Below are 57671 nucleotides of genomic sequence, written 5' to 3'. Positions count from 1 at the left end.
AGCTACGAGAGCAAGGTCGCCTCCGGCGGGAAGCCCGGCGCGTTCGCCGCCTCCGTCATGGAGCGCCTGCCCTCGGCCTCGTCGCTGGACAAGTTCGCGTACCGGGTCAACGCGGCCGTCTTCCCGCTGTGGACGTTCACGATCATCGCGGGCGCGATCTGGGCGGGCGACGCCTGGGGCCGGTACTGGGGCTGGGACCCCAAGGAGGTCTGGTCCTTCATCACCTGGGTCGCCTACGCCGCCTACCTGCACGCCCGCGCCACCGCCGGATGGAAGGGCCGCAAGGCCGCCTACCTGGCGCTGCTGGCCTTCGGCTGCTGGCTGTTCAACTACTACGGCGTGAACATCTTCGTCAACGGCAAGCACTCGTACGCCGGCGTCTGATCCCGCGACCGAGACCGAGACCGAGACCGACACGCGACCGCGTACCGGTCCCGCGACGCGATCGAGACCGGTACGCGAACGGCGGCCGTCCCCCGTGCAGTCGGGGGACGGCCGCCGTCGTCGTACGCGGGCCGGGCAGGGTCGGCCGGGCCGGTCAGGAGGGGGCGGGCGGCTGCGTCTCGTCGGGGCCGACCGTGCCGTCGCGGTGCTTCGGCTCGTCCTCGCCGCGGGCCGGGTCCGCCTCTGCGGGCTTCCGCGCCGTCTTCCCGCCGGCGCTCCCGTCCCGGCTCTCGTCGCGCAGCGACTTCAGGAAGTCGGGGTTGTCGTCCGGCGCCACCCACTGCGTACGCCGGCCCCGGGCCCGCTCCGAGAGCGTCGCACCGCCGCGCCGCAGCTTCCCCGCGACCAGCCACACGACGGGACCGACGACCCAGAACAGCAGGATGATGATCACCCAGGCCGTCTTCGGCAGGTGCTTGGCCTCCTTCTCCGGCGTGTTGAGGCAGTCGATGAACGCGTAGATCGTCAGAGCCAGCGGTACGAGGTAGAGCAGGGCTCTCATGGAACGTCCCCCAGGAAGCGGGCGGCGGGGCACGCGGTGGTCCCCGGTGTCGCGGCCAGGGTACCGGCTCGTCCGGGACGCTTTCGGGGCACCGCGTCGGGGGAGCCCCGCAGGGGCGGCGGGGAGGGGGATGACAAACTGGAGCGCATGGCTTACGACGATCTTCGCTCCCTGCTCCGGGCCCTTGAGCGCGATGGTGATCTCAAGCGCGTCAAGGCCGAGGTCGATCCCCACCTGGAGGTCGGCGAGATCGTCGACCGGGTGAACAAGGCGGGCGGGCCGGCCCTGCTCTTCGAGAACGTCAAGGGGTCCTCGATGCCCCTGGCCATGAACGTCTTCGGCACCGACCGGCGGCTGCTGAAGGCGCTCGGCCTGAAGTCCTACGCGGACATCAGCGACAAGATCGGCGGACTGCTCAAGCCGGAGCTGCCTCAGGGCTTCGTCGGGGTCCGGGAGGCGTTCGGCAAGCTGGGCTCGATGGTCCACGTGCCGCCGAAGAAGGTGAAGTCCGCCGACGCGCCCGTCCAGGAGGTGGTGCTCACCGGCGACGACGTCGACCTGGAGAAGCTGCCCGCGCTGTTCACCTGGCCCGAGGACGGCGGATCGTTCTTCAACCTGGGCCTCACCCACACCAAGCACCCCGAGAACGGCGTCCGGAACCTGGGCCTGTACCGGCTCCAGCGCCACGACAAGCGCACCATCGGGATGCACTGGCAGATCCACAAGGACAGCGCCAACCACTATCAGGTTGCCGCCCGGCGCGGCGAGCGGCTGCCCGTCGCCATCGCCTTCGGCGCGCCGCCCGCCGTGACGTACGCCTCCACCGCGCCGCTGCCCGGGGACATCGACGAGTACCTCTTCGCCGGGTTCATCCAGGGCAAGCGGATCGAGATGGTCGACTGCAAGACCGTGCCGCTCCAGGTGCCCGCGCAGGCGGAGGTCGTCATCGAGGGCTGGCTGGAGCCGGGCGAGATGCTCCCCGAGGGCCCGTTCGGCGACCACACCGGCTTCTACACGCCGCAGGAACCGTTCCCCGCACTGACCATCGACTGCGTCACCATGCGCAAGCGCCCGCTGCTCCAGTCGATCGTGGTGGGCCGGCCGCCGACCGAGGACGGGCCGCTGGGCCGGGCCACGGAGCGGTTCTTCCTGCCGCTGCTGAAGATCATCGTGCCGGACATCGTGGACTACCACCTGCCGGAGTCGGGCGGCTTCCACAACTGCGCGATCGTCTCGATCGACAAGAAGTACCCGAAGCACGCGCAGAAGGTCATGAGCGCGGTCTGGGGCGCGCACATGATGTCGCTGACCAAGCTGATCGTCGTGGTGGACGCCGACTGCGACGTCCACGACCTGCACGAGGTGGCCTGGCGGGCGCTCGGCAACACCGACTACTCCCGCGACCTCACCGTCGTCGAGGGCCCCGTCGACCACCTCGACCACGCCTCGTACCAGCAGTTCTGGGGCGGCAAGGCGGGCATCGACGCCACCAGGAAGCTGCCCGAGGAGGGCTACACCCGGGACGGCGGCTGGCCGGAGATGGTCGAATCCGACCCGGAGACGGCGGCGAAGGTCGACCGCCGCTGGAAGGAATACGGACTGTGAGCAGTGCGGCAGAAGCGGCGTCCGTCCACGGTCCCGCGCCCTCGGACAGCAAGGTCCGGGCCTTCCTGCGGCTCGTGATGATCGAGCACTCGGTCTTCGCGCTGCCCTTCGCCTACATCGCCGCGCTGACCGCGATGTTCCAGCTGGACGGCACGATCCACTGGGGCACGCTGCTGCTCGTCACGCTGGCGATGGTCGGCCTGCGGACCTTCGCGATGGCGGCGAACCGGATCATCGACCGGGAGATCGACGCCCGCAACCCGCGCACGGCGGGCCGCGAGCTGGTGACCGGCGCGGTGTCGGTGAGGTCGGCGTGGACCGGGGCGCTCGTCGCGCTCGTCGTCTTCCTCGGCGCGGCGGCCCTGCTCAACCCGCTGTGCCTGGCGCTCGCGCCGCTGGCCGTGGTGCCGATGGTCGTCTACCCGTACGGCAAGCGGTTCACGAACTTCCCGCACGCCATCCTCGGGCTCGCGCAGGCCATCGGGCCGATCGGCGCGTGGCTCGCGGTGACCGGCGGCTGGTCGTGGGACGCGGTGATCCTCGGGCTCGCCGTCGGGATCTGGATCGGCGGCTTCGACCTGATCTTCGCCTGCCAGGACGTGCGGGCGGACCGGGCGCACGGGGTGCTGTCCTTCCCGGCGCGCTTCGGGATTCCGGCCGCGCTGTGGGGCGCGCGGGTCTGCCACGCGATCACGACCGGGCTGCTGGTGTGGTTCGGCCTGGCCACGGGCGCCGAGGTCTTCTACTGGATCGGTATGACGGTCGTCGCGGCGGCGTTCGTCTACGAGCACCGGGTGGTGCGTCCGCACGACCTGTCCCGGCTGAACCGGGCCTTCTTCTCCGTCAACGGCTTCATCGGCGTCGCGCTGTTCGCGTGCGCGCTGCTGGACCTGCTGGTGCGCGGCCTCACCCCCTGAGGCCGGGCCCGACGGGCGACCGGGGGACCGGGCGACGGGCGGCCTCAGCGCGTCGGACGGCGGCCGGGCGGCCCTCGGCGCCTCAGGCGGTGACCATGGCGTCCGGTGCGCGGCGCGGGCGGCGGAAGGCGAAGGCCGCGGCCACCCCGCCGATCAGGCCGAAGAGGTGCCCCTGCCAGCTGACCCCCGCCTCGGTGGGCAGGACGCCCCACAGCAGGGAGCCGTAGACCGCGGCGACGCCGACGCCTATCAGCACGTCCCAGGGGCGGCGGTCCACGAAGCCGCGGACCAGCAGATAGCCGAGCAGCCCGAAGACCACGCCCGACGCGCCGAGCGTCACCGTGCCCGCCGGGGCGGTGAGCCAGACGCCGAGGCCGCTGACCACGATGATCGTCAGGACGACGGCGGCGAACCGGCGCAGCCCCGCCAGGGCCGCGATGAAGCCGAGGACGAGCAGCGGGACGCTGTTGGAGGCGACGTGCTCCCAGCCGCTGTGCAGGAACGCGGCGGGCACGACGTCGCCCAGCTCCGCCGGATCGCGCGGGCTGATGCCGTACGCGTCCAGGGCGTTCCCGGTCGCCGTGTCGACCCCTTCGAGGATCCACAGCAGGGCGACCCAGCCGGCCATCAGCAGCCCGGCGGTCAGGGCGCGGGCGCCGCCCGCGGCGGTCTTCGTCCGTCTGTCGTGGTGGGTGGTCCGGAAGTCGTCCATGCTCTCCCCTGCCCCCGGCGTGCGGTCACCGGTTCAACGTGTGCGGGCCCCGCCCGGTTCCGCGTGCGGGGCGCGGGGCCGTGCCGGATAGGCTCGCGGGTGTGGAATCCGGGACTTCAGTGACTCATCGGCAGCGACGGCCTTGGATTGTCGGGGTGTCGGGCGCTTCGGGTACCCCGTTCGCCGCCGCCGTCCTGCGCGGACTGCTGGCCGGCGGCGAGAGCGTGGACCTGGTGGTGAGCCGCGCCTCGCGCCTGACGCTGCTGGACGAGACCGGCATCGCCTTCCGCGACGGGCACTGGCGCGAGGATCTGCGCGGGTGGCTGGCGCGGGGCGCGGACGGGAAGCCGGACGCCTTCGCGGTGGACGACGCCGAGCTGGACCGGGTGCGCCACTGGCCGGCCGGTGACCTGGCGGCCGGGCCGTCGTCCGGTTCGTACCCGGCGCGCGGGATGCTCATCGTGCCGGCCTCGACGGCCTGTGTGGCCGGAGTGGCGCTCGGTCTGTCGAAGGACCTGCTCCAGCGGGCCGCGAGCGTGACGCTCAAGGAGCGCCGCCCGCTCGTCGTCGCGGTGCGCGAGACGCCGCTGAGCGGCCAGACGCTGAAGCAGATGGTGGCCCTGGACGAGGCGGGCGCGGTGGTGCTGCCCGCCTCTCCGGCGTTCTACGCGGGCGCCACGCACATCCAGGACCTGGTGGACTTCGTCGCGGGGCGGGTGCTGGACGCGGCGGGCGTGCCGCACCGGCTGTACCGCCGTTGGGAGGGAGAGCTGGGTGGCGGCTCCCGCCGTACGGCCGACTGATCCGGCCGGAGCGCCGTCCGGCCGCCCGGGTCAGCGCCTCTCCGGTCAGCGTTTCTTCGATCGGCGCTGCCCGGGTCAGCGCTTCTTCGGTCAGCGCTTCTCGGGCGCGCGCGGGGTGCGGGTGCGCTCGGCGCGGCGCGCGGTGGCGGTCCGGTGGGCACGCGAGCGGTTGGCCTGGTCCTGCAGCTCGCGCATCCGGGCGTAGGCCATCTCGATCGTGTACACGGTGAAGATCACTCCTGAAGATTCGAAAGCTTTTCTTGGATGTTTGGGAAGATTTACAGGGTGTGAGCCCTGTATGCCTTAGATTCTATACGTAAACTCGCGGTACTGCTGAACAATGGAAGGTTTCAGTCATATGGACGCGGTGGACAGGCAGCTCATCCAGGCCCTCAGGGAGAACGGCAGGGCCTCGTACGCCGAGCTGGGACGGCTGGTGGGGCTCTCCGGGCCCAGCGTCACCGACCGCATCAACCGGCTGGAAACCGCCGGTGTCATCACCGGCTACCGCGCCACGGTCGACTCCGCCTCGCTCGGGCTCGGCGTCACCGCGCTGATCGGGATCTCGCTCTCCGACGCGGCCGACCACGAGGACGTCGCGCACCGGCTGAAGGACCTCGCGGAGATCGAGGACTGCTGGTTCATCGCGGGCGACGACTCGTACATGCTCAAGGTCCGCGTCGGCGACGTCGACGGGCTGGAGAAGACGATCCGGCGTCTCAGCGGCACCAAGGGCGTCTCGCGCACCCGTACCACGATCGTCCTCTCCACCAAGTGGGAGAACCGGGTCGGAGAACTCCCGGAGGAGTCGTAGGCGTACCGTGGTCGCAGTCGGTTACGCACAGGAATGGGAGGCGCCCTAGTGGACGCGGGACTCAAGCGCGAGCTGGAGGAGAAGGTCCGGGCCGGCGAGCGGCTGACCCGCGAGGACGGGATCGCCCTCTACGCGTCCGACGACCTGGCGTGGCTCGGCGGGCTGGCGCACGAGGTGCGCACGCGCAAGAACGGTGACGTGGTCCACTTCAACGTCAACCGGCACCTCAACATGACCAACGTGTGCACGGCCTCGTGCGCGTACTGCTCGTTCCAGCGCAAGCCGGGCGAGAAGGACGCGTACACGATGCGCATCGAGGAGGCCGTCCGCCTCGCCAAGGCGATGGAGGGCGAGAACCTCACCGAGCTGCACATCGTCAACGGCCTCCACCCCACGCTGCCCTGGCGCTACTACCCGCGCTCCCTCAGCGCGCTGAAGGAAGCCCTGCCGAACGTGGCGCTGAAGGCGTTCACGGCGACGGAGATCCACCACTTCGAGACGATCTCCGGCCTCTCGGCCTCCGAGATCCTCGACGAGCTGATCGAGGCCGGTCTCGAATCGCTGACCGGCGGCGGCGCGGAGATCTTCGACTGGGAGGTCCGCCAGCACATCGTCGACCACCGCACCCACTGGGAGGACTGGTCGCGCATCCACCGCCTCGCGCACGAGAAGGGGCTCAAGACCCCGGCGACGATGCTGTACGGGCACATCGAGGAGCCCCGGCACCGCGTCGACCACGTGCTGCGGCTGCGGGAGATGCAGGACGAGACCGGCGGCTTCCAGGTCTTCATCCCGCTGCGCTACCAGCACGACTTCGTGGACATGAAGGACGGCAAGGTCCGCAACAAGCTCCAGGCCCGCACCACGATGGCGACCGGCGCGGAGGCGCTGAAGACCTTCGCGGTCTCCCGGCTGCTCTTCGACAACGTGCCGCACGTCAAGGTGTTCTGGGTGATGCACGGCGTGCAGACCGCCCAGCTCGCCCTCCAGCACGGCGCGGACGACATGGACGGCTCGGTCGTCGAGTACAAGATCACGCATGACGCCGACAACTACGGCACCCCGAACAAGCTCGGCCGCGACGACCTGCTGGACCTGATCCGCGACGCGGGCTTCCGGCCGGTCGAGCGGAACACCCGGTACGAGATCCTGCGCGAGTACCCAGGTCCGGAGGAAGGTCGGCGCGAGTCGCCGCAGCCGATGCGCGTCTGAGGCCGTACGCGCCGCCGGCCGTCCTCTGTGCGGCCGGCGGCCTTCCGGCGGACCCGGCAACCCCGTGAACCGAGCGAATTCGGGTCATGCTTCACTGGACGGGCAGGTTGACGTCGAGAGTCCATGGGAAGAGAGGCCGGCCGTGTCCGCTGCCAAGCCGAGCGCAACGATCCGGTACACGACGTTGCGCCTGTTGATCTTCATCGGCTGCTTCTTCGTGTCCGCCGTCGCCGTGCACTTCGGGCTGATCCCGTCCGGCCTCGCGGGCGCCAACTTCGTCTGGGTGATCCTGCTCGGCCTCGTCCTCTCCGCCCCGCTCAGCTATGTGCTGTTGCGCAAGCAGCGCGACGAGATGTCCGCCCAGATCATCTCCTCGGTCGACCGGACCAAGGCCCGGCTCGACGCCAACCGCACCCGCGAGGACGCGGTCCAGTAGCCGTAGGGGCCGCGTAAGCTTCCTCACACCGCGCACCTCGCGCACACCGAATCTCCATAGACCCCCGTACCGGAGCAGGCCGCTCCCGTACGGGGGTCTTCGGCGTTTCCGGGGTGATCCGGAGTGGTCGGGGGTGATCGCCAGGGCTTCTCGGGCGGTTCCCCTGCCAAAGAAAGGCTTTGAGGTTCTCAAAGTTCAAGTGTTAACGTGTTCGCCATGAAGACAGCGGTGCGCCCCGACCATGCCGCGAGCATCCCGCTCGTGGCGCGCCTGCACGTCGATCTCTGCCGCTGTATGTCCGCGGTCTGTCGCCGCAACGTCTGATCCGGCAATCATGCAGCGGCGCCGCCCCCCGGCGCGGACGCCGCGACCCCGTCCCGTTCCACCGCACGTCCGTACGGCTGCCCCCGTACGTCCCGATGCGCCCTCACTGGAGTGTGTCCGTGTCCGCGAACTCCGCGTCCGCCGCCCCCGAGGCCGAGCAGCCCAACGGCTCCGGCTCCGGCTTCCGTATCCCCAAGGTCCCGTTCTGGGCCCAGATCGTCGCCGGTCTCGTCCTCGGCGTGCTGCTCGGCTGGCTCGCCCGCAGCCAGGACGTCAGCTGGCTCGTCACCACGCTGGACAAGGTCGGCTCGCTCTTCGTCCAGCTCCTCAAGCTGGCCGTCGCACCGCTGGTCTTCTTCGCGATCCTGGTGTCCATCACCAACCTGCGCAAGGTCAACAACGCCGCCCGGCTGGCCACCCGCACACTGCTCTGGTTCATGATCACCTCGCTGATCGCGGTCGCCATCGGCCTCGCGATCGGCCTGATCACCAACCCGGGCGCGGGCACCGGCCTCACGCCCAAGGACGGCGCGCTCTCCGAGACCAAGGGCAGCTGGATCGACTTCCTGACCGGCATCGTCCCGGACAACGTCATCACGCCCTTCACCGAGCTGAACGTCCTGCAGATCGTCTTCATGGCCGCCGTCGCCGGTATCGCCGCGCTCCAGCTCGGTGAGAAGGCCAAGCCGATCCTCACGCTCAGCGAAGCGGTCCTGGAACTGCTCCAGAAGGCCCTGTGGTGGGTCATCCGCCTCGCCCCGATCGGTACCGTCGGCCTCATCGGCTACGCCATCGCCGACTACGGCTGGGACCTGATCGGCAAGTACGCGACCTTCACCGCCGACGTCTACATCGGCTGCGCCCTGGTGATGTTCGGCGTCTACCCGCTGCTCCTGGCCACGGTCGCCAAGGTCAGCCCGCTCCAGTTCTTCCGCGGCGCCTGGCCCGCGATCCAGCTGGCCTTCGTCTCCCGCTCCTCGGTCGGCACCATGCCCGTCACCCAGCGGGTCACCGAGCGCCTCGGCGTTCCGAAGGAGTACGCCTCCTTCGCCGTGCCCTTCGGCGCGACCACGAAGATGGACGGCTGCGCCGCGATCTACCCGGCGCTGGCGGCGATCTTCATCGCGCAGATCTTCGACGTGCAGCTCGGCATCGGCGACTACCTGCTCATCGCCTTCGTCTCGGTGATCGGCTCGGCGGCCACCGCCGGTCTCACCGGCGCGACGGTCATGCTGACGCTCACCCTGTCCACGCTGGGCCTGCCGCTGGAGGGCGTCGGCCTGCTGATGGCCATCGACCCGATCCTGGACATGATGCGCACCGCCACGAACGTGGCCGGCCAGGCGCTGGTCCCGGTCATCGTCGCGGCCCGGGAGAAGATCCTGGACCACGACAAGTACAACTCGGCCTCCTCCTCCCCGATCGACTCCTTCGGCTCCTCCGAGGCCGCCGACGTTGACGGTGACAGTGACGGCGACGGGATCCGGGGCGCGGAGCCGAAGGGTGCGGTTCCGGCCATCGTCTGACCGCGCGGCCCGCGGCCGACGCCGAGCGCCCCCGTTCCGCCCGCCGAGGGCAGCCGGGGGCGCTCGGCGTTTTCGGCCCCGTCCGCACCCTGTTCCGTACCGCTTCGCCCTGCCCGGTCCGGCCGATTCGAGCCAGTCCTGCCTGGTCCAGACCATTGACTCGGCCTGCCTCCTGCTCCTACCGTGGCCGTTGCCCGAGAGTCGGGGCCGCGGGGATGCCGGAACGCTCCTGCCCTTTCCCCGCCGATGCTTCTGACGCCCTGTCGGCGACCGTGCCCGGCGCCGTGACGCCGTTCCCGACGGCACCGCGGCCGAACCCGGCCCGATCGCTGTACCGCATCCGTTCCGTCCCGTCCGTTCCGCCCCTCCCGCCCCGCACGAGGATCATTTCGATTTCAACGGGCACTCCTTGACGGTCACCGCCGTCGCCGCCCCCGGTGAGCGAACGACAGCAGCGCGCAGGAGCAGGAGCGCAGGAACAGGAGCAGGAGGAGAGCGATGAGCGACGACGCGACGGCCTATCAGGTGGTCGTCAACGACGAGGAGCAGCACGCGCTCTGGCCGGTCGGCAGCTACCCGCCGGCCGGCTGGCGGGTGGAGGGGTTCGCCGGGTCGCAGGAGGAGTGCGTGGCGCACGTCGACACCGTACGGCGGGGCGTCCGGCCGCTGGGCCCCCGCCGCCGCGCGGAGCCGGCCGCTCCGGGCGGGGTCGACGGTCCGGGCGGGACGGACGGTTCGGGCGGGGCGGACGGTTCGGGCGGGACGGACGGTTCGGGCGGGGCCGACAGTTCGGCGGGAGCCGACGATCCCGCCCGAGCGGACGATCCGGCCGGAGCCGGCCGCTGACCCCTGCCCGGTCCTGTCCGGATCGGTCGACCCCGCCCGGCACCGCTCGGTACGACGGGGAGCGGGCCAGCGCCGTACCCTGGCCGGGGAGCAGGGCGGCGGGGGCGGGGAGGAATGCGACGTGGGTGCTGTGAAGAACAAGCGGATGCCACGCGCCGTGCGGGAGCGGCAGATGATGGACGCCGCGGTGCGGACCTTCGGGCAGCGCGGCTACCGGGCTGCCTCCATGGACGAGATCGCCGAGCTGGCCGGCGTCTCGAAGCCCCTGGTCTACCTGTACCTGAACTCCAAGGAAGAGCTGTTCACCGCCTGTATCCGGCGCGAGGCGCAGGCCCTGGTGGCGGCGGTGCGCGCCGGGGTGGAACCGGATCTGTCCGCCGACGGCCAACTCTGGTCGGGGCTGCGGGCCTTCTTCACTCACACCGCCGAGAACCCCGACGGCTGGGCCGTGCTGCACCGGCAGGCGCGGACGCACGGCGAGCCGTTCGCCTCCGAGGTCGTCGTGATGCGGGACGAGATCGTCGCCTTCGTGACCGGGCTGATCGGGGCCGCGGCCCGCGACGCGCACCGCGATCCGGCGCTGGCGGACCGCGACGTGGCCGGCCTCGCGCAGGCGCTGGTCGGCGCGGCGGAGGCGCTGGCGGGCTGGGCCAACGACACGCCGGGCGTCTCGGCCAAGGAGGCGGCGGCGACGCTGATGAACTTCGCCTGGGCGGGCCTGGAGAACCTGATGCACGCCCGGCCCTGGCAGCCCCCGGCGTAAGGGCCGTACCGCCGCCGCTCCTGTCACCGCCGCGCCCGTCGCCCCTGCCCCCGTGGCCTCCGCGCCCTGCACCGCCGCACCGCCGCTGTCCCGCGTTCTGCCGGGCGTCGGCCACGGCCGCCCACCTCCTGGTCAGCCGGTGCATGGTCGTCGGCGACAACCGCTCGTTCATCGCCGCCCTGAGCCGGACCTGATCCACGACGATGAGCTGCGCGCGGACGAGGCGAACGGACTGGTCTCGCGGGCGGAGTCGATCCGTACGTTCACGGTCCTTCCGGTGGACTTCGTGGCGGAGGTCGAGGCGCTGTACGGGAAGTGAGTCGGGGGCGAGGCGGGGCCCGGCCGGTCGCCGTACGGAGCACGGGGAGCAGTCGGCGAACAGCCGCCGGGGCCGGTGGCGTGGCCGGCCCCGGCGCACGGACGCGGCGCATGGCGTCCAGCGAAGGCATGAGCCGAGTGGCGCCGTGACGGTTCCGCTGTCCGGAGAGGCAGCGGGTTCGGTGCCGGTCGACGATCAGGGACGTATGGCACCGGTGATCGCCACGGTGTTACCGGCGTGCTCGGGCCGGCCGCAGATCTCCTCCAGGGCCAGCCCGAGGGCGAGCAGTGCGCGGTCGGCACCGACAGGGGCGTCGATCTCAAGGCCCGTCGGCAGTCCGTTCGACGCCAGGCCCATCGGGATGCTCAGGCCGGGAGCGCCGATGACGCTTGCGGGGCCGGTGTTGCGGATGAAGGTGGCGAAGGTGTCGACGGGTTCTCCGCACAGGACCATGCCCTGGTCGCAGGTGGCCAGGTCCAGCGCGGTGGCCGGGACGGTCGGGAAGGCCAGGCCGTCCAGGCCGTGTGCGGCGAAGGTCCGCCCGTATGCCGCGCGCAGCCGCTCCCGGTGGGCCAGGCACTCGCGGTAGACGTCCTCGGAGACCAGACCGGGGGCTCCGTCGAGGACGCAGTTCTCGAAGACGTCCCGCACGTCGGGGCTGGCGATGAGGGCCGCGAGAGAGGCGAGATCCATCTCGGGCCGGTGCTTCGTCAGGTAGGAGGACAACTCCACCCGGGTCTCGTACAGCACGATGGCCATACCGATCTCGAACTCGCGTTCGACGAACGAGGTGACATCGACCGGGACCAGTTCCACCCCGGCCGCCGCGATGCTGCCCAGAGTCGCCTCCCACCGGGCGGCGACCTCGTCCTGAAGCCGCTCGGTGAAGTGACCGGTCGGCACACCCAGCCTGATCGAGTTCGGTGGAGGGGCGGTCACCGGGGCGTCGTCACCGCTGAGGACCCCGTCGAGCAGGGCCAGGTGCGCGACCCGGCGTGCCATGGGGCCGATGGTGTCCCGGGTGCCGGACAGGGGCGTCACCCCTTCTCCGGGATAGCGGCCGACGGTGGGCCGGAATCCACAGGTGCCCGTGACGGCGGCGGGAACGCGGACCGAGCCGCCCGTGTCGGTGCCGAGTCCGGCCTGCACCACGTCGGCCGCGATCAGCGACGCGACTCCTCCGCTGCTGCCACCGGCGAAACGCTCGGTGTCGTACGGGTTGCGGACCGGGCCGAAGGCTCGGTTGTTGCTGGTGACGCCGAGCGCCAGCTCGTGCATGTTGGCCTTGCCCAGGATGACGGCGCCGGCGTCACGCAGCCGACGCACCGCCGGCGCGTCGGTGGCGGGCACGAAGTCCCGCAGGGCGGGAGTGCCGGCCGTGTTGGGCAGCCCTGCGACGTGGATGTTGTCCTTGACCGCTATGGTCATGCCGGACAGGGGGCCCGGTCCGCCCGGGGCCTTGGCGGCGGCTTCGCCGACAAGGGTGATGAAGCCGCCCAGGTGTCCCACCTCTTCGGCTCGCGCCAGAGATCTCTGCACGGCCTCGGATCGCCTCAGGGCGTCCGGTTCCTCGGTGGAGCGTTCACTCATCGATCTGACCTGCTCTTTCGTGCGGATCCGCTGGGGCGGCCCAGGGGCGATCAGTGCAACACGTCCCAGAGGTTCATGTCATTGTTCGTTCGCGTGATGACATGGTGAACGCAAGAGGGGCTTGCATCAAGGGTCCTCGCGGACCACGCGCCGCTCCGGCCGACGGCTCTGTCGATCGCCCCGTTCTTGACCGAGGGGTTCGGATGCGACGCGCAGCCGCTGTCGCCACTCGGTGCTCCCGCTCGTCCGCCTGACCCGACAAACTCGCCGTCGCCTGCGGGTGCCGTACGGACGAGGGCGAGTGATTCAGGGGCTCCCGGCCCCTGGGGGCCTGGACGTAGCTGCCCAGTGGGTGCCCAGTGGGTCCGCGGTGGTCCGGTCACCTCAGGTTCAGAATCCTGGTGGGCTGTCCGGTGGCGCGGGCGATGGTCTCGAAGTCGCGGTCATGGTGGAGCAGAGTCAGGCCCGACATCTCCGCGACCGCGGCCAGCAACAGGTCCACAGGGCCGGCGCAGCGATGCTCCCCCTTGGTGGTGAGCAGTTCCTGCACGGTGCGGGCGCGCCGGAATACGCCGTCCGGCATCGGACACCAGGCGAACATGGCCAAACGCGCCCGGACGTTTTCGCGATCCTTGGTGGAGCGGGCGGAATAGAGCACCTCCAGCTCGGTCAGGTCGCACAAAGCAACGAGGCCCGCTCCGATACGGCGGTCCCACTCCTCGGTGCTCTGGCGCAGGAGGATGCGGGCGAGTGCCGACGTATCGATGAGGTAGTCGGCGACACTCACTTCGCGGAGCCTCCTCGGTAGCGGCGCTTGTCGAGGAGAAGGTCTGTGTCCAGGCCCCCCTCCTGGACAATCTCCTGCAACTCGTGCAGGGCACGCAAACGTCGATTGCGTTCGACGATTTCGCGCAGCGCCGTGTTGATCGTGTCGCGTTTTGTCGTGGTGCCCAGTTCTCTCGCGGCGGCTTCCAGCGCCTCGTCGTCGAGGTCGATGACCGTACGGCTCATACTCCACCCTCCTGTATGCACACTCGGATGTATCAATGTACATGATCGAATGTATCAATGGAGGGGTGCGGGCTGCGGGAGGGTGCGTTCGCGGAGGAAATGACGAGGGATTCAGGGCGCCCCCGGCCCCTGGAGGATCTGGACGTAGTTGCCCACCGGGTCCACGACCGTGGAGAAGAGCCAGCCGCCCCCGGTGTCCTCGACCCGCCGGACCCAGGTCACCCCGAGGGAGTCGAGGTGCTTCTCGGCGGTGCGGATGTCCTGGACGGTGATGTTGATCAGCTGCCGGCCCGGTTCGGCGGCGCGGTCCGCTACGTCGTCGCGCCGGTCGAAGCCGATGATCGCCCCGGGGCCGACGAGCAGCATGTGCCCTACCCAGCGGGCCCCCAGCGGCTCCAGCGCGGCGCGGTACCAGGTGATCAGGGCGTCCGGGTCGGTGCTGCCGAGGATGACGCCGAGGCCGGTGATGGTGTCGGCGTGGTCGCCGGCGGAGTCTGTCATGAGGCTGCCCTTCTCGTTGCCGCTCGCCTGTCCTCTGGATCGAGCTGCGGAACACTGTGTGCCGATGAGCTCCGCAGCTTCTCAGACATCGCGGGGCTGGGCCCTTCGACATGTCGCGGAACCGGCGTCGGGCCCTCCGATGGACCCGGTGCCACGGACGACTCTCAGCCGAGCGAGGGGCCGGGGAAGGGCCTCCGCCCTCGGCGGCCCGAGCGCCTTGACGTCGAACCGGAGGAAACCGTACGTCGGCAGCCCGAGCCCTCTTCTCCGCCCCGACCCCCTTGTCTGATGACCCGTCAGGTATGACGATGACGGCCGTCACCCCGGGCGGGGCCCGCCCGCGGGTTCGAAGGGAAGGAGGCCGCCGTGCCGGTTCTGCCCAGCGGGGCGCTGTCGTACGGGATGCAGCTCCCGGTCCAGTCGCAGAGCGCGATCTACGCCGAGCCCTGGGAGGCCGCGGCGACCCCCGCCGACCTCGTCCGGGTCGCCCGCGCCGCCGAGCTCGGCGGCTTCGCCTACCTCGCGAGCTGCGACCATGTGGCCATTCCGCGGCGGCTCGCCGAAGGGATGAGCACCGTCTGGTACGACCCCGTCGCCACGCTCTCCTTCCTCGCCGGCGTCACCGAGCGCGTCCTGCTGATGAGTCACGTCGCCGTCGTCGGGCTGCGCCACCCGCTGCTCACCGCCAAGCAGTACGCGACCCTCGACCACCTCAGCGGCGGGCGGCTGGTCCTCGGGGTCGGGGCCGGGCACGTGCGGGAGGAGTTCGAGGCCGTCGGGGCGGACTTCGACGGGCGCGGCGGTGTGCTGGACGAGACCATCGACGCCCTGCGGGCCGCGCTGGGGCCGGAGGAGTACCCGGAGTTCGCGGGCGAGCGGTTCGCGTTCAGCGGGCTCGGGCAGTTGCCGCGCCCCGTACAGGAGCGGGTACCGATCTGGGTGGGCGGCTCCTCGCCCGCCGCCGTCCGCCGGGCCGCCGTACGCGGCGACGGCTGGCTGCCGCAGGGCGATCCGTTCGAACGGCTGCCCGCGCTGATCGCCCGGCTGCGGGCCCTGCGGGAGGAGGCAGGCGTCGAAGCGCCGATCGTCGTCGGCGCGATCACCGAGCCGCTGTACGTGGGCGAGCCCGGGTGGCCGGTCGGGCGGCGGACCCTCGCCGGGAAGCCCGAGACGCTGGCGGAGTCGCTGCGCCGGTACGCGGCGATCGGCGTGGACCAGGTCCAGGTGCGCTTCCGGAGCCGGAGTGTCAGCGAGCTGACCGATCAGATGGCGGCGTTCGGTGCGGACGTCGCTCCTCATCTCGACACGTAGGGGAGGCGGGCATGGGCAAGTCATCTCGGCGCGCGGGGGAGACGGGCATGGGCAAGCTGGACGGGCGCGTCGTGCTGGTCACCGGGGCGGCGCGCGGTCAGGGCGAGCAGGAGGCGCGCCTCTTCGCGGAGGAGGGCGCGCGGGTCGTCGTCGCGGACGTGCTCACCGAACGGGGCCGGGCGCTGGCCGAGGAGCTGGGCGGGGACTCCGCGCGGTTCGTCCGGCTGGACGTGGGGTGCGAGGAGGACTGGGCCGACGCCGTCGCCGTGGCCAAGGACGCCTTCGGCAGGATCGACGGGCTCGTCAACAACGCGGGCATCCTCCGCTTCAACGCGCTGCTCGACACGCCGCCGGCGGAGTTCCAGGAGGTCGTGCGGGTCAACCTGACGGGTACGTTCCTCGGCATCCGGGCGGTGGCCCCGGAGATCGCGGCGGCGGGCGGCGGGACCATCGTCAACACGTCCTCGTTCACCGGGCTGACCGGGATGGCGCTCGTCGGAGCGTACGCCGCGACGAAGCACGCCGTCCTCGGCCTGACCAAGGTCGCCGCGCTGGAGCTCGCGGGCCGGGGCATCCGGGTCAACGCGATCTGCCCGGGGGCGGTGGACACCGCGATGAGCAACCCCGCGCTGCTGGACCCCGGCGCCGACCCGGCCGCGTCGTCCGCGGGCCTGGACGCCTACTACCGCGAGCTCGTGCCGATGGGCCGGATCGGCCGGCCGGAGGAGGTCGCCGCGCTGGCCCTCTTCCTGACCTCGCGGGACTCCTCCTACATCACGGGCCAGCCCTTCGTCATCGACGGCGGGTGGCTGGCCGGAGTCAGTCTCCACTGACACCGTTCCTGACGAAGCGTCAGGTATTGACGGGCCGGACCGGCGGTGGAACAGTCGGTCGCATCACAATCTGACGATACGTCAGAAAAACTTGAGGACGGTGAACCTCCGTGGAATTCGGGCTCTTTGTGCAGGGGTACGTGCCCGCCGCGCGTGCCGAGGCGGACCCCGAGGCAGAGCACAAGGCACTGATCGAGGAGACCGAGTACGTCATCCAGGCGGACAAGTCCGGCTTCAAGTACGCCTGGGCCTCCGAGCACCACTTCCTGGAGGAGTACTCGCACCTCTCCGCCAACGACGTGTACCTCGGCTATCTCGCGCACGCCACCGAGCGCATCCACCTCGGTTCCGGCATCTTCAACCCGCTGGCTCCCGTCAACCACCCGGTCAAGGTCGCCGAGAAGGTGGCCATGCTCGACCACCTCTCCGGCGGACGCTTCGAGTTCGGCACCGGGCGCGGGGCGGGCAGCCACGAGATCCTGGGGTTCATGCCGGGCATCACCGACATGAACCACACCAAGGAGCTGTGGGAGGAGACGATCGCCGAGTTCCCCAAGATGTGGCTCCAGGACGAGTACGTCGGCTTCCAGGGCAAGCACTGGTCCCTCCCGCCGCGCAAGATCCTCCCCAAGCCGTACGGAGCCTCGCACCCGGCCATGTGGTACGCGGCCGGGTCGCCGTCCTCGTACGCGATGGCCGGGAAGAAGGGGCTCGGCGTGCTGGGCTTCAGCGTGCAGAAGGTCTCCGACATGGAATGGGTCGTCGAGTCCTACAAGAACGCGGTCAAGGAGGCCGAACCGGTCGGCGCGTTCGTCAACGACAACGTGATGGTCACCTCCACCGCCATCTGCGCCGAGACGCACGCCGAGGCGGTCGAGATCGCGGTCGGCGGCGGGCTGAACCACCTCCAGTCGCTGCTGTTCCGCTACCACGACACCTTTCCCCGCCCGGAGGGGATTCCGGAGTGGCCGCAGCTGCTTCCGGAGTACACCGAGGAGATCATCGAGCTGCTCATCGCGGAGGAGCTGATGATCTGCGGCGACCCGGACGAGGTGCTGAAGCAGTGCCGGCGGTGGGACCAGGCCGGGGCCGACCAGCTGAGCTTCGGGATGCCGATCGGGGTGAGCCCCGAGGACACGATGAACTCGATCCGGCTCATCGGCGAGCACGTGATCCCGAAGATCGACACCGACCCGGTGCACCGGACCTCGCGGTTCCGCGCGGCGGGCTGATCCGGGCCGTTCCGGGGGCCGTTTCCGTGCCGCGCCGTGTCGTGACGTGCCGAACCCGCCCCCGGGGCCCGGCCAGGAGCCGGGCGGCGTCTTCCCGGACCGTCGCCCTGTGAGCCGGGGTACGTACCGCGGCCGAAGCGTGCGTACCCCGGCAGTCACCCCGGCCCAGGCTCCTCGGCCCAAGGCTCCTCGGCCCAAGGCCCCAAGGCCCCAAGGCCCCAAGGCCCCAAGGCCCCAAGGCCCCAAGGCCCCAAGGCCCCAAGGTTCCTCGGCCCCAAGGCTCCTCGGCCCAAGGCTCCTCGGCCCCGGCCGCCCCGTCCGTCCGCCTCCCAGGGCGACCCACGAGAAGGGAACCGTCATGCTCGACCACCTCATCCGCCGCGCCACCGTCGTGGACGGCGGCGGCGGGCCCGCCTACGTCGCCGACGTCGGCCTCCGCGGCGGCCGGATCGCCGTCATCGCCGAGCCCGGGACCGTCTCCGAGGAGGCCGTCACCGACGAGGACGCCGACGGCCTGGTCCTCGCCCCCGGGTTCGTCGATCCGCACACCCACTACGACGCCCAGCTCTTCTGGGACCCGTACGCCACCCCGTCCATGAACCACGGCGTCACCACCGTCGCCGGCGGCAACTGCGGTTTCACCCTCGCGCCGCTGCACCCCGACCGGCCCGAGGACGCCGACTACACGCGGCGGATGATGGCGCGCGTCGAGGGCATGGCGCTCACGGCCCTGGAGGAGGGCGTCGACTGGACCTGGTCGACGTTCCGCGAATACCTCGACGCACTGGAGGGGCGTATCGCCGTCAACGCCGGATTCATGGTCGGGCACTGCGCGCTGCGCCGGTACGTGATGGGCCCCGACGCGGTCGGCGGGCAGCCCACGGCCGAGCAGATGGACGCCATGCTGGCGCTGTTCCACGACGCCATGGACGCCGGGGCCTGGGGGTTGTCCACCACGCAGTCCTCGACCCACTCCGACGGCGACGGCGAACCCGTCGCCTCCCGGCACGCCCGGCCCGAGGAACTGCTCGCCCTGTCCCGAGCCGTCGGGGAGCACGAGGGGACCCAGCTCGAAGCGATCGTCGCCGGGTGCCTGGACCAGTTCTCCGACGAGGAGATCGACCTCTTCGTCGACATGAGCGCCGCCGCCGGGCGCCCGCTCAACTGGAACGTGCTCACCATCGACGCCGCCGTCCCCGAACGCGTACCGCGCCAGCTCGTGCCCAGTGAGCGCGCCCGCCGGGCCGGTGGCCGCATCGTCGCGCTGACCATGCCGATCCTCACGCCGATGAACATGTCGCTCGGCACCTTCTGTGCCCTCAACCTCATCCCCGGCTGGGGCGAGATCCTGGCCCTGCCCGTCCCCGAGCGCGTCGAACGGCTCCGCGACGCGGACACCCGCGCCGAGATGCTGCGCCGCGCCGACAGCAAGGAGGCCGGGGTCTTCCGGCGGCTCGCGAACTTCGGCCGGTACGTCATCGGCGACACCTACAGCGCCGCCAACGAGGGGCTGAGCGGGCGCGTCGTGAACGACATCGCGGCCGAGCGCGGCCAGGACGCGTTCCACTGCCTGGTCGAGATCTGCGCCGAGGACGACCTGCGCACGGTGCTGTGGCCGATGCCCACCGACAACGACCCCGACTCCTGGGCGCTGCGGCAGCGCACCTGGGAGCACGAGGACGTGCTCCTCGGCGGCTCCGACGCGGGCGCGCACCTGGACCGCATGTGCGGGGCCCCGTACACCACCCGCTTCCTCGGCGACTGCCTGCGCGGCCGGAAGCTCGTGTCGCTGCCCGCCGCCGTCAAGATGCTCACCGACGACCCGGCCCGCCTCTTCGGGCTGCGCGACCGGGGCCGGATCGAGGAGGGCTTCCACGCCGACCTGGTGCTCTTCGACCCGGAGCGGATCGACGCCGGGCCCGCCACCCTCGTCCACGACCTGCCCGGCGACAGCCCGCGCCTGGACTCCAAGGCCCTCGGGATCGTCTCCGTACGGGTCAACGGCGTCGAGACGCTGCGGGACGACAAGGTGACGGGGGCGGTGCCGGGCACGGTGCTGCGCTCCGGCCGCGACACCCGGACGGTGGGTACGGCGTGAACGGGGAAGCGGGGCGGCTCTTCATCGGCGGGGAGTGGACCGAGCCGGCCGACGGGCACTACGAGGTGATCAATCCCGCCACCGAGGAGGTCGTCGGCCTCGCCCCCGAGGCGAGCCGGGCGCAGGTGTACGAGGCGGCGGCGGCGGCCCGCGAGGCGTTCCCCGCCTGGTCGCGGACCAAGCCCGAGGAGCGCGCCGCGATCCTGGACCGGGCGGCGGACCTGATCCTGCGGGACCTCGCGTCCCACGCCGGGTTGGCCCGTGCCGAGAGCGGGGCGACGACCGCCACCGCCCGGGGGATGCAGGTCGCGGTCGCCGCGGCCCGGTTCCGGCGGTACGCGAAGGGGGCCGTGGAGCCGGTCGAGGAGCCGATCGCGCCGCAGATCAACGAGGCCGGGCCGATGGGGCGGGCCGGGATCTTCGGGGCGCTCGCCGTCCGCCGGCCGGTCGGCGTGGTGACCTGTGTGACCTCGTACAACAATCCGTGGGCCAATCCGGCGGGCAAGGTCGCCCCGGCGCTGGCGATGGGCAACACCGTCGTGGTGAAGCCCGCCCCGCAGGACCCGCTCTCCGTCTACCGGATGGCCGGGGCCCTGGCGGAGGCTGGTGTTCCGGCGGGCGTCGTGAACGTCGTGACCGGTTCGGGGGCGGGCGTCGGTGAGGCGGCCGTGGACGCGCCGGACGTCGACATGGTCAGTTTCACCGGCTCGACCGCCGTCGGGCAGCGCATCGCCGAGGTGTGCGGTCACGGGATGAAGCGGCAGCTGATGGAGCTGGGCGGCAAGGGCGCGGCGCTGGTGCTGGAGGACGCGGACCTCGACGCGGCGGTGGCGGGCATCGGCACGACGTTCTCCTTCTACAGCGGCCAGATCTGCACGGCTCCCACCCGTGTCCTGGTCCACCGTTCCGTCCAGGACGAACTGATCGCGAAGCTGGCCGCGTACGCGCACCGGCTGCCGGTCGGCGACCCGGCGGACCGGGCGACCGTGGTCGGCCCGGTCATCTCCGCCGCCCACCGCGACCGCGTCGAGGCGTACGTGGAGCTGGGCCGGAAGGAGGGGGCGCGGGTCGTCACGGGCGGCGCGCGGCCGGCCGGGCTCGACCGGGGCTTCTACGTCGCGCCGACGCTCCTGGCCGGCTGCACCCACGACATGCGGGTGGTCCGCGAGGAGATCTTCGGACCGGTGGTGGTGGTCGTCCCGTTCGACGACGAGGAGGAGGGCGTCGCGCTGGCCGACGACAGCGAGTACGGGCTCATCGACTACGTCTGGTCCGGTGACGTGGCCCGCGCCTTCCGGATCGCCCGGCGGCTGCGCGCGGGCGGGGTCGGCGTCAACACCGTGGGGCGGAACATGGAGGCGCCGTTCGGCGGCTTCCGCAAGAGCGGCGTGGGCCGGGACGTCGGCTCGTACGCGCTGCGCGCCTACAGCGAGACGCAGGCGATCGTCTGGCCCGGCTGAGCCGCCCGCCGAAGGGCGCGGGAAAATTTTGAATCACCACAAAACGGACAGTGCTGCGATTACCGTACGTTGCCGCGCTCGGTCGGCCATCGTTTATCGGAAGGTTGTGTGCGGAGATGACCTTGCATTAACGAGGCATTTCGCGGAGATTAACCGCCAAGCGAAGGGTGAGACATTGAAGTCTCACACTCAGGATGTGGATATCGCAGCGCATACCGTCCTTCTCATGACTCAGCTGGACGCGCGGCCACAGGCCGGAGACACGGTACGGGGAAGCGCCCCGGCCGACGGCGGTGTACGCGGCAAGGGCCTCGGCGGGAACTCCGTCGGCCTGATGGGCAGCGCCGTCATCGGCATCTCCACCGTCGCCCCCGTGTACTGCCTGACCTCGACCCTCGGCTCCACGGCCGGTGAGGTCGGCGTCCAGATGCCCGCCGTCTTCCTGGCCGGGTTCCTGCCGATGCTCCTGGTCGCGTTCGCCTACCGCGAGCTGAACCGGGCGATGCCGGACTGCGGCACCTCCTTCACCTGGACGGTGAAGGCGTTCGGCCCGCGCCTGGGCTGGATGTGCGGCTGGGGCCTGGTGATCGCCACGATCATCGTCCTGTCCAATCTGGCCGGCGTCGCCACCTCGTACTTCTGGCTGCTGGCCGGAGAGATCACGGGCAACGCGTCGGTCGCGGCCCTGGACGACAACAAGTTCGTCCACATCTCCACCTGCCTCGTCCTCATCGCCATCGCCACCGCCATCAGCTACCGGGGGATGACCGCGACCAAGGGCGTCCAGTACGCGCTGGTCGGGCTCCAGCTCGTGGTGCTCGCGGTGTTCGTGGCGATGGCGCTCCAGAAGGCGGGCGGCGGCGGCGCGGACTTCGCCACCTCCATCGACTTCTCCTGGTCCTGGCTGAACCCGTTCGCCGTCCAGTCCTTCGCGGCCTTCACCGCCGGGCTCTCGCTCTCCATCTTCATGTTCTGGGGCTGGGACGCCTGCCTGACCGCCAACGAGGAGACCACCGGCAGCGAGAAGACGCCGGGCCGCGCCGCGCTCATCGCGATGGTCGTCCTGGTCGGCTCCTACCTGGCGACCGGCATCGCCGCCCAGATGGCCGTCGGCTCCGGCGAATCCGGCCTCGGCCTCGCCAACCCGGAGACCTCCGACAACGTCTTCGCCGCCCTCGCCGGACCGGTGATGGGCCCCGGCCTCGGCATCCTGCTCTTCCTCGCGGTGCTCGCCTCGGCCGCCGCGAGCCTCCAGACCACGTTCATCCCGGTCGCCCGCACGGTCCTGGCCATGTCCGCCTACGAGGCGATGCCCGCCTCCTACGCCAAGGTCCACCCCCGCTTCAAGACGCCCGGCCGCGCGACGATCACCGCGGGCATCGGCACCGGCGTCTTCTACACGGTGATGACCCTGGTCAGCGAGCACGTCCTGGTCGACACGATCTACGCGCTCGGCCTCATGATCTGCTTCTACTACGCGCTGACGGCCTTCGCCTGCGCCTGGTACTTCCGCGCCGAACTCACCCGCTCCGGACGGGACCTGGTCTTCAAGGGGATCTTCCCGGTGGTCGGCGGCCTGCTGCTCGCCGCCGTGTTCGTCAAGACCCTCTACGACATGTGGGACCCGGCGTACGGCTCGGGATCCTCGGTCTTCGGCGTCGGTTCGGTCTTCGTCATCGGCGTCGGGCTGCTGCTCCTCGGCGTGGTGCTGATGCTCGCGATGCAGCGGCGCAGCCCGGCCTTCTTCCGGGGCGAGGTGCTGACGAAGGAGACCCCGGCCCTCGTGATCGAGGACTGAGGTCTCCGGCGGTCTCCGGCGGTTTCCGGCGGGCTGGGCCGCGCGGCGCGAGGGTCCGAGGCGGGCGGGCGAGGGGCCGCGGCCCGCGTGCCGGCCTACGGACGCCAGTAACCCAGCGCGCTCACCCGGTCCTTGGGCAGGCCCAGCTCCTTGCGGACGTAGGCCGCCAGGGTCCGGGTGGTCGACGTGTCGCAGGCGATCCAGACGTACGCGTCCCAGGGGTCCTCGCCCAGTAGCCCCGGCAGCGCCGCCTTCACCTCGGCGACCAGGTGGCCGCCCGCCTCGCGCCGCTCCACGTGGTGCAGGGTGTGGTGGCCGGGATCCAGACGGAAGGGCAGTTTCCGGTCCTCCTCGTGCGAGGACTCGAACCAGATCGTCGCCGGCGTGCGCGGAACGGCGTCCAGCAGGGAGTTGATCGCGGGCAGCGCCGCCGGGTCGCCGACCAGGAAGAGCCGCGCCGGGCGCGGCTCGGGCAGGGTGAAGCCCGTGCCCTGGAGTGTCGCGTCGATCGTGTCGCCGGGCCGGGCGGCCCGTGCCCAGGTGCAGGCGGGGCCCTCGTGCAGGGCGAATTCGAGACTGAAGGTCCCGGCCTCCGGGTCGGGATCGACCAGCGTGTAGGCGCGCTGATGCGGTTTGCCGGCGTTCTCGAACCAGAGCCGCACCCACATCGTCGGGTGTGCTCCGCCGGTCGCGGCGAGCAGCCCGCCGTCGGTCACGCGCACCCGGTGGAACCGGTCGCTCACCTGTTCCACCCTGGTCACGGTGAACGTGAAATCACGCCCCCGGAACAGCTTGAGAACGACGCCTTCCCAGCCATGCCCCACGGTGTCTCCCATCCCTTCCCCCGGTGCCCCGGCCCGCTGGCCAGGAATTTATTTAGGTTAGGCTAACCTAAATTGCAAGGCCCTGGAGAGTGGCTGACAAGCACCGGAATGACCGGGACGACCTCCGGGTACGGCCCCGGGGCGACTCGCGGACGAATCCGGGAACGGCCCCGGGACGACTCCGGGATCGAGGGAGGGCGGAGCCATGACCACCGACAGGGACGGCGAGAGACCGCGGGACGGCTTCGAGGTCTTCCGCGACGACCGGGGCATCCCCCATCTGCGCGCGCCGGACGCGCTCGCGCTCGCCCGCGCCCAGGGGCACAACGCCGCCCTGGACCGGGCCTGGCAACTGGAGACCGAACGCCACCGGCTCCTCGGCACCACCGCCGCCCACCTCGGCGCGGAGGCCGCCGACTGGGACGGCTTCGCCCGCCGGGCCCGGCTCGCCGACACCGCCCGCCGCTGCTACGCCCGCCTCGCGCCGGAGACCGCCGCCTGGGTGGCCGCGTACGTCGACGGGGTCAACGCCGGTCTCGCGGAAGGCGCGGCCCGCGCCCCCGAGTTCGCCGCCGCGCGCCTCGCCCCGGGCCGCTGGGAGCCCTGGACGCCGCTCGGCGTCTGGCTCGCCACGCACATCCTGTTCGCGGGCTTCCCCACCAAGCTCTGGCGCGAAGAGGTCGCCCGCCGGCTCGGCGAGGACCACCTCACCCTGTTCGCCACCGACGGGCCCGGGACCTCCGGCAGCAACGGCTGGCTGGCCCGTGCCGAGCGCACCGCCACCGGCGCGGCGATCATCGCGGGCGACCCGCACCGCTTCATCGAGGACCCGGGCGTCTACCAGCAGATACGGCTCGCCTGCCCCGCGTTCGACGTGGTGGGCCTCGCCGTCCCCGGCGTGCCCGGCATCGCCCACTTCGGCCACACCGGAGGCGTCGCCTGGGCGATCACCAACGCGATGGCCGACTACCAGGACCTGTACCGGGAGCGGTTGCGGCGCACCGCGAGCGGAACCGTCGAGGCGTTCGGCACGGACGGCTGGTACGCCGTCCACGCCCACACCGAGACGATCGAGGTCGCGGGGGCCGCGCCCCGGACGGTCGAGGTGATCGAAACGGACCGCGGCCCGGTGATCACCGGCGGCCCGGCGGCGAGCGGCGACGCGCCGGCCACCGCCGTCAGCCTGCGCCACCCGCCCCGCGTCACCGGCGAACTCGGCTTCGACGCCCTGCCGGCGCTGCTGCGGTCCCGTACGGTCGCCGACCTCGACGCCGCCCTCGACCGCTGGGTCGAACCCGTCAACGTGGTCCTCGCCGCCGACACCACCGGGGCCGCGCTGCACCGGACCGCCGGGCACGTCCCGGTGCGCCCGTACGAGAACCGGCTCCGCGTCGTTCCCGCCGACGACCCCGCGTACGCCTGGCGGGAGGGCGTCGAGCCGCTGCCCCGTACGGCGGTCGGCTCCACCGCCGTGATGGCCAACGAGCGCGGCCTCGCCGCCCCGCTCGGCGTCGAGTTCGCGCCCCCGCACCGCGCCGACCGCATCCAGGCCCTCCTCGACGGCCGCACGGACTGGACCCCCGCCGATATGGCCGCCGTCCACACCGACACCCTTCTGGCCTCGGCCCGCCCGCTGCTGGAACTGCTCGCCGGGACCACCGGCCTCGGCCCCGCGGCGCTGCGCCTGCGCGCGCGGCTGCTGGCCTGGGACCGCCGGATGGACGCCGGTTCCACCGAGGCGACGCTCTACGCCCGGCTGCGCACGGAGGTCGTCCGCCGGCTGGCCGGCCACCCCGCCCTCGCCGCCGTCACCGGCGCGGACGACCCGTGGCGCTCCACCGCGTATCCGCCGGTGTTCCGCCCCTGGCTGGCGGCCGTTCCCCGGATCGGCTACGCCCTGGAGACGCTGCTCACCGCCGGACTCCTGCCGTACGAGGACCGCTCCGCGCTGGTCGCCGCCGCGGCCGAGGCGGTCGCCGCCACCTGTGCCGACGGCCCCGGGCCGAGCCCCTGGGGCGAGGTGCACCGGGTCTCCCCGTGGCAGGCGCTGCCGGACGCCACGCCCGAGGAGGTCTGGCCGGGCCTGGCGGGGGACCACGACTGCGTGCTCTCCACCTCCGGCGTTCCCGGCGTCACCGACCTGTTCGCCCGGGGCCCGGCGGCCCGTTTCGTGTGGGACGTGGCCCGCCGCGACAACAGCCTGTGGGCCGTGCCGTTCGGCGCGTCCGGAGTGCCCGGCTCCGCCCACCACCGCGACCAGACGCCGCTGTGGGCGAGCGGCGGCCTCGCCCCGGTCGTCACCGACTGGAACCTGCTGCACCGGACCGAGGAGAGCACCGCCATGACGATCCCGCCCACCGGAACCACCGGAACCACCGGAACCACCGGAACCACCGGAACCAGCGGGGCCCCTCCGACCACCGGGACCTCCCCGACCTCCCCGACCGCCGGGGCCGCCGTCCCGGCCCTGCGTCCGGCCGCGTACGAGCAGAAGGTCGAGGGCTTCGGGACCGTGCGGATGGTCCCCGTCGACCCCGGGGCGGACGCCGGCCTGCTGCACGGCTGGGTCACCGAGGAGCGCGCCCGGTTCTGGGGCATGGGCGACCACACCCGGGAGGAGGTGCGCGAGATCTACGCGTACGTCGACTCGCTCCCCACGCACCACGCCTACCTCGCCCTGCGCGACGGCGTCCCGGCGGCCCTCTTCCAGACCTACGAGCCGGCCGCGGATCCGGTCGGCGAGTGCTACGACGTCCTGCCCGGCGACGTCGGCGTCCACCTGCTGATCGCCGCGGGCGACGTGGCGGTGAGGGGCTACACCGCGGCCCTGCTCACGGCGTTCGTCGGCTTCGTCTTCAGCGACCCGGCCTGTCTGCGGGTCGTCGTCGAGCCCGACGCCCGGAACGCGAAGGCCCTCGACCGGATGGTCCGGATCGGGTTCCGACTGGGGCCGGAGATCGAGAAGCCGGAGAAGACGGCCCGGCTCGCCTTCCTCACCCGGGCGGCGCTCCGGCTTCCGTAACCGCGCGGAGGGCGGAGGGCGGAGAGCAGAGGGCGGGGCGCGGGACAGGAAGCGCCGACCGGTGCCGGGGCGCGGACGCCCCCGCGTCCGCCGGGGCGCGGACGCCCCGGCGGACGCGGACTACAGCGGGCGCGTCCCGTCCTCGTTCAGCTCGCCGCCCTCCCGGAACAGCCGCCGGGCCACGGCATGGCCCCGCCCCGCGGCCATCCGGAACCACGGCTCCGCCGCCGCGAGCCCGTCGCGCTCCTGGACCAGGCGGCCCAGCTCCCACATCGACTCCACGTCCCCGGCCCGCACCGCCTGCCGCAGCAGCCGCTCCGCCGCGTCCGTCCGCCGTTCGGCCCACGCGGTCAGGGCGAGCGACCGCAGCCGCCGTACCGCACGGGCGTCGCCCGCCGCGGCGGCTGCCGCCAGCTCGTCCGGGTCCGCGGGGCGGCGGGACCGCTTCCGCACCAGCAGCAGGACGCCGACCAGCCACATCATCCAGCTCAGGCCGACCAGCGTGGAGTTCCCGGTGATCACGCCGGTCAGGCTCAGCGCGCCGCCCGCGGGCAGCAGGAAGTACCCCAGCCCCATCCCAGCTCCTCTCCGTTCCACCACGCCGTCCGTGTCACCACACGGCCCGTGTCACCACACGGCCCGTGTCACCACACGGTCCGTTCCACCGCACGGTCCGTCCCGCTTGCAGGCTCCCTTCCCCCTTCTCAGTCCGGCGTACCGGCCGCCGCGCCGAGGAGGACCGGATTGGTGAGCGCCGCGCACGCACCCGGCAGCCCCGGGACGACCGGCGCGTGCCGGACCTCGGCGCGGACATAGGCGGCGTGGGCGGGAGTCGTCCGCCACTCCACCACGCCCGTCCCGGTCGCGGGCAGCGGGGCGGTCAGCAACGTCCCCTGGTCGGTGACCAGGTGCACCGTGCAGCCGGGCGCGCCCGCCACCTCCAGCCGTACGGTCACCGGGGCGTCGGCCGCCGTCCGCAGCCGTTCGCCGATCCCCGCGCACCGGCCCCGCTCGTCCGACACGCCGAGGGCGAGGGAGACGGCGGCGGACTCGGCGAGGTAGGAGCGCCCGGCCCGCAGCCCCGCGAGGACGGCCTGCCGCGACAGCGTGTCGGCCAGCACGACCGTCTGCGGGTGCCCCAGCCGGTCGGGCTCGCGGTGGGCGTCGCTGCCGCCCACCGCCGGAATCCACCGCCTCCCCGGACCCGTCGGCCCCGGGCCGGTACCCCGTACGGTGGACGTGCCCCGTACGGAGGCCGTCAGCGCGTTGTCCCACTCAGCCAGGGCGATCTCGTCGTCCGGGGTCCAGGGACCGTTCCACACCTCGACCGCGTCCGCGTCCGCGTAGCCGAACTTCCAGCGGCAGCCGAGGCACGCGGCGTGCGGATGGGCGGGCACGACCAGGCCGCCCGCCTCGCGCACCCGGCGCGCGTACCGGCCGAAAAGCTGGTCGCGGGCCCGGTAGCGCCAGTCGACGAGGACGCCCGGGTCGGTGCCGAGCGCCAGCAGGTGCCCGTTGCGGGTGGTGACCTCCTGGCCGGTCAGGATCAGCAGGTCCTCGCCCCACAGCCCCTCCCAGGCGGCGTGCGCGGAGGTGGTGTTGTGCTCGCTGCTGTGGACGAAGTCCAGCCCGGCCGCCCGCGCCGCCGCGGCGATCTCGGCCGGGGTGCGCCGCCCGTCGGAGTGCACGGAGTGCACGTGGCAGTCGCCCCGGTACCAGGCGCGGCCCCGGCCCCGCGCCCGCTCGGGCGGGTACACCGGAACGGGCGTGCGGGCGCCCTCACCGAAGCGCAGGGTGACCGTCACCTCGTACGCCAGCCCGCCCGGCGCCACGGTGTAGGGGGCCAGGGCGATGTGCCAGGTCCCGGGGCGCACGGGTCCGGGGAGGTAGCCGGGGGTGGCCGCGTCGCCCCGGACGAAGAACGAGCCGCGCGCCCCGCCCGACCAGCCGCGGAAGCCGCGCCCGCCGAGACCCGCGCCGCGTTCGTCGAAGAGGCCGATGTCGAGCGCGTTGCCCTGGACGCCGGGCGGGACGGGCGGCTTCTCGTACGTGTACGAGACGGCGAACTCGGCCACCCCGCGCGGGACGTCCACGGGCAGGTGGACGAAGTCCGGCGAACCGGCGGGCAGCCTGCCGCGCACGGTCCTGCCGCGCACGGAGGTTCCGGCGGTCCCGGCGGGCAGGATGAGGCGGGCGAGCGTCGCGCCGGGCGGGCGGGGCGTGGGCGGTTCCGTCATGCGGGGCTCCCTCGAAGGCGGCGGAAGGCGGCGGCCGGCGGCGGCGCGGCCACGGGCACGGTGACCGGCACGGGCCCACACGCCCAGGGGGCCCGCAGGCCACGGCCCCCGGCCCACGGGTCCGCGAGCCCACAGGTCCACGGTCTCGGATTTCGTCGTCGTACGGCATACCTTGGCCCTTCGTACGCATGACGCGCGTACGCATTGACGCGCGTACGCATTGACGCGCCCGCGCAGGATGTGCCCGCGCATGACGCGCTGACGGACGACGGAGGTGTTCTCGATGCGGATCGCCACGACGATCTTCCTGACCGACGAGACGGTGACCCCGGTCAGGCTCGCCCGCGAGCTGGAGCGACGGGGGTTCGCCGGGCTGTACGTGCCCGAGCACACCCACATCCCGGTGAGCCGCCGCACGCCCTACCCGGCCGGCGGCGACCTGCCCCGCGAGTACGGCCGCACGCTGGACCCGTTCGTCGCCCTCGGCCAGGCCGCCGCGGTCACCGAACGGCTCGCGCTCGGCACCGGCATCACGCTGGTCGCCCAGCACGACCCGATCGACCTGGCCAAGCAGGCGGCCACCCTGGACCACCTCTCCGGCGGCCGGTTCACGCTCGGCGTCGGCTACGGCTGGAACGTCGAGGAGGCCGCCGACCACGGCGTCGAGTGGTCGACCCGCCGGGAGCTGAGCAGCGACCGGCTGGCCCTGATGCGGGCGCTGTGGGCGGACGAGCCGACGGCGTACGCGGGAAGGTTCGGGTCGGTGCAGGCCAGCGAGGCGCACCCCAAGCCGGTCCGGCGCCCGCGCGGCCCGGTCAACGGCCCGCGCACCCTGATCGGCGGCGGCGCGGGCCCGAAGCTGTTCGCGCACATCGCGCGGGACGCGGACGGCTGGCTGCCCATCGGCGGCCGGGGCCTGACCGAGTCCGTGCCGAAGCTGCGGGCGGTGTGGGAGGAGGCGGGACGCGACCCGAAGGACCTCCAGGTGGTGCCGTACGCGGTGCTGCCGAGTCCCGGGAAGCTCGCCCACTACGCGGATCTGGGCATCGAGGAGGTCGTGCTCCAGCTGCCCTCGGCGGACGAACCGGAGGTGCTGCGGGCCCTCGACGCCTACGCCGCGTTCCTGTGACCCGGCACGTGGCGGAACGGCCCGGCCCGGCCCGGATTCCGGGCGCTGTGCAACCGGAATCGGCCGCAGGGCATCCTTACCCTGCGGGGATCGCATACGCGGGCCCGGTTCGCAGAGATATTCGTGCGGATGCATCGAACGCCCGTCCGGGTGAGGAGCTGGAATGAACAGGCCGTTGCGGCACATAGCCATCTTCTGCGGGCTGCTGGTGCTGGGGCTCCTGCTCCGGGCGAACTGGCTCCAGCACATCGACCGCCAGGAGCTGGCCCAGCACGAGAAGAACGCCCGGGTGCGCTTCGAGCGGTTCACCACCCCGCGCGGCGACATCATCGTCGGGGGCAAGGCCGTCACCGGCTCGAAGGAGACCGGCAGCAGGGACTACGCGTTCCGCCGGACCTTCAAGGACGGGCCGATGTACGCCCCCGTCACCGGCTACGCCTCCCAGGCCCAGGGCACCTCGCTGCTGGAGCGCACGTACGACAGCGTCCTCAGCGGACAGGACGACCGCTTCGCCTTCCGGCACGCGAAGGACGTCCTGACCGGGCAGCCCCGGCGCGGCGGCGACGTGATCACGACCATCGACGCGAAGGCGCAGAAGGCCGCGTACAAGGGGCTGACCGACCTGAAGGCCCGGGGCGCGGTCGTCGCCCTCGACCCGCGCACCGGCAAGGTGCTCGCGCTGGCCTCGGCGCCCTCCTACGACCCCGAGACCTTCGCCGGGATCTCGTTCAAGGAGAGCGACCGCTTCAAGGTGCTGCTCGACGACAAGAGCAAGCCGCTCGCCAACCGCCCGCTGCGCGAGACCTACCCGCCCGGCTCCACCTTCAAGGTCCTCACCGCGGCGGCGGCGCTGGAGCACGGTGTGATCTCGGACGTGGACGCCCGCACCGGCGCGGTCTCGCCGTACCCGCTGCCGCTGTCCACCAACAGGATCGGCAGTGAGGCCGGCGACGCGGTGTGCGACAAGGCGTCGCTGAAGACCGCCATGCAGTACTCCTGCAACAACGTCTTCCTGGACGCGGCGTCGAAGCTGGGCGAGAAGCGGATGCGCGAGACGGCGGAGAAGTTCGGCTTCAACGAGGACGTGTACGCGGAGGAGTTCGGCGACATGCTCGCCACGAAGAGCCTCTATCCGCAGCAGCTCGACAAGCCGGGCACCGCGCTCACCGGCATGGGCCAGGGCAGCCTGACCAGCACGCCGATGCAGATGGCGATGGTGACGGCCGCGCTCGCCAACGACGGGAAGCTGATGCAGCCCCACATCGTCGAGGAGCTGCGCGGCCCGGACCTGTCCACGCTGGAGAAGAACGAACCGGCGCAGATGAGCCAGGCCGTCTCCGCCGAAACGGCGAAGAAGGTCCAGGAGATGATGGAGTTCACGGCGAAGGAGGGCAGCGCCCAGCGCGCCCTGATCGACGGCGTGACGGTCGGCGGCAAGACGGGCACCGCCCAGCGCGGCGTGAACGTCCGCGACGAGGTGCCGTACGGCTGGTTCGTCAGCTACGGCAAGAAGGACGACGGCCGCTCGGTCGCGGTCGCCGTCTTCATCGACCCGACGGACATGGACATCTCCCGCTCCGACATCTCCGGCGGACGCCTGGGCGCGCCGATCGCGAAGAGCGTGATGCAGGCGGTGCTGGGGGACTAGGACCGCGTAGTGCGGTCCTCCGGGGTGTGACGGGCGGTGCGGAATCGACATGACGCACCGTCGAGCCGTGAAGGTCACGGCCCGGCTGACCGGCCACGCCGGCGGTTCGGCGACGAGCAAGGCCACGAAGGCGGTCACCGGCTGACCCGGACCCCTCGGCCGCTCGACCTCACGGGGGCGGCCTCCCACCGGTACATCCGGCGGGAGGCCGCCCCGAGGTCTTCCCCGGACGCCTACCGGACATCCACGCCGATCACCTGCCGGGACAGCCGCACCGGGCACCTACGGGGACAGCCCCACCGGACACCCACCGGGACAGCTCCACCGGCTCTCCGCTGCCGGCGTCACCGGGCCGGCGTCACCGTGCCGCCCGGCGTCACCGGGCCCGGCGGCGGCTCACCGCACGGCCCTGAGCGTCGCCTTCCGCCGGGGCGATTCGTCCTCGGCGTCCGTCAGCCGTACCAGCTCCGTCAGCGCCCCCACCCGGAAGTCCGCCGTCGCCACCACGTCCGGATGCTCCGCCCACCAGTGCCCGTACGGCCCCCGCCGCAGATGCGCGGTCCGCAGCCCCGCCGCCGCGGCCGGGAACAGGTCGTCGGCCGGATGGTCGCCGACGTACACCGTGGCCCCCGGTTCCGCCTCCGCCACCTCGGCCACCCGCGCGAAGAACGCCGGGTCCGGCTTCCGCACGCCCCACTCGTCCGAGGCGACCACCAGATCCGCGGGCAGGTCCAGGCCCCGCAGCAGCTCACCGGCCCGCACCGTGCCGTTCCCGGCGACGACGACCCGGACGCCCGCCGCGCGCAGTTCGGCCAGCGCGGGCCGCACGTCCGGGTAGAGGTCCGACTCGTCGAGGTGTTCGCCCCGCCCCGCGGCGGCACGGGCCAGGCGCGCCTCCTCGACGTCCATGCCGGGCCGCAGCACGCGCAGCGCGTCCGAGGCGTCGCGCCCCTGCGACACCGCGGCCCCGACCAGCGCGCTGAGCGTGTGCGCCGGTACGCCGAGCCAGTCGGCCCAGGACGCCCAGTGGCGGTCGTCGCGTACGAGTGTTTCGCCGATGCCGAGGACGATCGTTTCCATCACCGTCCCGACCCTACGGGGAGCGACCGCCGTCGCGGCGATACGCACGGGTGAGTCGCCCGGACGGCGCCCGGTCCGCTCCGGCGCGACCGTCGTTCCGTCCGCCGAGGCGACCGTCGCGCCCACGGGGGACGTGACGGTCGCACCTCCGGCCGGACTTCCGTTCGAACGGAAACCCGTCGGCGCCGAGGCCCTGGTCCGTGCCGCGCGTGTCGCTCGTATGCTCGGTTCATGACCGATCCTCAGAGCGGACGCCCCACCTCCAACGCCCTGCGGCGCGCGCTCAAACGTGCCCGCGACGGTGTCGCCCTCGACACGACCGAGGCCGCCGTCCTGCTCCAGGCGCGCGGCGACGATCTGACGGACCTCGCCGCCTCCGCCGCCCGGGTCCGGGACGCGGGCCTGGAGGCGGCGGGACGGCCCGGCGTCATCACGTACTCGCGCAAGGTCTTCATCCCGCTGACGCGCCTGTGCCGTGACAAGTGCCACTACTGCACCTTCGTCACCGTGCCCGGCAAGCTCCGCCGCGCGGGCCACGGCATGTTCCTCTCCCCGGACGAGGTGCTGGACATCGCCCGCGAGGGCGCGGCCATGGGCTGCAAGGAAGCGCTGTTCACCCTCGGCGACCGGCCCGAGGACCGGTGGCCCGAGGCGCGGGAGTGGCTGGAGGCGGAGGGGTACGACGACACCCTCGCGTACGTCCGCGCCATGGCGATCCGGGTCCTGGAGGAGACGGGCCTGCTGCCCCACCTCAACCCGGGCGTCATGACCTGGACCGACCTCCAGCGCCTCAAGCCGGTCGCGCCCTCCATGGGGATGATGCTGGAGACGACGGCGACCCGGCTGTGGTCCGAGCCGGGAGGCCCGCACCACGGCTCCCCGGACAAGGAGCCCGCCGTACGCCTGCGCGTCCTCGAAGACGCCGGCCGCTCCAACGTGCCCTTCACCACGGGCGTCCTGATCGGCATCGGCGAGTCGTACGAGGAGCGCGCCGACGCCCTCTTCGAGCTGCGCCGGACGGCCCGCGCCTACCACGGCATCCAGGAGGTCATCGTCCAGAACTTCCGCGCCAAGCCGGACACGGCGATGCGCGGGATGCCGGACGCCGAGCTGGAGGAGCTGGCCGCCGCCATCGCGGTCGCCCGCCACATCCTCGGCCCGTCCGCGCGCATCCAGGCCCCGCCGAACCTGGTGGACGCCGAGTACGCGCTCCTCATCGGAGCGGGCATCGACGACTGGGGCGGCGTCTCGCCGCTCACCCCCGACCACGTCAACCCCGAGCGCCCCTGGCCGCACATCGACGAACTGGCCGCGAAGACAGCCGAGGCGGGATTCGAACTCCGCGAACGCCTCACCATCTACCCCGAGTTCATCCAGCGCGGCGAACCGTGGCTCGACCCCCGCCTCCTCCCGCACGTCCGCGCCCTGGCCGACCCGGAGACGGGCCTCGCCCGCGAGGGAGTACGGCCTGCCGGGCTGCCCTGGCAGGAGCCGGACGAGGGCTTCAACGCCTCCGGCCGCACCGACCTGCACCGCACCATCGACACCGAGGGCCGCACCGGCGACCGCCGCGACGACTTCGACGAGGTGTACGGGGACTGGGAGGCGCTGCGCGAGGCCGCCGCGCCCGGCATGGTCCCCTCCCGCATCGACGCCGACGTCCGCCAGGCGCTCGGCCGGGCCGCCGACGACCCGACGCGGCTCACCGACGACCAGGCCCTCGCGCTGCTCCACGCGGACGGCCCGGCGCTGGACGAGCTGTGCCGGATCGCGGACGCGGTGCGCCGGGACATGGTCGGCGACGACGTCACGTACGTCGTCACGCGGAACATCAACTTCACCAACGTCTGCTACACCGGCTGCCGCTTCTGCGCCTTCGCGCAGCGGCGCACCGACGCCGACGCGTACACGCTCTCGCTGGACCAGGTCGCGGACCGGGCGGCGCAGGCGTGGGACGTCGGCGCGGTCGAGGTCTGCATGCAGGGCGGGATCCACCCGGACCTGCCCGGCACGGCGTACTTCGACATCGCGCGGGCGGTGAAGGAGCGGGTGCCGGGCATGCACGTGCACGCCTTCTCGCCCATGGAGGTCGTCAACGGCGCGACCCGCACCGGCATGTCGATCCGGGACTGGCTGATCGCCGCCAAGGAGGCCGGGCTCGACTCGATCCCGGGCACGGCGGCGGAGATCCTGGACGACGAGGTGCGCTGGGTCCTCACCAAGGGCAAGCTGCCCACGGCCACCTGGCTGGAGGTGATCAGGACGGCGCACGAGGTGGGGCTGCGCTCCTCCTCCACGATGATGTACGGCCACGTCGACCAGCCGCGCCACTGGCTCGGCCACTTCCGCACGCTCGCCCGGCTCCAGCAGGAGACCGGTGGCTTCACGGAGTTCGTGACGCTGCCCTTCATCCACACCAACGCCCCGGTCTACCTGGCCGGCATCGCCCGCCCGGGGCCGACCGACCGGGACAACCGGGCCGTCACCGCGATGGCGCGGCTCCTCCTCCACCCGCACATCACCAACATCCAGACGAGCTGGGTGAAGCTCGGCACGGAGGGCGCGGCCGAGATGCTGCGCTCGGGCGCGAACGACCTGGGCGGCACGCTGATGGAGGAGACCATCTCCCGTATGGCGGGGTCGAGTTACGGTTCGTACCGCTCCATCCAGGACCTGGTCGCCATCGCCGACCTGGCGGGCCGCCCGGCCCGGCCGCGCACCACGCTGTACGGCGAGGTCCCCGAGGAGCGGGTGGCTGCGGCCACCGCGTCGGACGGGCACCTGCCGGAGCTGCTGCCGGTGCTGCCGAGCTGACGGAGGGGGAGGCCGGGGGCGAGGGCGGACGGAAGGCGACCTCCCGCCCCCTGCCCCTCCCTGAACTCCCGTCCCTGACCTCCTACCCCTGAACTTCCCTCCCTGAAAGACCTGTTCGGCTGCGACCGGCGACCGGCGACCGCTCCGCGAGCCGGGACGGGCGCGCGCGGGGCTCCCCGGCCCGGCATCGACACAGCGCCGAATCCGGCCCGAACCGGCCGGACGCAGGAGCCGCCACGCCCGGTAACCTGTCCGGCGTCACACGGTGAGCGCCGAATACGGGGGTGTCGATGCGCGACCGCCAGGAGTCCGGAACGCACGGACGCGGCGCCGGCGGAACGGGGCGCGGATGACCGGGGCGGCCGGGTCCGTGACGGGGGTGCGGAGGGCGGTCAGCCTCATCCTTCCGGTGCGGCTCCCGGCCGACCCGGTGTCCTGGGCCCACGGGCCCCTTCCCTTCGAGGCGGGCGGCCGTCGTACGGACGTGGCGTCACGCCGTACGTACTTCACCCACGCGGCCGGCCGCGCCCTGTACGGAACGCCCGAACGGCCCTGCCGCTGGCACTGTTTCGCCGACGTCGCGCACGGAGCCCTGCGTCTGCGGGGCATGGAGATCCTGCGGACGCCGACCGCCCTGCATCCCCGGCACGCGCTGGCCGTCCTGCACTGCTCCGTCGTGACCACGGAGCTACTGGACGTACTGCGCGCGCTCGGGCACCGCGCCGGAGCGGATCCCGATCCGCTCGCCGGGCCGCTGGCCCCCGACGTCCTGCTCGCCGGCGTCGCCACGCCGGCCGGCACCGGGGCGCCGTTCGCCGTGCCCCATCCCTACACCGTGGCGTTCCTGACGCCCGGCGAGGCCGACACGGCGATCCTCCGCTCCCAGGGCGTGCTTCCGCCTACCGCCGACCGGTGCCTCTGGGCCATGGCCTCCCGTTCGAACGAGTCGGACTTCCCCACCCCCGTGGAGCAGTTACCGGGCCAGACCGAGTGCGCCGTGCGCATCTCCGCCGACTGGAGCGCGCTCGTCCTGCGGCACGGAGCCGCGTTCGTCGGACACCGCCCCGACGAGGGCGACGGCGACTTCTACGACTTCGCCTCCCTCCACGTCCGGTCCGTCTACCTGGACGCCCTGCTCCTCGGCATCGCGCAGCGCGATCACATCGACGAACTGACCGACGGTCTCTCCGGGATCTTCGACGGCCCCGGGCTCGCCCGCCGCGTCGCCGCGCTCGAACGCGACATCGCCGGTTTCCGCAGCACCTACTGGCGTCAGCACCTCACCGCCCACGGCCCGGCCAACGAACTGCTCCTCGCCTACCACGAGCAGTACCGGCTGCCCGTACGGTTCGAGGAGATCCTGTCGGAGGCCGCCGACTACGCGCGGCTGGTCCAGACGCAGGACGGGCAGCAGATCGCGGGAGCCCTCGGCGTGCTCACCATCCTCGGCCTCCCTCTCGGTACGGCCCTGAGCATCCTCCAGGTGCTCGGCGACGACGATCCCGCACACCTTCTGATGGCCCTCGCGGCGGCCCTGCTCGCGACGGCCGCCGCCTTCGCCACCCGGTACGGACGTCTGGTCCTGGCCTCGCTGAGGGGCGGGACGGCCTCCGACGGGTGATCGCGAACTGACAGGAGAGGAAGCCGAGTTGTTACCATGAGAGACGAATCGCCGAACAGGACGCGGTCGACGTGAAAGCCAACGAGGGCGAGTCGCTCCGGCTGTACAAGAAGGCACTCAGGTATGCCGAATCGGACCCCGAGGTGTTTCTGAGCACGGCACGACGAGCAGCGGAGTCGATCCTCTTGGACATTGCCCTGCAGGAGGCGGTCGGGTCCAAGCCGACACTCGAATCCCTGCTCACCGTGCTCACGGCCCGAGGGCTCGTACCGCAGAAGATGGTGCTCGCCATCCGCACGATCCAGAACTACGGCAACTACGGGAGCCACGCGCTGGACGGCACGGACGAGGAGATCTCCGCCGAGGACGTCCAGCCCTGCCTGAACGCCCTGACCCAGCTCGCCGTCTGGTACGGACGGACCAGCTCGGCCTTCGCGGAGGACGAGGGCCGCGAGGCGCTGGCCGCCGTGCGGCGGGCCGCCGGAACGACGCGCCTGGCGGACTCCACCCTGATCGTGGTGAAAGCGCTGCTGCTCGGCTGCGGCTTCGAGGACGTCCTGGCCCGGCACCACCATCGGGTCGTCCCCATACAACTCCCCTGGTCGGACCAGCTGGTCAGGGATGTGGCCGCGGGACGACTCGACCTGGCGATCTACAACGAGCAGCGGCTGCTGCGGATGATCGAGGACGATCCCCGGCTGGAGTCGCAGACCGTGTCCGTCGGCCGTCTCGGCCACTCGATGGGAGGCCGGAACTTCTACCTCCTCGCCGCCCGCGCGGGCCGCTGGGGCGGAACGACGGCAGAGGAGTTCCTCGCGGACCCGGCGGGCGCGGAGATCGCCGTACCGAAGTACAGCGACATGTTCGCGAACGTCCTGTCCGCCTTCTCCACGGACGAGGCCGGCCTGCGGGACCTGGGCATCCGCGTCCTCGACGTACCGCACCACCTCGGCCTGGAACTCTTCCACCTGAATCCGGATGTCCTGGCCGTCGGCGGGCAGAACCTGCGGATGCACGCCCGTGACTCGGACGACTACTTCGAACTGCTGAACTCCGAGATGCTGCCCGTCCCGATCCAGATGAGGCTGCGGTCGGCCGCCGCCAACGTGCTCATCGCCAACCGCGCCTGGCTGTCCGCCCTGGACACCCCGCCCAGTGAGCTGTACCGGCAGCTGATGCGGCGCTTCCACGACATGGGCGCGGACCCGGACCGATTCGAGGCCGTCGTCGACGACCTGATCGCGCACGCCTCGTTCCCGTTGCAGAACAGCCAGGACAGCCGCGAGCGGCTGGTGCGCCACGTCCTGTTCGAGAGCTACCGCCTGGGGGATCCGTGACGCCTGCCAAACGCGTGCTGGTACTCGGAGGGACCAACTTCGACATCATCGTCCGGGCCGAGCGGTTCCCCGACGAGCACGAGAAGGTCCGGGGCGAGGCGTGCTCCGCGCTGCCCGGCGGTTCGGCCGCCAACACCGCGCTCGGGCTCGTCCGCCAGGGCTGTGAGGCACGGCTCGTGTCGGCGGTCGGCGACGACGCGCTCGGCGCGCTGTGCCTGGACGACCTGCGGGCCGGAGGCGTGGACACGGAGCTGATGCGCGTGGACGCGTCCGCGCGGACGAGCATGGCCATCGTGATCTCCTCCGGAGTCGGCAAGCGCATGATGACGTTCGCCGGAGCCGACCGGGACCTGGCGTTCCGCGCCGTCACGGAGGACGACGTACGGGACGTGGACCACGTGCACGTCGTGGGCGAACCCACCTCCCAGCTCGGGCGGGTGGTGGACCTGGCCCGCCGGTTGGGCCGTTCCCTCTCGATCGAGTGGAACGGCCGGGACATGTCCGCGCTGGCCCGCGGACCGGGACTGAACCTGATGAACGGGGACGAGGCGGCGCGTCTCCCGGACGCGGCCGACGACCCCGGTGCCACCGCGAGGCGGTACGCGCGGCTCCTGTCGGGAGATGTGATTCTGACGCTGGGCGCCGACGGCGCCCTGTGGGCCCCGGCCGACGGCGAGGTGCTGCGCGAACCGACGGACGTCGTGGAACCCGTCGACCGGACCGGTGGCGGCGACGCCTTCAACGCGGGGGTCGTCGCCGGGTGGCTGTTCGGCGAGCCGCCCTCCGCGTGCATGCGCAGAGGACTCGACGCGGCGTCGCACGTGATCACGAAGATAGGAGCTCATCCATGACCCGGTGGCTTGGTGTCGCCCTGCTGCCCCGCGCGGACCACACGCGCTCGGCGATCCGTCTCCAGCAGCGCCTCGGCGTCGGGCGCCCGCTGAGCCCGGTGCTGAGCGAGGAGGGCAACCTGCCCCACCTGACGGTCTTCCAGGGCCCCTTCGACGACGCCCTGGACCCCGTACGGGAACTCGCCCGGATCGCGGCATCGGTGAGCCTGCCCGACGAACTGTCCCTGGCCTCCGTCGGCGTGGTCCACCAGCCGACCGGGTGGCTGTTCATGTCGGTCGAGAGGCCCGCTCTGCTGGAGAAGCTGCAGAAGTCGGTCCTGGACGCGCTGGCCCCCCACCTCGACCGGGCCGCCTTCGACACGTCGAAGGACACGTCGAGGTTCACGGAGGCCGAGCGGGCGAGCTTCGCCCAGTACGGCTACCGCTACACCGGCGACGCCTACGCACCCCACATCACGCTCGGCCGCACCGACGAGCAGTCCGCCCTGGAGCTCGCCCGTACCGCGCACGAGCTCACCCGGGTGCCGGAGGAATGGACCTTCGACCGGCTCAGCTTCTACGTGATGGGCGAGCACGGCGCACACGCGCTGAAGCTGGCCGAGCTGTCGCTCGCCGCCGCGTGATCCCGCCGCGCCCGTCCCGTGACGCGCTGCACCGCGCCGCCCGGGAGGCCATGGACGCCGGGGTGCGCTGGCTCACCGCCGAGGGCGCCGGCCAGGAGTGGACGCGCCGCGGCTTCAAGCCCTCCGGCGAGGAGGTCACGGCCGCCGACGTCGAGGTCGAGCGCCGTATGACCCGGGTGCTGGCCGCCCGCACGCCCGGCATCCCGGTCATCGGCGAGGAGACGGCCGCGGCGGGCGCGCTGCCCGCGGAGTGCTGGCTGCTCGATCCCGTCGACGGCACGATGAACTTCGCCCGGGGAGCCCCCGGATACGCCGTGTCGCTCGCCTTCGCGGCGGCCGGCTCACCGGTGATCGGTGTGGTGGACGCGCCCGCACTCGGCCGGCGCTGGAGTACCGGTGGCTGGAGTACCGGTGGCGAGCGCGGGTCGCCGCCGAGGGGAAGGGACCGGGGCCGGGAGCTGTCCGGGGCGGTGGTCGGCCTCACGGGCACGGGCTCCGCCCGTCCCCGGACCGCCCGCCTCATCGGCCGCCTGTACGCGAGCGCGTACCGGATCAGGTTGCAGGGCTCCATGAGCCTGGACCTGGTGGGCGTGGCGGAGGGCTGGCTGGACGCCTGCGTCTGCCTCGGCCCCCGGCCGTGGGACGTGGCGGCGGGGACGGCCCTCGTGCGGGAGCGCGGCGGGGCGGTGCTCGGCCCCGGAGGACGGGACGCCACGGTCGAGTCGCCCGTGCTGGCGGCGGGCGACGAGCCGCTCGCCCGGGAACTGATCGCCCTCTGGGAGTCGTCGGCGGGCTGAGGAGACTTCCCCCTCCGACGGCCGTCGCTTCTCCGGCGGCCGTCGCGGCCCCCCCCCGCGCCCCGGTAGCGCCGGGCGCTCCCGGCCGGTCAAAAACGACCTGCGGGACGTCCGTCGACATACCCGTACGTACTCCGGTCGCCCCCTCTACGGCCCGTTCCCGTTCCATTACAGTGCTTGCGCGGTCGCCCGCGGAGGCCCGCGCAGGCTTGATGCGGGAAGGGGGCGGGGTGAGCACAGGCACCGCGGCTGTCTGGGGCCGGGCCGAGCAGCAGGACTTCCGCAGCCGGGTCCGCGGGGCGCTGCTCGGCGGCGCCCTCGGCGACGCGCTCGGAGCCGGGGTCAGCGGCCTCGGGCTGGAGCAGATGCGTGAGGTTCACGGCGCCGAGGGCGTCACCGACTTCGTGGTCGCGCACGGCAGGCGCGGAGCCGTCACCGCCCTCACCCAGCTCACCCTGTTCACCGTCGACGGGCTGATCCGCGCCCAGGTCCGCCGCGACACCGGGGCCTGGCACCCGCCCACCGACGTGCATCAGGCGCACCTGCGGTGGGCGGCCACCCAGCGCGACTGGGGGCCCGACGAGCGGCGCAAGGACAACGGGTGGCTGGCCGCACAGGAATGGCTCTACGCCCGGCGGGATCCCGCGCGCTCCTGCCTCAACGGCTTCGGAGACCCCCGCATGGGCACCCTCGACCGGCCGAAGAACCCCGACGCGCGCGACGCCGCCGCGCTCACCCGGTCCGCGCCGTTCGGACTGCTGGTGGGCTGGGAGCCGCAGCTCGTGCTCCAGCTCGCCGTCGAGTGCGCGGCCCAGTCCCACGGCCACGCCGCCGCCCAACTCGCCGCCGGGGCCTTCGCGGTCCTGGTGCACGGGCTGGCCCGCGGGGACAGCCTCGACGGTTCCGTCCAGCACACGCTGGCCCTGCTCGCCGGGCGACCCGGCCACGAACCGGTCACCGCCTCCCTCCAACAGGCCCTCGGCTCCGTACGGCAGGACGTTCCCGGACCGGCGCTCGTCGAGGCGCTGGGCGTGGGCGACGCCGCCGAGGAGGTGCTCGCCGTCGCCGTGTACTGCGCGCTGGTCGGCGAGGACGTCCGGCACGGGCTGCGCCTCGCCGTGAACCACAGCGGCCCCTCCAGCGCCACCGCGTCGGTCTGCGGCGCGCTGCTCGGCGCGCTGCACGGCGAGACCGCGCTGCCGCCGGCCTGGCTCGCGGAACTGGAGGGGCGCGCGACCCTCCTCGAACTGGCCGACGACTTCGCGATGGAGATGACCCAGGGCCCGGCCCTGCACAGCCCGACCACCGCCGCGCCCGGCTGGCTGTCCCGCTACCCGCGCGGCTGAGCGGGACCACGCCGCTGATCGGGACCGAGCGGCTGATCGGGCCGAGCCCGTACGCGCGGGCTTCAGCGCGCCGGCCCGCCCGTACGCGCGGGCTTCAGCGCATCAGCTCACCGGCGTTGACCAGCAGCGACTGGCCGGTGATCGCCCTGGCGCGGTCGGAGGCCAGGAAGGCGACGGCCTGCGCGACGTCCGCGTCCGTGGCCAGTTCGGGCAGGGCCATCCGTTCGGTCAGCCGGCCCAGCACCTCTGCCTCGGGCACGCCCTCGGTGTGCGCCGTGAACTGGACGTACGCCTGGACCGGCGGTCCCCACATCCAGCCCGGGAGGACGGTGTTGACCCGGATGCGGTGCGGCCCCAGCTCCCGGGCCAGGGAGTAGACGGCGGAGGTGAGCGCGCCCTTGGACGCCGCGTACGCCGCCTGCCGGACCTGGGAGGGCGCGGCGATCGCGGACTGCGTGCCGATCACCACCACCGATCCGCCCCGCTTCTTCAGCGCGGGCAGGCAGGCGCGGGTCATCCGCAGGGTGCCCAGGAGGTTCACGTCCATGACCGACTGCCAGGTGGCGAAGTCGGCGTCCTCGATCCCGCCGAAGTAACTGTCCCAGGCCGCGACGTGGACCACCGCGTCGACGCCGCCGAACCGTTCCACGGCCAGCGCCGCCAGCGCCGCGCACTGGGCCTCGTCCGTGATGTCGGTGGCCAGGTGGGCGGTGTGCCCGCCCTCCGGGTCGATCTCGGCCGCCGAGGCCGCCAGGTTCGCCGCCGTACGGGCGCCGAGCACCGCCCGCCCGCCGTCGCGGACGACCGCCCGCGCCACCTGGTGGCCGAGTCCCGGCCCGACGCCCGACACGATGACGGTCTTCCCCGCGAGCAACATCGGCGCCTCCCGGCCCTGGCGGTTTACCTGACGGAGCGTCAGAGTAGAGCGCGCTGGTTCGGTACGGAAGGGGCCGTCGGCGCGGTAGCCAAGGGGCCGTCGGCCCGTGACGGAAGAGTGAAGGGTGACGGCATGGGCGAGGAGACGCGCAGCGGCCTCTACGCGGAGCTGGCGGCGGTGGGACCGTACGGGGTCCGTCCCGGGCACGCGCTGATCACCATGGTCGAACCGCATCCGGGCCACGAGCACGCGTACAACCGCTGGTACGAGGACGACCACTACTACGCGGGCGCGACCGCCATGCCGTGGATGTTCGCCGGGCGGCGCTGGGTGGCCACCAAGCAGCTCCAGGAGCTGCGCTATCCGGAGAACTCGGCCGTCGCGCGGCCCGTCGGAGCCGGGTGCTACCTGTCGACGTACTGGATCACCGAGGGGCGCTACGACGAGCACATGAAGTGGACCGTCGCGATCAACAAGCGGCTCAACCGCGACGGCCGGGTCCACCACGACCGGACGCACGTCTTCACGGCCTTCCAGGACCACGAGGCCACGGTCTACCGCGACGGAGCCGCCGGGCCCCGCGACGTCCACGCCCTCGACCACCCGTACGCGGGCCTCGTCCTCCAGGTGATCGACGCCGAGGACCGGGCGCGCCGGGCGGAACTGCTGGAGTGGCTGCGTTCGCGGCACCTGCCGGACCGGCTGACGGGCTCGCCCGCCGCCCTGGTCACGGTCTTCCGGCCCACACCGCTGCCGGGTGACCGCATGACGTACGTGAAGCAGGTCGAGGGCGTCGACACCCGGCTGACGCTGCTGTGGTTCCTCCAGGAGGACCCGCGCGACCGCTGGGAGGAGCACTTCACGGGCCTGGACGCCGCCGTCGCCGAGAGCGGCCTGGGCCGGGTCGAGTTGGTCGCCCCGTTCCTCCCGACCGTGCCGGGCACGGACCGGTACGTCGACGAGCTGCGCTGAGGCGGCCCCGGACGCGCCGAGCCCCCTCGGCCAGGACGGCGGACCGGTCGAGAGGGCTCCATCAGGTCGTGCGGGGCGACCGGCGAACACGGGGCGGGCGGTCCGGGTCGCACGCGGCTCGGCGACCGCCGGGTCCCGTCACGCCGGGTCGGGCGGGGCGGGCGGGGTCAGGCGTTGACCGAGCCCGCCGCGACGTCCCGCACGAACGTGTTCCACGCGCCGGGGACGAAGGTGAGCGAGGGGCCCTCGGGGGCCTTCGAGTCGCGCACGGCGATGGACAGTGCGACCGGGGACTTGACCTCGACGCACGCGCCGTTGCCCCCGGAGTAGGACGACTTCGTCCACATGTCCGTAGCACCCTGAAGAATAGCCATGTTCACTCCGGTTCAGAGAGTTGGAGGAGTCGCACCAACCTCGTTCCGGTTGGCGTGATCGACGCTACTCGCCAAGCCCAGTCCGTGAGGCGGCCGTTCACTCGACCGGATGGCTTCTTCCCTACACGTCTTCCTTCGTGAGCGGGCGGCGGTGTATCGTTCCGCCGCCGCCCAGTCGGTTGATCTCTGCCTCCGCCAGAACGACTGTACGGATGGCGGATTTCAGCCGGTGTACGACTTGGCGATGTCGCTGATGAACTGCCGGGTCTGGTCCGCGTTCAGGGCCTGCGCCCGCAGGTGCTCGTACATGACGCTGTAGCGCTGGACGTCGTTCGCCTTCTCCAGGTAGAGGTCGCTCGTGACGCCCTCGATGTAGACGACGCTGGAGTCCGCCGCGTCCGGGAACTCCAGGATGGCGTACTGCCCGTTGATCCCCGGGTGCGCTCCCATGTCGAACGGCAGCACCTGCACGGTGACGTGCGGCAGACGCGACTGCTCGACCAGGTGCTCCAACTGGTCGATCATCACCTGCTTGTCGCCGACGCGCCGGCGCAGCGCGGACTCGTCGATGACCGCCCACAGCCGCAGCGGGCCATCGGGCGCGTTGACGCGCTCCTGCCGCCGGGCCCGAACGCTGACGCGCTTCTCGATGTCCGTCGGCGGAGCCTCCGGGAGGGCGCCGCTGATCAGCGCCTCCGCGTACGCCCGGGTCTGGAGCAGCCCCGGCACCATCTGCGGCTCGTACACGCGCAACGACTGCGCGTCCGTCTCCAGGCCGATGTAGACGCTGTACGGGATGTCGCCGAAGGCGTGCCACCAGCCCTGCTGGCGCGAGTCCTTGGCCATCTGCATGAGGGAGTCGACGATGCGGTGGTCGTCGACCTCGTACACCCCGCAGAGGTCGCGCACGTCGCGCTGGCTGATCGAACGGCGGCCGTTCTCCAGGCGGCTGATCTTCGACTGCGAGACCAGCAGCCGTTCCGCCACCTCCTCGGCCGTCATGCCTTTGATCTCGCGCAGGCGGCGCAATTCCTGGCCCAACCGGCGTCGCCTGACGGTGGGATTGACGTTGGACGGCACGGAAACGGCACCTCCGGCTATGTAGCTGTGCGTATCTACTGCTCAGCAGATTGCCACCCCGTGCCCCGGCCGCGCTGGGAAACGGCCACACGAGGGCTCGCCGGGGTGCGCTCACGGGGGCGTGCGAACGCGCGCAGGCGCGCGGGGCGGCCGGTGGGTACCGGCCGCCCCGCGCGTGGTGCGGCTCCCGAACCGGGTCTGGTGACGACGGTACGGCGGTGTGCGGTTGTCCGCGCGGTGCTCTGCGCGGTTGTACGGGGGCGCGGTCGTGCTGGGGCGCGCCGCCCGGGTCAGCTCGCCGCGGTGTGCGCCATGCTGTCGCGACGCGCCTGTGCTTGCGGCTGCAACGGAACGCCCGCCGCCTGCTGCGTACGGCGCGGCTGCACGGCCACGCCGTTCTGGACGTCCATCACGGCGTGCGCCACGAGACCGCCCATCGGGTCGTGTCTGATCAGGTCCCGGAGCCGGGAGCGCGATGAACGCCCCTCGTTCCCGGGGTACAGGTGCTTGCCGAGTCCGACCGCGTGGGCCAGCGCGGCGAGCGCCGCGGTCCGCGGGTCCGGCGGTACGCCGGTGCGGATCGCACTGTCCAGCCGGGCACGGATGTCCCTGCTGATTGCCGTGTCCGTCGCCTGGTAGCGAGTCGTCGGCAGCACTCCGCACATCTGTCCCGCCACGGCATGGACCATGCCGCACCGCTCCAGATGCGCGAGGTAGATCTGGCGCAGCCCCAGCCGGGGCCCGCCGATCCAGTGGACCGCCCGGACCGGGCTGCCACGACGGCGCAGCAGCTCCAGTGCGGAGTCCAGTGTCGGATCTCCTGTCGGCCGTGGCATCACCACGGCGATACGATCCCCGTCAGGGGCTATCCGTCCTGCCAGAGCCAGCTCCACTAGCTGTGCCCCGGCCAGGCCGAGGTCGAGCGACTGCGGCTGCGCTGTGGTACCCGTGGTCGGGTCCAGAGCGAGCAACAGAAGCTCCTCCGGGATTGTTCTGCGGCTCCTGCCCATCCATGCCTCCCCGCGTGGATGAGTGACAGGGTGACCCCTCTCACATTGGTCTGTCGAGAGCGCCTGCCTGCTTTGTTGGGGAACCAGTAGGTATGTCGTTCTCGTCTAGCAGCTCGGCCAGGGGTTCACACAGGACACTGGTAGATGGTTCGGACAGCGCGGGATTGCCCCGCAGCGCATGAGGAGGCATCGGTGGCGGGCGAGTCCCCCGACAAGTCGGAGCAGCGGAATTCGTCGGGGACGGCCGCGGAGGAACGAGACCCGCGCCTCGCGGTGTTCCGCGGCACGGACACGGATACGGACACGGGCACGGATGCGGGCGAGGGGGCCGGCGCGAAGGCCGGTGCTTCCGGTGCGGGCGCGGGCGACGCCTCCGGCGGCGAACCCGCGTCGGACACGGCGACGGCGGTCTTCCGCCCCCGGCTTCCCGAGGACGCCGCCGAGCGCCGGGGCGGGACAGGCGCGGGGCGTGACGACGAGGGCGCTCGCGCGGATGGAGCCGAGGCGGACGGGCGGCGGGAGCCGGAGTCGTCCGGGACGGCCTCTGGAGGCGCTGTGACGGCCCCGGAGGCCGCGAGGGCCCCCGGCGGCGGCGCGGAAGCGGACACGGAGGCCCCTGAGGCCGCCGGAGCGGACACGGCCGACGAGCCGGACGCCACGGATTCCCCGGACGCCCCGGACGCTTCGGGCCGGAGCGACGCCCCGAAGGACGTTGCCGCGAAGGACGTTGCCGCCACAGAAGGTGACGCCACGGAAGGTGAGGGACCCGAGGCCGGTACCGCCGAGGCGTCGGACGCGGAGCCCGGCGACGTACGGCTGCGTGAGGCCGTCGCCGCCTGGGTCGACAGCTCCGCCGACGAGAAGCCGGACGCCGACGGGGACGCCGAGGCCGAGGCGGACACGGAAACGGACGGCAGCGACACAGCCGCCGACACCGACGAGGCGGCCGAGGACGCCACGGACGCCGAGCCCGCCAAGGACGCCGAGAAGGCAGCGGACGCCGAGAAGGCAGCGGACGCCGAGAAGGCAGCGGACGCCGAGAAGGCAGCGGACGCCGCGAAGGCAGCGGACGCCGCGAATGCCGACAAGAGCACAGCGAAGACCGGCAAAGGCTCCGAACCCGCCACCGACAAGGGCTCCAGCCCCACCACCGGCTCCAGCCCCACCACCGGCTCTGCCTCCAGCACCGCCTCCGCCTCCAGCACCACCGCCTCCGACCAGCCGGAGACGGACCAGCCCACGGCCGTCTTCAAGGCCGTCAAGCCCACCGAGCGGGTGGACCAGCCGACGACCGCGCTCAAGCTGCCGCCGCCGGCGCCGGCGCCGGCGGAGAGCGCCGCGGAGCGCACGAGCACGTTCGTGCCGCTGCGCACCGACGACGTGCGGTCGGCCCCCGCGCCCCGCAAGCCGGACGCCGGAACACCGGCCGGCACGCCGGAGGCCGCCCAGGCCGCCCCGGAGACCCGGCCCACGCCGTCGGCCCCCGCCCCGTCGACTCCGTCGTGGGCCGCCGCCGAGCGCACCCGGCAGCAGCCGCTGCCGCCCAAGCCGCCGCTGGACCTGCTGGCCGAGCTGACGAACACTCCGCCACCGGTGGAGACCCCGGTCCGCACCGCGGTCCGCCGGGTCAAGATCTGGACCCCGCTGGTCCTCCTCCTGCTGATCGTCTTTGCGATCGCGCAGGTGATGAGGCCGCTGCCGGACCCGGTCCTGGAGCTGACGGCGAAGAAGTCGTACACCTTCGACGGCGAGAAGCCCACGCTGCCGTGGCCCGGCGAGGGCCAGGGCCACATGGTGGCGACCGGTCTGGGCACCGTCGACTCGTTCGGCGAGCAGAAGGCCGTGCCGATCGGCAGTGTCGCCAAGGCGATGACCGCGTACGTCGTGCTCAAGAGCCACCCGCTCAAGCGGGGCCAGAGCGGTCCGGAGATCGAGATAGACGCCAAGGCGGAGGCGGAGGGCGGGCTCGACGCCGAGGGCGAGTCGACGCTCAACACGGTGAAGGCCGGTGACAAGCTCACCGAGCAGGAAGCCCTCGCCGCGATCATGATCCCTTCCGCGAACAACATCGCGAGGCTGCTGGCGCGCTGGGAGGCCGGTTCCGAGAAGGCGTTCGTCAAGAAGATGAACGACACCGCCGCCGAACTGGGCATGAAGAACACCACCTACACCGACCCGTCCGGCCTCAACGCCACCACGGTGAGCTCGGCCGAGGACCAGGTGAAGCTGGGCCAGAAGCTGGTGGAGATCGAGGCGCTGATGGACATCACCAAGCAGCCCTCCTGGAAGGACCCGTCGGGCACGAACTGGCGCAACTACAACACCCTCGTCCCGTACGACGGAGCCCTCGGCATCAAGACCGGCTCCACCACGAAGGCCGGCGGCAACCTGCTCTTCGCCGCGCACAAGGTGGTCGGCGACACCGACCAGTTGATCGTCGGCGCGGTGCTGGGCCAGCACAAGCCGCCGATCATCGACACGGTCAACGCGGTGAGCAAGCAGGTCGTGACCGCCACCCAGAACCTCCTGGAGAACGCGCGGATCGTGAAGAAGGGCCAGGTCGTCGGTGCGGTCGACGACGGGTTCGGGCGCCGGACCGAGGTGATAGCGGCCAAGGACGTGGACGCGGTCGGCTGGGCCGGCCTGACGGTGAAGCTGGAGCTCACGGACGGCGGGCACACGATCGCGGCCGGTGCGGGCGCGGGGACGCGGGTCGGCACGCTCACCGTCGGCGAGGGCGCCAGCCAGGTGAAGGTGCCGGTCACGCTGGGAGCCGCACTTCCGGAGGCGTCGTTCGGCGACAAGCTGACCAGGGTCGGCTGATCGACGGGCGGCAGGCCGCTTGAACGGCCGACGGGCCTGCCGACAGGGCCCAGGCGGCCACGGCACAGGCTGACACCGCAGAAACGGCCACGGCACAGGCTGACCCCGCACAGGCGGGCACGGCACAGGCGGGCGGGGTTCCATCGCGGACCCCGCCCGCCTCTGCCGTCCGACGCCTCGCGACAGCCGTACGAGGCGACGTCGGAGGCCGAGGGCGCGCGGCAGCGGTACGTGTTAGCGTCCCCGGGCAACCGTAAGGACGCCGGGACGCGTCCTTGAGAGGGTACGGGGCCGGCGGAGGACGGGGAGAGAGCCGTAGTGACCACCGCGGAGCCGAAGCCCGGCCGCCAGGCGGACAGCATCACGGGGAAGACCGCACGGGGCGGCGAGGGCGTCGGCAGCACGCGCGTCCTGGTGCCGTCCCCGCGCGCCCCGGAACCGCCCGCCCGTCCCGCGGGAGCCGCCGAGCCGCCCACCGCGGCCGGACGGCTGGTGCGGCATCCCGTCGCCGTCGCCACGGCCGCGGCGGCCGTCACCCACGTCCTGTGGTTCTTCTTCCTCGCCAACAGCGGCGGCGACATCGCGGCGCAGGACGCCTGGGCCGAGTTCGTGGGCCGCCATCCGGGCACCGCGTACAACCTCGCCTGGTACGGGGGCATGCACCCCGTCTCGTACAGCGTGGTGTCGCCGTATCTGATGTCGGTGCTCGGCGTACGGACGACGATGATGATCGTCGGCACGATCTCGGCCGGGCTGACCGCGCTGATCCTCGTCCGGGTCCGGGCGGTGCGCAATCCGCTGGCCTGCTCGCTCGCCGGGGTCTTCGCCTACCTGTGCAACGCGCTGTCGGGGCGCGTGACGTTCGGGCTCGGCATGATGTTCGCGGTCGGAGCCGTGGCCGCCGTGTTCTGCTGGCCGTACCGGTGGCGGTACAAGCGGTGGGCCAAGGCCGCCGTCGCCGCCCCGCTGGCCGCGCTGGCGACCGCGTCCAGCCCCGTCGCGGGGCTCTTCCTCGGAGTCGTCGCGGCGGCGCTCTTCCTGCACAAGCGACGCCCCGGCGCGTACGCGATCGGGCTCGCCCCGGTCGCCGTCGTGGCCCTGTCCGCCTGGCTGTTCCCGTTCTCCGGCACGCAGCCGATGTCGTTCGGGACGCTGTCGCTGCCGTTCGCCTTCGCCGTCCTGGTCTTCTTCCTCGTACCGCGCGACTGGAGCACCGTCCGCACCGCCGCCGCCGTGTACGGGGTCGGCACGGTCCTCACGTACTTCGTCGACTCGCAGATCGGGTCGAACATCACCCGCATGGCGATGCTGTTCGCCGGGGTGGCGCTGCTGGCCGCCCTGCCGTACGCGGTGCCGCGCAGCCGCCGCTGGTACGCCCTGGTCCTGGCGTTCGCCGGGCTCAACTTCTGGATCGGCTACAAGGGCGTCGACGACATCGTCCGCACCGCCCCCACCGCGTCCTGGGCCCGCGAACTGGCGCCGCTCGTCAACCAGCTCCAGCGGGTGGAGGCCGAGCGGGGCCGGGTCGAGGTGGTGCCCGCGAGCAGCCACCGCGAGGCGTCGGCGCTGGCTCCGTACGTCAACCTGGCGCGCGGCTGGAACCGCCAGGCCGACATGAAGCGCAACCCGCTCTTCTACGACGACACCCTGAACCCGGTGAACTACCGCGAGTGGCTGGACCGCTGGGCGGTGCACTACGTGGTACTGCCCAAGGGGCGGCCGGACTCGTCCGGCGCGACGACCGAGGCGGAGCTCGTCGAGAAGGGGCAGCCGTACCTCCGGCAGATCTGGGGAGACGCGAACTGGAAGTTGTTCCGCGTGCTCGACCCGGTGCCGCTCGCCGATCCGCCCGCGACGGTCGAGAAGGCGGGGGCGGACGAGCTGACGATCCGGGTGCGGTCGGAGGGCCGGGTCCTGATCCGGATCCCCTACTCGCGCTGGCTCGCCGTCGTCGACGAAGAGGGCAGGAGCCTGGAACGCCCGCAGGAGACCACAGCGTCGAAGGAGCGGTCGAAGACGGACGAGAACGCCCTCAAGACGTACGACAACGTCCACGGCTGCCTGATCAAGGTGGAGGAGGGCCCGTACGGGGACGAGTGGACCGAACTGCTCGCGCCGGGACCGGGCGTCTACCGGTTGGCGGCCCCGTATCAACTACAGCCGGGCACGCCGTGCCCGGAGGAGCTGGACCGGCGTCCGGAAACGGGGCGTTGAGGCGCGCTCCCCAGCGGCGCGGCGGTTCGTGAGGACAGCCGCCGGGCGAATCGTGACGGCCGCCGGCGGTGTGGCCGCCGCCGCGTGGTGGAGTTGTGCGGGACAAGGCCGACTGGTTCGATCGCGGCATGATCGTCGATCCGTCGCTGGTACGCAGCCTGATAGCCACACAGTTCCCGCAGTGGGCCGACCTGCCGGTGGAGGCGGTCGACGCGAGCGGGACCGTGAACGCGATCTACCGTCTCGGCTCCGACATGGTCGTACGGCTGCCGCGCACGGACGACGGCGCGGCGGACGTCGCGAGGGAGCACCGCTGGCTGCCGCGCCTCGCGCCGCACCTGCCGATTCCCGTACCGGCTCCGCTGGCCGAGGGCGTTGCGGGCGAGGGTTTCTCCCGGCCCTGGTCGGTGCGCACCTGGCTGGAGGGCGTCAACCCGAGGCCCGGGGACAGCCTCCCTCTCGCGGACCTGTTCGCCGTCGACCTGGCGGAGTTCGTGCTGGCACTGCGCGGGGTCGACGCGGCGGACGGCCCGCCCGCGTACCGCGGCGAGCCCCTGTCGTCGCGGGACGCCGTGACGCGGGAAGCACTCACCGCGGTGGACGGCGTCCTGGACGCGAAGAGCGCGGCGAGGGCGTGGGACGAGGCGTTGACCGCCCCGTCGCACGAGGGTCCGGCGGTGTGGGTGCACGGGGACCTCCAGCCGGGCAACGTCCTGATGGCGGACGGGCGGCTCACCGGGGTGATCGACTTCGGCTGCCTGGGCCTGGCCGACCCGGCCGTCGACCTGATCGCGGCCTGGTACCTGCTGCCCGCCGAGGCCAGGCAGACCTTCCGTACGGCGCTCGCGGCCGACGACGCGACCTGGGCGCGGGGGCGCGGCTGGGCCCTGTCCATCGCGCTGCTGGAACTGGCGCACTACCGGGAGACGAATCCCGTGATGGCGGGCATCGCGCACCACGTGCTGACGGAGATCATCGCGGAGCGAAGGGACGACTGACGACCGACGGCTGACGACTGACGACTGACGGGCCACGGGCGGGACCTGAGGGACGCGACCGGCGCAGGCCCGCCCATAGGCCGCTCGCACCACAGCCCACGCACCCACCAAGCTCCCCCGTAGCCGTAGCCGTAGCCGTAGCCGTAGCCGTAGCCGTAGCCGTAGCCGACCCGGAACCCCGGAGACCCACGTGAGCGATCAGCCCCAACCGCAGCCGGGAAAGCCGTTCCTGTACGTCGTGGTCTGCGCGGCCGGAGTGGCGGGCGAGGTGGGCGAGCTGATCACGGCGGCCCAACGGGCGGGCTGGGCCGTCGGGGTGGTCGCCACGCCGCAGGGCCTGGGCTTCATCGACGCGGCGGCGGTCGAGGCGCAGACCGGCTACCCGATCCGCTCGGCCTGGCGCACACCGGGCGAACCGCGCCCGCTGCCGCCTCCCGACGCCATCGCGGTGGCGCCGGCGACGTTCAACACGATCAACAAATGGGCGGCGGGGATCTCCGACACGCTGGCCCTGGGCATCCTGTGCGAGGCCCACGGCCTCGGCATCCCGACGGCACTCCTGCCCTACCTGAACACGGCCCAGGCCGCCCACCCCGCCTACCTGCCGAACCTGGACCGGCTGCGCACGATGGGCGTGCGGATCGGCACACGGGAACCACACGACCGGCAGGCGACCGAGGGGACGGCCCGCTTCCGCTGGGAGGAGGCACTGGAACTGCTGGCCACCGAGACCTGACGGGGCCGGTCGCGTACGGGACCAGTCGCCAGTGCTGTGACCGGGATTTCACCGTGGTCGGGAGACGGCTCACGGGACGAGCGCGGTCCGCGAGGCGAGTGGTATTACTGGTGCATGCAGGAAGAGACCGCGCGGTCCGCGATCGACACGTTCATCTCCGCGTTCAACACCTCGGACGACAGCTATGTGACTGCGCTGCTCTCCCAGGCCCTAACCTCGGACGTGGTCTTCTGGGGACCGTTGGGCCGCAGTGAGGGGATCGAGGCGGTCGAGCGGTTCGTGCTGGACATCCGGCGCCACCCCGCGGGGACCGGCACGATGGTGCGCTGTTCGGCGGTGGACATGCCGGACGAGTGGGCCCGGTACCAGTGGGTTTTCACGACGCCGGACGGGGGCCCCCGCCTGGCGGGAACGGACGTCGTCCATCTGCGGCGGAGCCTCATCGACCAGGTCATCGTCTTCGCGGGGGAGATCGAGCCGTCCGCCTCCTGAGTCGTTCTCCTCTGGCGCCGTCCTTCTCCTGAACCGGCCCCGTTCGGGGCTCCGGGTCTGCCCAGCCGAGATCATCTTCACAACGCTTCGGTCGTCCGCGCTTGGCCACGAGCGGACCGATGATGCGCTGTGGCTGTGTAAGTTCGCGGTTGGTCAGGCTGCGGTGTTGAGGGCGCGTCCGCCCCAACGGATGCCCTTCTCGGTTCGGATCCGGGCGCGTTCCTTGCGTTCGGCGGGCCAGGATGTCGCGGTGGCGGGCGTTGGCGTTGCGCCGGCGTGGACAGGCGTGCAGGGCTCGTGTCTGCACGGGGTGGTTGGGGTAGTTGGAGTTGGCGATGGTGAACTGCCTCAGCGGTCCGAAGTGGACCTCGATGGGGTGGGCCCAAGAGGCGTAGGTCGGGGTGAAGCACAGCTCGACCTTGTGCTTTGTAGCCCGGCGGTGGATGTCGGTGCCTTTGTGGGCGGACAGGTTGTCCAGGACCACGTAGACGGGGGCGCCGTCGGGCCGGGCGGCGCGGATCGACTTGAGCGCGGCCAGCGTGTTCGCGGCACCTTGCTTGCGGCGGTTGACGCGCCACAACATGTCGTCGCCGACCGAGTAGCAGCCGTGGAAGTACCGGACTCCATGGGTGCGGTGGTAGGTGGCCGGCACCCGGTCGGAGTGTTTCCGTTCGGCCCAGCCCGAGCCCGCGGTGGGCCGGATCCCGACTGGGCCGAACTCGTCGAACGTGAAGACCCGGTCGGGGAAACGATCCAGGACGTGCTCGATCCGGTCCAGCTTCGCCTCGCGGTCGGGGTCGGGGTCGGTGGATTCCTTCCAGGTCTTGGTGCGCTGGAAGGTGCCTCCGCGGCGGGCTAGCAGGCCGCGCAACGCCTCGCGGCCGATACGGATCACTCGGCCGTGGACTGTGCGCAGGCAGGCGACGAGTTTGCGTAGCGACCAGCGAGTGAAAGGGCTGGCCGAGCTCGGTGGGGCGGGTGGTGGCCGTCTGGACGACGAAGTCCTCGTCGTCATCGCTGAGCAGGCGGGGACGGCCTCCCGCCCACCGAGGGTCCAGGCAGGCCAGGCCGATCTCGTTGAACCGGTGGATCACATCGCGCACGGTGTCCTCGTCGGCCGCCACCAGCCGGGCGATCACCGGCACCCGATTCCCGCCGGCCGAGGCCAGCAGCATCATCGCGCGCCGATAGCGCACCGAGTTGGTGCTGCCCCGGCGCACGATCTGCTGCACCCGCTGCCTCTCCTGGTCGGTCAGTCTGCGCACACGGACAGGCTCGGCCACCGCGCCTCCAACCGCCACGACGACCAACCCGGCGAACCTATGCGATCACAGCACTAGCACCGCAAGCTGGAAGCCCTCCCGCCTCACCGACGGAAGGGCTCCTGACCTGCTGCTTCGCTGTGCCCCCGACAGGATTCGAACCTGCGACACCCGCTTTAGGAGATTTCCCTCGGCAAGGCTTTGACCTGCGGCAATATCGACTGCAAAGTGTCTGGCCAGGGAAAACTCTCCTCCTCGACTCTCACGTCTTCATGGTGCTTCCCGTTCCCGTGTGTGCTGCATGCGTGCCGGTGGATGCTGTCCGACGCGGGCACGGGTTGCTCGGGGGAGCCGGCGAGTGGGCGGGTCGAGGTACGGGCGGCGTCTTGTCAGACCTTCTCCATACGCACGGAGTGTCCCGCGAGGAGTTGACTCATGCCGTCGGTGTCGGAGGTGAAGACGGACACCTGAGCTCCCTGCACGGCTTCCCGCCCGGCCACAGCCGCCAGAACGGCGTCGATGGCGTACGTGTGCCCATGCAGGCCGGCTGCTTTGAGCATGTCGCGCGCTATGGCGGTCACTTGGTCGTCCGTGTGCACGACACAGATCCGGGACAGCGTCCAGTTCCACAGTGCCTGCCTCGACGTTTCACGAGGGTCCCACGCCTCCAGGATCGTGAGCGCCGAGGTGACGATCGGGATGTCCAGCCGCGGAGCTGTCTTGATCAGCGCAGCCATCTCCCGATCGCCCTGCACCGCCTTCGACAGAGCCTCGGAGTCAAACACGAAGACGCGCTGGCGCGGCCGGTGCAGCCCCGCTCGGACGGTGCGGCTCACGCGGCCTCGTCCGGACTCGATCGCTGCTCGTCGTGCCAACCGTCGATGGCGGCGATGCGGTCCAGCGCTGCTTGCTGCTCGTCGTCCGTCACGGCACCATGCTCTTCTTCGAGGCGTTCGGCCAACTCTCGCAGTCGGTCCATGGCGTCCTGATGAGCGGCGGCGGCTGCGATGTAGCCGGATACCCCGCGCGCGTCAACGCGCTCCTTGATCGATTCCACCAGCTCTTGCGGCACAGTGATAGTGATCTTCCGAGTTGCCATACTTAAAGTATGTCACGCCTTGGCCGTGTGGCCTGGCTTCCTCGGGATCCTCACCTGCCCAGGCGCCGCCCTGCCGGTGGATACCGTGCAGGCTACGAGAAGCGCGCCCAGTACCGCGTGGGGATGTGGACTCTTCGTGCAGTCCAGGCGCAAGGAAGGCCCCCCGTTCGAATGGAACGAGGGGCCTGGAACTCCCTTACCTGTGGTGCACGTGGTGCCCCCGGCAGGATTCGAACCTGCGACACCCGCTTTAGGAGAGCGGTGCTCTATCCCCTGAGCTACGAAGGCGGGGCTTGTGCGAAACCTTGCACGAAACTGCAGAGCAGTCTGCGCTACGGCCTCTTTCCAAGCCCGGAGCGTCTGAGGCATGCGACTACGGTGTGTACGTCCACGGTCGCCCGTGTGAGACACATCGCCGCGCCTACCCTAGATCCTCGATCGATAGCGTACCGGATCGAGGCTGGGGCAGGCGCGGCGGTTTCGCTCGCGGGAGGAGCGGAGGTCAGCCCGTCGGCTGAAGCTGAGCGCTGCTCTGGTGCAGTGCGCGGCTGGTTGAGTTCTGGGCGAGGACGAAGCCAAGGGTGAGTAACTGCTGGGCTTCGACCCCGTACGAGATGAGCCGTCCGTTCCAGAGCGATGCATCAAGCTGGGCGTGGCCTGACTCTGCATCGCTGCGGTAGGGGTAGATCAGCTGGTGGGCACGGGTGAACTCGGGGATCTGCTGGAGGTGCTCAGCTCGGTGGAAGCGGCGCTCTTCATCGCTTTGCCCGGAAGGCCGTTCGTCGGCTCGGCTGGTTGTTCCGACCGTGACCCGATGCTCGTGTGTGCCGTGCCGGCAGGGGATCATCAGCACGTGGTACCAGCGGAAGCTGTGAGTGCCCCGGCGTTCGAGTCTCCGGATCGGTACGGGTACCAGGGCCGTGGTGCCGTCAGCGAAGTGGACTTTTTCCGCGACGCGTCCACTTGCGGCCCACAGTTGGTGGCTGCAGCGCGCGGGGCGCAGCGTTTCGAGGAACTGTGGTTCGTTGCCCTTGTGCTGCTTGTTGATCACTAGCCCGCCGTGTCTGGCGATGGCATCGCGGTGGACTCCCCGCATGGCACCGTCGTAGAGGAGGCCCATGCATCCAGGTGCGGCGGCCATGATGTCGATAGCGCCGCTGACTCCCACTGCCGCTTCTCCACCGGGATGGAGGTGAGGGGCATAGCGGCAGTCGAGAAAGACTCGCGTCAGGTAGTCGCTGCCTCGCCTTGCGGAGAAGAAGACATACTTTGGCCCGTATACCTCGGTGCCGCCTCCTTCTCTCTGTGGAACGGATGCGGGGTCCACCCGATGATTCCTGATTTCGCC

Annotated in this window: 51 protein-coding genes, 1 tRNA gene and 1 pseudogene (1 of these 53 running past the window's edge); 33 read left to right on the top strand and 20 right to left on the bottom strand. The window is 71.9% G+C overall.

Features of this window, described 5'->3' with window-relative positions; translation table 11 throughout:
- Positions 1-384, top strand: the 3' portion of a protein-coding gene (ccsB, locus tag EES43_RS11995; protein ID WP_124268721.1) for a c-type cytochrome biogenesis protein CcsB. The gene continues 699 nt to the left of window position 1, outside the view; 384 of the gene's 1083 nt are visible here — the last part of the coding sequence; the start codon falls outside the window, past its left edge; the stop codon is at positions 382-384.
- A 154-nt stretch (positions 385-538) separates the two neighbouring features.
- On the opposite strand, the gene EES43_RS11990 is transcribed toward ccsB, so the two are convergent.
- The gene (locus tag EES43_RS11990; protein ID WP_124268720.1) at positions 539-946 is read right to left on the bottom strand and encodes a PLD nuclease N-terminal domain-containing protein; all 408 of its coding nucleotides are present in this window, start codon (positions 944-946) and stop codon (positions 539-541) included.
- Positions 947-1093: 147 nt separating this feature from the next.
- Between EES43_RS11990 and EES43_RS11985 the strand changes: the two genes are divergently transcribed.
- Positions 1094-2551 carry a menaquinone biosynthesis decarboxylase gene (locus EES43_RS11985; protein ID WP_124268719.1) on the top strand — a complete coding sequence of 486 codons (1458 nt, stop codon included), beginning with the start codon at positions 1094-1096 and terminating at the stop codon, positions 2549-2551.
- Positions 2548-3468 (top strand): menaquinone biosynthesis prenyltransferase MqnP, encoded by a 921-nt coding sequence (gene mqnP / locus EES43_RS11980; RefSeq protein WP_124268718.1) that lies wholly within the window; start codon positions 2548-2550, stop codon positions 3466-3468. Before EES43_RS11985 ends, mqnP begins: the two co-directional genes overlap by 4 nt.
- An 82-nt stretch (positions 3469-3550) precedes the next feature.
- Here the strand turns inward: mqnP and EES43_RS11975 are convergent, their stop codons facing one another.
- On the bottom strand, positions 3551-4180 hold the full coding sequence (locus tag EES43_RS11975; RefSeq protein WP_124268717.1) for a rhomboid family intramembrane serine protease: 630 nt from the start codon (positions 4178-4180) through the stop codon (positions 3551-3553).
- 119 nt (positions 4181-4299) lie between these two features.
- Here EES43_RS11975 and EES43_RS11970 point away from each other — a divergent pair, with 119 nt between their 5' ends.
- Positions 4300-4983 (top strand): UbiX family flavin prenyltransferase, encoded by a 684-nt coding sequence (locus EES43_RS11970; RefSeq protein WP_124268716.1) that lies wholly within the window; start codon positions 4300-4302, stop codon positions 4981-4983.
- Positions 4984-5073: 90 nt separating this feature from the next.
- On the opposite strand, the gene EES43_RS30610 is transcribed toward EES43_RS11970, so the two are convergent.
- On the bottom strand, positions 5074-5220 hold the full coding sequence (locus EES43_RS30610) for a hypothetical protein (RefSeq protein WP_164493075.1): 147 nt from the start codon (positions 5218-5220) through the stop codon (positions 5074-5076).
- A gap of 121 nt (positions 5221-5341) precedes the next feature.
- On the opposite strand from EES43_RS30610, the gene EES43_RS11965 reads away from it, so the two are divergent.
- The 7 genes from EES43_RS11965 to EES43_RS30605 all read left to right on the top strand — a co-directional run bounded on the left by EES43_RS11965 (position 5342) and on the right by EES43_RS30605 (position 11223).
- On the top strand, positions 5342-5797 hold the full coding sequence (locus EES43_RS11965) for an Lrp/AsnC family transcriptional regulator (RefSeq protein ID WP_030803885.1): 456 nt from the start codon (positions 5342-5344) through the stop codon (positions 5795-5797).
- 48 nt (positions 5798-5845) lie between these two features.
- A complete protein-coding gene (gene mqnE, locus EES43_RS11960; protein WP_124271930.1) occupies positions 5846-7009 on the top strand; it encodes an aminofutalosine synthase MqnE in 1164 nt (387 codons plus the stop codon).
- A gap of 142 nt (positions 7010-7151) precedes the next feature.
- On the top strand, positions 7152-7445 hold the full coding sequence (locus EES43_RS11955) for a DUF4229 domain-containing protein (RefSeq protein WP_124268715.1): 294 nt from the start codon (positions 7152-7154) through the stop codon (positions 7443-7445).
- A 443-nt stretch (positions 7446-7888) separates the two neighbouring features.
- Positions 7889-9295, top strand: a complete 1407-nt coding sequence (locus EES43_RS11950; protein WP_124268714.1) for a dicarboxylate/amino acid:cation symporter — start codon at positions 7889-7891, stop codon at positions 9293-9295.
- Positions 9296-9793: 498 nt separating this feature from the next.
- The gene (locus EES43_RS31715) at positions 9794-10141 is read left to right on the top strand and encodes an MbtH family protein (protein ID WP_124268713.1); all 348 of its coding nucleotides are present in this window, start codon (positions 9794-9796) and stop codon (positions 10139-10141) included.
- Between the two features lie 145 nt (positions 10142-10286).
- Positions 10287-10904 (top strand): TetR/AcrR family transcriptional regulator, encoded by a 618-nt coding sequence (locus EES43_RS11940; protein WP_124271929.1) that lies wholly within the window; start codon positions 10287-10289, stop codon positions 10902-10904.
- A 139-nt stretch (positions 10905-11043) separates the two neighbouring features.
- Entirely contained in the window at positions 11044-11223 is a 180-nt protein-coding gene (locus tag EES43_RS30605) for a hypothetical protein (protein ID WP_206430220.1), read from the top strand.
- 195 nt (positions 11224-11418) lie between these two features.
- Here the strand turns inward: EES43_RS30605 and EES43_RS11935 are convergent, their stop codons facing one another.
- The 4 genes from EES43_RS11935 to EES43_RS11920 all read right to left on the bottom strand — a co-directional run bounded on the left by EES43_RS11935 (position 11419) and on the right by EES43_RS11920 (position 14325).
- Entirely contained in the window at positions 11419-12813 is a 1395-nt protein-coding gene (locus tag EES43_RS11935) for an amidase family protein (RefSeq protein ID WP_124268712.1), read from the bottom strand.
- Positions 12814-13192: 379 nt separating this feature from the next.
- Entirely contained in the window at positions 13193-13600 is a 408-nt protein-coding gene (locus tag EES43_RS11930) for a PIN domain nuclease (RefSeq protein WP_124268711.1), read from the bottom strand.
- Complete coding sequence (locus EES43_RS11925) at positions 13597-13824, bottom strand: type II toxin-antitoxin system VapB family antitoxin (RefSeq protein WP_124268710.1); 228 nt, start codon at positions 13822-13824, stop codon at positions 13597-13599. The genes EES43_RS11930 and EES43_RS11925 overlap by 4 nt, the downstream gene beginning before the upstream one ends.
- Before the next feature lie 111 nt (positions 13825-13935).
- Positions 13936-14325 (bottom strand): VOC family protein, encoded by a 390-nt coding sequence (locus EES43_RS11920; RefSeq protein ID WP_124268709.1) that lies wholly within the window; start codon positions 14323-14325, stop codon positions 13936-13938.
- Between the two features lie 366 nt (positions 14326-14691).
- On the opposite strand from EES43_RS11920, the gene EES43_RS11915 reads away from it, so the two are divergent.
- From EES43_RS11915 to EES43_RS11885, 6 genes are all read left to right on the top strand, one after another.
- Positions 14692-15636, top strand: a complete 945-nt coding sequence (locus EES43_RS11915; RefSeq protein ID WP_124268708.1) for an LLM class F420-dependent oxidoreductase — start codon at positions 14692-14694, stop codon at positions 15634-15636.
- 47 nt (positions 15637-15683) lie between these two features.
- Complete coding sequence (locus EES43_RS11910) at positions 15684-16469, top strand: SDR family NAD(P)-dependent oxidoreductase (RefSeq protein WP_124271928.1); 786 nt, start codon at positions 15684-15686, stop codon at positions 16467-16469.
- A 110-nt stretch (positions 16470-16579) separates the two neighbouring features.
- The gene (locus EES43_RS11905; RefSeq protein ID WP_124268707.1) at positions 16580-17701 is read left to right on the top strand and encodes an LLM class flavin-dependent oxidoreductase; all 1122 of its coding nucleotides are present in this window, start codon (positions 16580-16582) and stop codon (positions 17699-17701) included.
- A gap of 358 nt (positions 17702-18059) precedes the next feature.
- Entirely contained in the window at positions 18060-19799 is a 1740-nt protein-coding gene (locus EES43_RS11895) for an N-acyl-D-amino-acid deacylase family protein (protein WP_124268705.1), read from the top strand.
- Positions 19796-21259: an aldehyde dehydrogenase family protein gene (locus tag EES43_RS11890; protein WP_124268704.1), complete on the top strand. Its 1464-nt coding sequence runs from the start codon at positions 19796-19798 to the stop codon at positions 21257-21259. The genes EES43_RS11895 and EES43_RS11890 overlap by 4 nt, the downstream gene beginning before the upstream one ends.
- Before the next feature lie 226 nt (positions 21260-21485).
- On the top strand, positions 21486-23057 hold the full coding sequence (locus EES43_RS11885) for an APC family permease (protein WP_124268703.1): 1572 nt from the start codon (positions 21486-21488) through the stop codon (positions 23055-23057).
- A gap of 95 nt (positions 23058-23152) precedes the next feature.
- Here the strand turns inward: EES43_RS11885 and EES43_RS11880 are convergent, their stop codons facing one another.
- A complete protein-coding gene (locus tag EES43_RS11880) occupies positions 23153-23881 on the bottom strand; it encodes a siderophore-interacting protein (RefSeq protein WP_124271927.1) in 729 nt (242 codons plus the stop codon).
- Positions 23882-24086: 205 nt separating this feature from the next.
- Between EES43_RS11880 and EES43_RS11875 the strand changes: the two genes are divergently transcribed.
- A complete protein-coding gene (locus tag EES43_RS11875) occupies positions 24087-26903 on the top strand; it encodes a GNAT family N-acetyltransferase (protein ID WP_124268702.1) in 2817 nt (938 codons plus the stop codon).
- Between the two features lie 120 nt (positions 26904-27023).
- Here the strand turns inward: EES43_RS11875 and EES43_RS11870 are convergent, their stop codons facing one another.
- Both EES43_RS11870 and EES43_RS11865 read right to left on the bottom strand, forming a co-directional pair.
- Positions 27024-27479 (bottom strand): SEL1-like repeat protein, encoded by a 456-nt coding sequence (locus EES43_RS11870; RefSeq protein WP_124268701.1) that lies wholly within the window; start codon positions 27477-27479, stop codon positions 27024-27026.
- 128 nt (positions 27480-27607) lie between these two features.
- Positions 27608-29140 (bottom strand): CehA/McbA family metallohydrolase, encoded by a 1533-nt coding sequence (locus EES43_RS11865; protein ID WP_124268700.1) that lies wholly within the window; start codon positions 29138-29140, stop codon positions 27608-27610.
- 283 nt (positions 29141-29423) lie between these two features.
- On the opposite strand from EES43_RS11865, the gene EES43_RS11860 reads away from it, so the two are divergent.
- Both EES43_RS11860 and EES43_RS11855 read left to right on the top strand, forming a co-directional pair.
- The gene (locus EES43_RS11860) at positions 29424-30269 is read left to right on the top strand and encodes an LLM class F420-dependent oxidoreductase (RefSeq protein WP_124268699.1); all 846 of its coding nucleotides are present in this window, start codon (positions 29424-29426) and stop codon (positions 30267-30269) included.
- A gap of 163 nt (positions 30270-30432) precedes the next feature.
- On the top strand, positions 30433-31917 hold the full coding sequence (locus EES43_RS11855) for a peptidoglycan D,D-transpeptidase FtsI family protein (protein ID WP_124268698.1): 1485 nt from the start codon (positions 30433-30435) through the stop codon (positions 31915-31917).
- A 396-nt stretch (positions 31918-32313) separates the two neighbouring features.
- On the opposite strand, the gene EES43_RS11850 is transcribed toward EES43_RS11855, so the two are convergent.
- The gene (locus tag EES43_RS11850; protein ID WP_124271926.1) at positions 32314-32997 is read right to left on the bottom strand and encodes an HAD family hydrolase; all 684 of its coding nucleotides are present in this window, start codon (positions 32995-32997) and stop codon (positions 32314-32316) included.
- 231 nt (positions 32998-33228) lie between these two features.
- Here EES43_RS11850 and EES43_RS11845 point away from each other — a divergent pair, with 231 nt between their 5' ends.
- From EES43_RS11845 to EES43_RS11815, 7 genes are all read left to right on the top strand, one after another.
- Entirely contained in the window at positions 33229-35811 is a 2583-nt protein-coding gene (locus EES43_RS11845; RefSeq protein WP_124268697.1) for a bifunctional FO biosynthesis protein CofGH, read from the top strand.
- Between the two features lie 349 nt (positions 35812-36160).
- A complete protein-coding gene (locus tag EES43_RS11840; protein ID WP_124268696.1) occupies positions 36161-37432 on the top strand; it encodes a hypothetical protein in 1272 nt (423 codons plus the stop codon).
- A gap of 71 nt (positions 37433-37503) precedes the next feature.
- Complete coding sequence (locus EES43_RS11835; RefSeq protein WP_124268695.1) at positions 37504-38769, top strand: DUF4145 domain-containing protein; 1266 nt, start codon at positions 37504-37506, stop codon at positions 38767-38769.
- Entirely contained in the window at positions 38766-39620 is an 855-nt protein-coding gene (locus EES43_RS11830; RefSeq protein WP_241192389.1) for a carbohydrate kinase family protein, read from the top strand. Before EES43_RS11835 ends, EES43_RS11830 begins: the two co-directional genes overlap by 4 nt.
- The gene (locus EES43_RS11825; RefSeq protein ID WP_124268694.1) at positions 39617-40243 is read left to right on the top strand and encodes a 2'-5' RNA ligase family protein; all 627 of its coding nucleotides are present in this window, start codon (positions 39617-39619) and stop codon (positions 40241-40243) included. Before EES43_RS11830 ends, EES43_RS11825 begins: the two co-directional genes overlap by 4 nt.
- Positions 40240-41040 (top strand): inositol monophosphatase family protein, encoded by an 801-nt coding sequence (locus EES43_RS11820; protein WP_241192388.1) that lies wholly within the window; start codon positions 40240-40242, stop codon positions 41038-41040. The genes EES43_RS11825 and EES43_RS11820 overlap by 4 nt, the downstream gene beginning before the upstream one ends.
- Before the next feature lie 230 nt (positions 41041-41270).
- Positions 41271-42386 carry an ADP-ribosylglycohydrolase family protein gene (locus EES43_RS11815; RefSeq protein ID WP_124268692.1) on the top strand — a complete coding sequence of 372 codons (1116 nt, stop codon included), beginning with the start codon at positions 41271-41273 and terminating at the stop codon, positions 42384-42386.
- A 94-nt stretch (positions 42387-42480) separates the two neighbouring features.
- Here EES43_RS11815 and EES43_RS11810 read toward each other — a convergent pair whose 3' ends face one another.
- Positions 42481-43263 (bottom strand): SDR family oxidoreductase, encoded by a 783-nt coding sequence (locus tag EES43_RS11810; RefSeq protein ID WP_124268691.1) that lies wholly within the window; start codon positions 43261-43263, stop codon positions 42481-42483.
- A gap of 132 nt (positions 43264-43395) precedes the next feature.
- On the opposite strand from EES43_RS11810, the gene EES43_RS11805 reads away from it, so the two are divergent.
- On the top strand, positions 43396-44235 hold the full coding sequence (locus EES43_RS11805) for a hypothetical protein (protein ID WP_124268690.1): 840 nt from the start codon (positions 43396-43398) through the stop codon (positions 44233-44235).
- A 167-nt stretch (positions 44236-44402) separates the two neighbouring features.
- On the opposite strand, the gene EES43_RS11800 is transcribed toward EES43_RS11805, so the two are convergent.
- From EES43_RS11800 to EES43_RS11790, 3 genes are all read right to left on the bottom strand, one after another.
- Positions 44403-44609, bottom strand: coding sequence for a DUF397 domain-containing protein (locus EES43_RS11800; RefSeq protein ID WP_124268689.1), 207 nt, complete (start codon positions 44607-44609; stop codon positions 44403-44405).
- A gap of 222 nt (positions 44610-44831) precedes the next feature.
- On the bottom strand, positions 44832-45689 hold the full coding sequence (locus EES43_RS11795; RefSeq protein WP_124268688.1) for a helix-turn-helix domain-containing protein: 858 nt from the start codon (positions 45687-45689) through the stop codon (positions 44832-44834).
- A 290-nt stretch (positions 45690-45979) separates the two neighbouring features.
- Positions 45980-46699 carry a GOLPH3/VPS74 family protein gene (locus EES43_RS11790; protein ID WP_018515795.1) on the bottom strand — a complete coding sequence of 240 codons (720 nt, stop codon included), beginning with the start codon at positions 46697-46699 and terminating at the stop codon, positions 45980-45982.
- A 192-nt stretch (positions 46700-46891) separates the two neighbouring features.
- On the opposite strand from EES43_RS11790, the gene EES43_RS11785 reads away from it, so the two are divergent.
- The 5 genes from EES43_RS11785 (at position 46892) to EES43_RS30990 (ending at position 53962) form a co-directional block, all read left to right on the top strand.
- Positions 46892-49522 (top strand): D-alanyl-D-alanine carboxypeptidase, encoded by a 2631-nt coding sequence (locus EES43_RS11785; protein WP_124268687.1) that lies wholly within the window; start codon positions 46892-46894, stop codon positions 49520-49522.
- 318 nt (positions 49523-49840) lie between these two features.
- A complete protein-coding gene (locus EES43_RS11780; protein WP_124268686.1) occupies positions 49841-51736 on the top strand; it encodes an MFS transporter in 1896 nt (631 codons plus the stop codon).
- 128 nt (positions 51737-51864) lie between these two features.
- A complete protein-coding gene (locus tag EES43_RS11775) occupies positions 51865-52734 on the top strand; it encodes an aminoglycoside phosphotransferase family protein (protein ID WP_124268685.1) in 870 nt (289 codons plus the stop codon).
- Between the two features lie 190 nt (positions 52735-52924).
- Positions 52925-53470, top strand: a complete 546-nt coding sequence (locus EES43_RS11770; protein ID WP_124268684.1) for a flavoprotein — start codon at positions 52925-52927, stop codon at positions 53468-53470.
- Positions 53471-53584: 114 nt separating this feature from the next.
- Positions 53585-53962, top strand: coding sequence for a nuclear transport factor 2 family protein (locus tag EES43_RS30990; protein WP_124268683.1), 378 nt, complete (start codon positions 53585-53587; stop codon positions 53960-53962).
- A gap of 153 nt (positions 53963-54115) precedes the next feature.
- Here EES43_RS30990 and EES43_RS11760 read toward each other — a convergent pair.
- The 5 genes and pseudogenes from EES43_RS11760 to EES43_RS11740 all read right to left on the bottom strand — a co-directional run.
- Positions 54116-55245 (bottom strand): annotated as a pseudogene (locus EES43_RS11760) (IS630 family transposase).
- 368 nt (positions 55246-55613) lie between these two features.
- Positions 55614-56060, bottom strand: a complete 447-nt coding sequence (locus EES43_RS11755) for a hypothetical protein (RefSeq protein WP_124268682.1) — start codon at positions 56058-56060, stop codon at positions 55614-55616.
- Positions 56057-56323, bottom strand: a complete 267-nt coding sequence (locus EES43_RS11750) for a hypothetical protein (protein ID WP_124268681.1) — start codon at positions 56321-56323, stop codon at positions 56057-56059. The genes EES43_RS11755 and EES43_RS11750 overlap by 4 nt, the downstream gene beginning before the upstream one ends.
- 212 nt (positions 56324-56535) lie before the next feature.
- Positions 56536-56611: transfer RNA gene (locus tag EES43_RS11745), tRNA-Arg, on the bottom strand.
- Positions 56612-56825: 214 nt separating this feature from the next.
- The coding region (locus EES43_RS11740; protein ID WP_206430038.1) for a hypothetical protein at positions 56826-57671 on the bottom strand (846 nt) is incomplete at its 5' end.

The sequence above is a fragment of the Streptomyces sp. ADI96-02 genome, assembly GCF_003846185.1.
Lineage (GTDB): Bacteria > Actinomycetota > Actinomycetes > Streptomycetales > Streptomycetaceae > Streptomyces.
The sequence above is the reverse complement of the archived record's forward strand: the minus strand, read 5'-3'. Positions and strand labels throughout refer to the sequence as shown.

Coding starts and splice junctions, on each gene's coding strand:
- EES43_RS11805 (WP_124268690.1), top strand. CDS start 43,396: ATGGGCGAGGAGACGCGCAGCGGCCTCTACGCGGAGCTGGCGGCGGTG.
- EES43_RS11920 (WP_124268709.1), bottom strand. CDS start 14,325: ATGACAGACTCCGCCGGCGACCACGCCGACACCATCACCGGCCTCGGC.
- EES43_RS11940 (WP_124271929.1), top strand. CDS start 10,287: ATGCCACGCGCCGTGCGGGAGCGGCAGATGATGGACGCCGCGGTGCGG.
- EES43_RS11850 (WP_124271926.1), bottom strand. CDS start 32,997: ATGGAAACGATCGTCCTCGGCATCGGCGAAACACTCGTACGCGACGAC.
- EES43_RS11870 (WP_124268701.1), bottom strand. CDS start 27,479: ATGGGGCTGGGGTACTTCCTGCTGCCCGCGGGCGGCGCGCTGAGCCTG.
- EES43_RS11840 (WP_124268696.1), top strand. CDS start 36,161: ATGACCGGGGCGGCCGGGTCCGTGACGGGGGTGCGGAGGGCGGTCAGC.
- EES43_RS11845 (WP_124268697.1), top strand. CDS start 33,229: ATGACCGATCCTCAGAGCGGACGCCCCACCTCCAACGCCCTGCGGCGC.
- EES43_RS11855 (WP_124268698.1), top strand. CDS start 30,433: ATGAACAGGCCGTTGCGGCACATAGCCATCTTCTGCGGGCTGCTGGTG.
- EES43_RS30990 (WP_124268683.1), top strand. CDS start 53,585: ATGCAGGAAGAGACCGCGCGGTCCGCGATCGACACGTTCATCTCCGCG.
- EES43_RS11985 (WP_124268719.1), top strand. CDS start 1,094: ATGGCTTACGACGATCTTCGCTCCCTGCTCCGGGCCCTTGAGCGCGAT.
- EES43_RS11800 (WP_124268689.1), bottom strand. CDS start 44,609: ATGGCTATTCTTCAGGGTGCTACGGACATGTGGACGAAGTCGTCCTAC.
- EES43_RS11910 (WP_124271928.1), top strand. CDS start 15,684: ATGGGCAAGCTGGACGGGCGCGTCGTGCTGGTCACCGGGGCGGCGCGC.
- EES43_RS11825 (WP_124268694.1), top strand. CDS start 39,617: ATGACCCGGTGGCTTGGTGTCGCCCTGCTGCCCCGCGCGGACCACACG.
- EES43_RS11810 (WP_124268691.1), bottom strand. CDS start 43,263: ATGTTGCTCGCGGGGAAGACCGTCATCGTGTCGGGCGTCGGGCCGGGA.
- EES43_RS11990 (WP_124268720.1), bottom strand. CDS start 946: ATGAGAGCCCTGCTCTACCTCGTACCGCTGGCTCTGACGATCTACGCG.
- EES43_RS11965 (WP_030803885.1), top strand. CDS start 5,342: ATGGACGCGGTGGACAGGCAGCTCATCCAGGCCCTCAGGGAGAACGGC.
- EES43_RS11925 (WP_124268710.1), bottom strand. CDS start 13,824: ATGAGCCGTACGGTCATCGACCTCGACGACGAGGCGCTGGAAGCCGCC.
- EES43_RS11935 (WP_124268712.1), bottom strand. CDS start 12,813: ATGAGTGAACGCTCCACCGAGGAACCGGACGCCCTGAGGCGATCCGAG.
- EES43_RS11790 (WP_018515795.1), bottom strand. CDS start 46,699: ATGGGCAGGAGCCGCAGAACAATCCCGGAGGAGCTTCTGTTGCTCGCT.
- EES43_RS11975 (WP_124268717.1), bottom strand. CDS start 4,180: ATGGACGACTTCCGGACCACCCACCACGACAGACGGACGAAGACCGCC.
- EES43_RS31715 (WP_124268713.1), top strand. CDS start 9,794: ATGAGCGACGACGCGACGGCCTATCAGGTGGTCGTCAACGACGAGGAG.
- EES43_RS11875 (WP_124268702.1), top strand. CDS start 24,087: ATGACCACCGACAGGGACGGCGAGAGACCGCGGGACGGCTTCGAGGTC.
- EES43_RS11775 (WP_124268685.1), top strand. CDS start 51,865: ATGATCGTCGATCCGTCGCTGGTACGCAGCCTGATAGCCACACAGTTC.
- EES43_RS11885 (WP_124268703.1), top strand. CDS start 21,486: ATGACTCAGCTGGACGCGCGGCCACAGGCCGGAGACACGGTACGGGGA.
- EES43_RS11750 (WP_124268681.1), bottom strand. CDS start 56,323: ATGGCAACTCGGAAGATCACTATCACTGTGCCGCAAGAGCTGGTGGAA.
- EES43_RS11865 (WP_124268700.1), bottom strand. CDS start 29,140: ATGACGGAACCGCCCACGCCCCGCCCGCCCGGCGCGACGCTCGCCCGC.
- EES43_RS11860 (WP_124268699.1), top strand. CDS start 29,424: ATGCGGATCGCCACGACGATCTTCCTGACCGACGAGACGGTGACCCCG.
- EES43_RS11895 (WP_124268705.1), top strand. CDS start 18,060: ATGCTCGACCACCTCATCCGCCGCGCCACCGTCGTGGACGGCGGCGGC.